This window comes from Bacillus sp. DNRA2 (genome assembly GCF_012843265.1).
Lineage (GTDB): Bacteria > Bacillota > Bacilli > Bacillales > Cytobacillaceae > Bacillus_BU.
Window position 1 is genome coordinate 1 of record NZ_JABAIT010000007.1, and the last position, 57,671, is coordinate 57,671.

Sequence of the window (57,671 nt, forward strand, 5' to 3'; positions counted from 1 at the left end):
TCATCCCCAACGGGGATAATTATGGAGGAGCCGTATGCGATGACCCGCACGTACGGAACTGTGAGAGGCGCATGAGTAATTCATGCGCCTACTCTATTTTGTCCACTTTTACACAGACCCATAGCTTTTATATTCTAAATTAGGTCAGACAGGCATAGATTTTAAATAATGAGAGGTACACATAAGGGGGAAAGATTGTGGAAGCTGTTCTGGCCTTTTTACCGAAAACTATTTCTAACCAAATTCAGCAAATGCCTCCAAATCTTAAAAGTATGATTGAGGAAATCAGGGTCCGAATACAGCGGCCCATTGAGGTGACTTGTGCTGGTGTCCCGCATTTTTTAACTTATTATGCCACCTCTGATGATGCGGTACAGCTAATGAATAAAATCAGCCAGTTTTCGATTTATACGATGGAAGAAGAGTTGAAGCGTGGCTATGTAACGATTGAAGGGGGCCACCGCATCGGACTGGCTGGCAAAGTCATTTTGGAAAATGGTCAAGTCAAAGTGATTCGAAATATTTCCTCCTTCAACATACGAATTGCCAAAGAAAAAATTGGAATTGCCGAACCGTTGATTCCCTATATATATAAAGAAAAATGGATGAATACCATCATAATTGGAGCACCGCAAACCGGTAAAACGACTATGCTACGTGACATTGCCAGAATCATATCGACTGGAGATGCAGTTAGAAGTCGTCCGCCTAACAAAATCGGAATCGTAGATGAAAGATCCGAAATTGCAGGGGCAGTTAATGGGATCCCGCAGCTAAGCTTTGGACCTCGCATTGATGTTTTGGATGCCTGTCCGAAAGCTGAAGGAATGATGATGATGATTCGTTCAATGAGTCCTGAGGTCCTCATTGTTGATGAAATAGGCCGCAAAGAGGATGCTGAAGCGATAATGGAAGCAGTCAATGCCGGAATCAGTTTGATGATGACAACTCATGGCAGCTCATTAGAGGACATTGAGAAGCGGCCCACACTTCAACCTATTTTAAAAGCTGGACTGTTTAAGCGTTTTATTGAACTGAGTCGAAGTGATGGACCAGGCACGATTACAAGGATAAAAAATCAATCCGGAGTTAATCTGCTAAAAGCGAGAGTGATGTAAGATGATAAAAATTATTGGTGCGGTATTTATTATTGTGGCTACAACATGGACTGGCTTTGAGGCATCACGACATTTAAGTGAACGTCCGAAGCAATTGCGTTTGCTAAAATCTGCATTACAATCTCTAGATGCGGAAATCATGTATGGTCATACACCGCTACATGAAGCATCCCATCGCTTGGCAGCTCAACTAGGAAAACCATTGTCGTGGCTTTTTGAGAGCTTTGCAACGAAGCTTAAAAATGGTGATACGACTGTAGCGCTAGCCTGGGAGGAAAGTCTTAAGGATATATGGAAAATGACTGCGTTTAAACAGGGAGAATACGAAATTATGAAGCAGTTTGGTGAAACACTTGGTCGCCATGATCGGATATCACAGCAAAAACAAATTATGCTAGCGCTTAGCCATTTGGAACGAGAAGAAATAGACGCCTATGAAAGCCAAGCAAAATACGAAAAAATGGTAAAAAGCTTAGGGTTTCTTTCAGGACTCTTACTTATCATTCTGCTCATGTAAAGTAGAAACTGCTATCAAAGAAAAATATTCAGTCTTTCATACGCTTAGGAGGAGAATACATGGGGTTAGAGGTAGATGTTATTTTTAAGATTGCTGGAGTTGGCATCGTTGTTGCCTTTTTGCATACAATTCTAGATCAGGTGGGAAAGAAGGAATACGCCCAATGGGTCACGCTGTTTGGATTTATTTATATTTTGTTTATGGTTGCTTCGATTGTGGATGATCTCTTTCAAAAAATCAAATCAGTCTTTTTATTCCAAGGATAGGGGGGACGGGCGATTGAAATTCTCCAAATTATTGGTGTTGCCTTAGTTTCAACTTTCCTAGCCTTAATATTAAAGGAGCAAAAGCCGAATTTTGCATTCTTGCTCATTGTCTTTGTAGGTTGTGCAATATTTCTGTTTCTTGTTGATCAAATTTACAGCATTATCCAGATGATCGAAAAAATTGCGATCAATGCAAATGTTAACCTCATTTATGTTGAGACTATTCTAAAAATAGTTGGAATTGCCTATATTGCAGAATTTGCATCCCAAATTACTAAAGATGCCGGACAAGGTGCAATCGCATCAAAAATTGAACTGGCAGGAAAAGTTCTAATATTAGCGATGGCTATTCCAATCCTAACGGTCATGATTGAAACAATCATTAAACTTATTCCCAATTAATCAAGGCTAGAGGTGAATCAGAGAATGAGGCAATATACGCAGATTATCCCCATCATGATCTTCTTAATTGGTCTAGCCTTCGGTTTTGCGAGCAGTGTACAAGCTGTTGGAGCCGAAGAAAATACTGAGCCTTCCACAACTCAAGAAATTGTTGATGCTCAAATAGAAGGCCTGGAAATTGATGAACTGAAACAGTTTTGGGATGATATCGTTCATCGGTATGGTGGCTTTTTACCTGAGAGTCAAAAGGGCAGCCTATATGATTTTATCAAAGAAAGTAAGGATTTTTCCTTAAAAGAGTGGACCTCGGGTATACTCAAATTTGCCTTTCACGAATTGATAACTAATGGTAAATTGTTAGGCTCACTGATTTTGTTGACCGTGTTTAGTATGTTTCTCCAGTCACTCCAAAATGCCTTTGAAAAGGGGACAGTTAGTAAAGTTGCCTACGCGATTGTGTTTATGGTCCTGATGATTATTGCCTTAAATAGCTTTCATATTGCTATTCAATATACAAATGAGGCAATCGGCTCGATGATTGATTTTATCCTTGCGTTAGTTCCGTTGTTACTTGCATTAATTGCGTCATCCGGTGGCATCATTTCGGCTGCCTTTTTCCATCCGGTTATTTTGTTTTTAATGAATGTTAGTGGATTATTTATTCAAACTGTCATTCTACCGATGTTGTTTCTTTCGACGTTACTAAGTATCGTTAGCATTTTGACAGAACACTATAAGGTCACACAATTAGCCCAACTTTTGAGGAACTGGAGCATAGGCTTACTAGGGATGTTTATTACAATTTTTCTAGGCGTTATATCAGTACAAGGGGCCTCAACTGCGGTGACAGATGGTATAACAATTAAAACTGCTAAATTTATCACAGGGAATTTTATTCCGGTAATAGGACGGATGTTCACAGATGCCACAGATACAGTCATCAGTGCGTCTGTTATCTTAAAGAACACAGTTGGAATTGCAGGAGTGGGGATTCTTTTGTTAATTGTTGCCTTCCCTGCGATTAAAATTCTGATTATTGCGTTTATTTATAAGTTTGCAGCAGCGATTCTACAACCTTTAGGTGGAGGTCCGATTATTTCTTGTTTAGATATCATTTCAAAAAATGTCATTTATGTTTTTGCAGCATTGGCGATTGTATCTTTAATGTTTTTTTTAAGCATTACTGTTATCATCGCAGCTGGAAATTTGACGATGATGGTTAGGTAGGTGAGAGCATGGACTTTCTTAAGGAATGGATCACTAATATTATTTTATTTGTTTTGCTAGCGACAGTCATTGATATGCTCCTACCTAACTCTACCTTGCAAAAATACACAAAAATGGTCACTGGTTTATTATTGATTGCTGTTATATTAACGCCAATTTTTAAATTAATCTCGGGCGATTTTGAGAAACAATTAGCAACTATTTCATTAAGGGGTAATGATGAAACAAAAAATATGGAAAGTTTAATAGAATCGAAGAAAAAAGAAATACAAACCTCCCAACAAGCATATATTTTAGAAACAATGGCTGTCCAACTGGAAAAGGATGCGAATGAGGAGTTGATGGAAAAGCACGGATTAAATATTAGCAACATCAAATTTGTGATAAATGAAGATCAAATGCAGAATTTCCCGGATAATTTGGAAAAGGTCATTGTACAGCTCGAGGAGCCGAAAATCTCAGCCGATGCAGTAGAAGTCGTCAAACCAGTTGAAATAAGCGCTAACGAACCTCTTCCATCAGAGCGGGAGAATGAACACGAGAAACCGGAAATTGTCTCATTCCTCTCGCAAAAGTGGGATATCGATGAACGCACCATTGAGGTTGAAATGGTAGAAGGGGGGAAATCAGATCACAATGGATAAAGATAAAGGCCCGATAGCAATGATTAAGAAGCTCCTTGCAAATGATTCTTCTGAAAAAAAACCGGGTAAATATCAATATTTGGTGCTAGTTTTGTTAGTTGGTGCAGCGATTATGCTAGTTAGCAATCTATTTATTAATAATAAAGAGAGCTCTGATCTACAAGTCTTTAACAGTAACAAGAAACAGGAGAATGAAGAGGTTCCAGCCTTCGGTCAAAAGAACACAAAGGAAACCGATATGATAAAAAGTTATGAGGAAGCATATGAAAATCAACTAAAGGAAGCTCTTGAAGGAATCCAAGGAGTCAGTAATGTGACGGTAGTTGTCAACGTCGATGCAACTGAAAAACAAGTGCTGGAGAAAAATGAAAAATCACAGTCACAATTAACAGATGAAACCGATCGCGAAGGTGGAAAACGAAAGGTTGAGGATGCCTCCAGGGAGGAAAATCTTGTCATTATTCGAGAAGGAGAAAAAGAAGTCCCAATCGTCGTTGAAACCAAAAAACCAGAAATTCGTGGTGTTCTAGTTGTCGCTAAAGGCGCTGATAATATTCAGGTAAAAAAATGGATTATTGAAGCGGTGACCCGAGCATTGGATGTGCCGAGCCATCGGGTTGCAGTGATGCCGAAAAAAGGATAAGGGGGCAAATGTGATGTTATTAAAAAAGCAAACGGTTTGGCTTTTAACAATGTTAAGCTTGGTGGTTGTATTATCTGTGTATTACATTACTTCTCCAGAACAAAAAGCAACGAATATGGCGACTGTTGAAAACCAGACAAAAGAGAAAAAATCAGCGGATTCAACAGTATCTGAAGATGGTAAAACAGTCATTTCCGGTGTAGCAAGCGATGAGGTTTTTGAAGCTTTACGCTTAGAGTTAGAGGACCAACGCAATGAAATGAAGGAGCAGTTAAATGAAATTATGGCTTCAACAGATCTTACGGCGGAGAAGAGAAGTGAAGCTTATGATCAAATGAAAAAGTTAGATGAACTAGCTAAAAAAGAAAATGTATTAGAAACTTTAATTAAAACAATGGGGTATGATGATGCCTTAGTTCGTGCAGATGGTGAAAAAGTGAGAATTACTGTTAAAGCTAAAGATCATTCCGCTTCAGCTGCAAATGACATAATTCAACTTGTTAGGACAGAAATCGGGGAATTGGAGAATGTTGTCGTAGACTTCCAACCAACGAAATAAAAAAATGCGAAAATTAACCAGTCAATAATAATTTTCAATATAAACATTTGCGGAAAATATTGGAATTATTATGAAAAAATAGGGAAAACCACCTTGGGTTTTCCCTATTTTAGTGGATTTTTTTAAAAAAACGAAAAAATATTTATTAATTTTGAATAAAATAAATTCACTTTCTTTTCAGAAAAGTTTATTATATTATTGTAATTTGATTTGCTACAATAAATCATAGTATGAATCCAATATTGATATTTTTTGGATAAATATCGTATGATGTTAGTAGCTAGTCTTATAAAAATAATTTAAATAGTGGGACAAGGAGTGTCAAAAAATGTTGAAAGTACAAGAAATTCGCGAATTAATTAAGTTGGTTGACAATTCTAGCATCAATGAGTTTGTTTATGAGCACGATGATTACAAAATCAAAATGAAAAAGAATGCTGAAAAAGTTATTGTAGCAGAAGCTGCACCAGTTGTTGCTGCTGCACCTGCACCTGTTGCTGCGCAAGCTCCAGTTGCACCAAAAGCTGTTGAAACTGCTGCTGTAAGTGCACCAGCTCCAAAAGCTGAAGCACCAGTTGCGATTGCTGATGTAGAAAATCTACATAAGATTACTTCACCAATGGTTGGAACTTTCTATGCAGCTCCATCACCAGATTCTGATGCTTATGTAAAAGTTGGACAAAAAGTTACTGGCGATTCTATCGTATGTATCGTAGAAGCTATGAAACTATTCAACGAAATCGAAGCAGAAGTAAATGGTGAAATCGTTGAAATTCTTGCTAAAGATGGACAACTTGTAGAATATGGCCAACCTTTATTCTTGGTTAAGCCTGAATAAGGAGCGTTTCTAAAATGATAAAAAAATTACTAGTTGCAAACCGTGGAGAAATTGCTGTACGGGTTATCCGAGCTTGTCGTGAGCTAGGCATCGAATCAGTAGCAGTTTACTCTGAAGCAGATAAAGAGGCTCTTCATGTTCAAATTGCTGATGAAGCATACTGTATTGGACCTACAGCGTCTAAAGATAGTTATTTAAACACTACAAACATTATCAGTGTAGCTAAAAAAGCAGAATGTGATGCGATTCACCCTGGTTATGGATTCTTAGCTGAAAATGCTGACTTCGCTGAATTATGTCGCGACGTTAACATTATTTGGGTTGGTCCAACTCCAGAAGCAATTAACCAAATGGGTACAAAAGACGTGGCTCGTCGCACTATGGAGGCTGCTGGTGTACCAATCGTTCCAGGATCTAAAGGAATTATTAAAGATACAGAAGAAGCAATTGCATTAGCAAATGACATGGGCTACCCTGTTATTATTAAAGCAACTGCCGGTGGTGGCGGTAAAGGGATTCGTGTAGCACGCGATGAAGAAGAGCTTGTTAAGGGTATTAATATGACTCAACAAGAAGCTGCGGCTGCATTCGGTAATCCTGGCGTATACATCGAAAAATATATTGAAGACTTCCGCCACGTTGAAATCCAAGTTCTTGGAGATCAACATGGTAAGGTCCTTCACTTAGGTGAGCGCGATTGTACAATCCAACGCCGCCTTCAAAAACTTCTTGAAGAGTCTCCATCACCAGCACTTGATGGCGAACTTCGTAAAGAAATGGGAGAAGCAGCAGTAAAAGCTGCAAAAGCAGTTGATTATACTGGTGCAGGCACGATAGAATTTATTTATGATTATCGCAATCGTAAATTCTATTTCATGGAAATGAATACTCGTATTCAAGTTGAGCATCCTGTTACTGAAATGGTAACTGGAATCGACTTAATTAAAGAACAAATTAAAGTCGCTAACGGTGAACCTCTTCAGTACGAACAAGAAGATATTCAATTTAACGGCTGGGCGATTGAATGCCGGATCAATGCTGAAAATCCTGCGAAGAACTTCATGCCTTCTCCAGGAAAAATCAATATGTACTTAGCTCCAGGCGGATACGGAGTACGTATGGATTCAGCAGCATATCCTGGCTATTCAATTCCACCATTCTATGATTCCATGGTTGCGAAAGTCATCGTTCACGGAAACACACGTGAAGAAGCGATTGCAAAAATGAAACGGGCGTTAAGTGAATTCGTGATCGAAGGTGTTCATACAACGATTCCATTCCATGTAAAGCTTCTTAACAACCAAACTTTTGTTGAAGGGCAATTCAATACGAAGTTTTTAGAGTTGAATGATGTGATGAACGAAGATTAATATGGAGGTGCTTTTTTAGGATGAGTGAAAATATCTTGGAGATGAATCAAGAAAACAACGGGCATGGGAAGGTTGAAATTGCTCCTGAAGTGATTGAAGTAATTGCTGGTATTGCTGCAAGTGAAGTTGAAGGCGTATCACAAATGCGCGGAAATTTTGCATCTGGCGTAGTAGAACGATTAGGTAAGAAAAATCATGGTAAAGGGGTTAAAGTTGAACTGACGGAGGAAGGCATTAAAGTTGATGTTTATTGCATTCTAAAGTTTGGTATTTCAATTCCGACTGTTGCACAAAAAATCCAAGACAATATTCGCCAAGCACTTCTGAATATGACTGCTCTAGAACCAGTAGAAGTCAATATTCATATTGTCGGAATTCAATTTGAATCGCAAAAGGCTGAAAATGAATTCGACCAAGAGATTTAAAAAAGAACCAAAGACACACTATTTGTGTCTTTGGTTTTTTTCTCTTTTAGCTTATGCTATTATCTATATAGGAAACTGGATAATTAGTGCTAAAGGAGTATTTTTATGAAAAGAAGAACAGCAAGAGAAAAGGCTCTGCAAGCTTTGTTTCAGATAGACCTAAGTCAAACTGAAGTGAATGCTGCAATTGAGCATGTTTTGGAAGACCATCCACACGATGATTACTTAAATGATTTAGTATCAGGCGTTGTCTTACATAAACAAGAGATCGATGAAATGATTAAAGGTAAGTTGGAAAATTGGACAATTGAACGACTAGCACCAGTAGATCGGAATTTGTTGAGATTAGCGGTATTTGAATTAATCTATTGCAAGGAATCCGTACCACCAAATGTCGTTATCGATGAGGCCATCGAAATTGCTAAACTTTATGGGGATGACCAATCAAGTCGATTCATAAATGGAGTTCTTTCAAAAGTAAAAGAGCAAATTGGATAAATAAAGATTGTTATTAGTCAGTGTTGACTTTTTTGTTGATTGGCGCGGAGGGCGCGAAGACTCCTGTGGGAGTACGGGACTGGGGAGACCCCGCAGGCGCCTTGGCGCCGAGGAGGCTCCCCGTTACCGCCCACGGAAAGCGAAGCGCCCGGAGCAGAAATCAACAAATTCGTTAACTTAGTGTAATGTTTATTTATGAACAAAGGGGGAAATACAATGAGTGCCACACTCATTAGTGGGAAAGATATCGCAAATAAAAAGAAAAATGAAATTGCAGCTGAAGTTGAAGCTTTGAAAAAGGCTGGTGTTACACCTGGGTTAGCAGTGATTCTAGTAGGAAATAATCCTGCATCAAGAACATATGTAACAAGTAAAGAAAAAACCTGTAAGCAATTAGGAATGCACTCTTTATTAATTGAATATCCTGAAACAGTTTCTGAACAGGAATTACTAAACAAGATTGATGAACTAAACAACGATGACAAAATCCATGGTATCTTAGTACAACTCCCTGTTCCCGATCACATTAACGAAACAAGCATTATCGAAGCAATCTCTCCTGAAAAAGATGTTGATGGATTCAACCCAATCAATATTGGTCGCATGATGACAGGTCAGGATGCCTTTTTACCATGTACTCCATATGGTGTAATGGTCATGCTACAAGAAATGGGTATTGAGATTGCTGGTAAGCATGTTGTCGTCATCGGTAGAAGTAATATTGTTGGTAAGCCACAAGGACAATTATTCCTAAATGAAAACGCCACGGTAACATATTGTCATTCAAAAACTGTCGACATCAAATCCATTACAACGCAAGCCGATATTTTGGTTGTAGCAGTTGGTCGAGCGTATTTTGTAACTGAAGATTTCGTAAAACCAGGTGCAGTTGTAATCGATGTAGGGATGAACCGAAACAGTGAAGGAAAACTTTGCGGTGATGTAGATTTCGAACATGTTAAAGAAAAAGCTGGCTATATCACACCTGTTCCAGGTGGGGTTGGGCCAATGACGATTACGATGTTAATGTATAATACGTTAAAATCAGCCCAAAAGGCTCTACAAAAATTACAAAACGCTTAAGGCAACAACTAAAGCCTGTTCCATCCTTATCAGTTAGAATAACAATTGGTCTCTTCAGGTGACGAATTGGCTTTCTAAATTTATAATAGATGGGATAGGCTTTTGTAAATTTGCAAACGCTTTGCTTTGAAAGGGGTACACTATGGAGCAACGTTATCTTACTGTAGTCGCTTTGACACGATACATAAAACGGAAATTTGATGCGGACCCCCATTTGCAGGATTGTTATGTCAAAGGAGAAATCTCCAACTTTAAACAGCATTCCAGCGGTCACATGTATTTTACATTAAAGGATGATAAAGCACGGATACTTGCTGTGATGTTTGCCAGAGATAATCGTCATATGAAATTCCAGCCGGAAAACGGGATGCAGGTGTTAATCCGTGGGGACCTTTCAGTTTATGAGGCTAGCGGCCAATACCAAATATACATAAAAGAAATGAAACCTGATGGAGTCGGAGAACTGTTTCTGGCATACGAGCAATTAAAAGAAAAGTTAACAAAAGAAGGATTATTTTCACAGAGTGCTAAAAAGCCTTTGCCAAAATATCCAAAAACAGTTGGTGTAATCACCTCCCCAACTGGAGCTGCGATTCGGGATATCGTTTCGACGATTAAGCGCCGTTTTCCGATTGCTAATATTTTGTTGCTACCAGCATTGGTTCAAGGAGAACAAGCTGCCTCGTCCATCGCCAGAGCAATCGAAAAAGCCAATACAATTGATGCGATAGATGTCTTAATTGTTGGTCGTGGTGGGGGATCAATTGAGGAGCTTTGGGCATTTAATGAGGAAATCGTTGCTAGAGCTATTTTTACCTCGGAAATTCCAATTATCTCTGCTGTCGGTCATGAGACCGATTTTACGATTGCTGATTTTGTCGCAGATTTGCGTGCACCTACACCAACCGGAGCTGCAGAACTTGCCGTTCCTCATATTGATGATTTATTGGAGCGAATCCTAAATCGAAAATCGAGAATGCTGCGGACAATGAAGGAAAAACTCAGTTCACAAAAAGTTAAATTATCACGCATCAATCGTTCGTATGCGTTTCGCTATCCACATAAGTTATATGAGCAAAAGCTAGAGCAACTAGACAGGCGCACTGAGCAGCTTGTTCGCAATACTAATAAATTAATCGAGCTTAAAAAGTCCGAGCAACAAAGTGTACATAATCGCTTAATTCGCAATGCACCCTCAAAAAAAATCCAAGAAGCTGCATTGCACCATGAACGTTTAACAAAATCGTTAACGCGTGCTATGAGCATGATATTATCAAAAAAGAACTCAGAATTTCAGCATCAGCTTGCCAAACTTGATGCTTTGAGTCCATTGAAAATAATGGAGCGTGGCTATAGTCTTGTATTTTCCAAAGAGCAGAAATTAATCAGTAAACGAGAGCAAGTACAACGAAACGAAGAAATTTTAGTGCGATTATCTGATGGGAATTTGCAATGTAAGGTAATGGACATAAAGGAGTTGTAAATAAATGGCTGAACAACAAACACAAACTTTTGAAGAAGCAATGGAAAAACTAGAAAGCTTGGTTGAGCGACTTGAGGAAGGCGATGTTCCTCTTGAAGAGGCGATTTCAATTTATAAAGAAGGAATGGAGCTTTCCAAGCTGTGTCATGATAAACTTACATTAGTGGAAGAACAGCTTACTCAGATATTAACCGATGACGGTCAAATCAAAAGTTTTGCTGTAACCGAGGAGGAATAATCGTGTCAAAACAAAGCTTAGCCTCTTTTACAAAAGAGCATAAGCTCCTATTGGAGAATCAATTAGAAGCCTTTATTGAGAGGCTCCATGCTCCTGCTCATATAAAAGAATCGATGCTCTACTCTTTACAGGCAGGCGGAAAGCGCATTCGTCCATTGTTATTATTCGCTACATTAAAGGCATTTGGGCTAGAGCCGAAAATGGGACTGTTTCCTGCGGCTGCAATTGAAATGATCCATACGTATTCATTAATTCATGATGACTTACCAAGCATGGATGATGATGACTTAAGAAGAGGGAAACCAACTAATCATAAAGTGTTCGGTGAAGCGTTGGCGATATTGGCAGGCGACGGACTCTTAACCTATAGTTTTCAGGTTTTGGCAGAAATGCCGGAGGAATATGCCAGTGCTGAAACGAAGCTTGCGCTTATTTCGCTCCTTGCAACGGCAGCAGGTGCTGAGGGAATGGTCGGTGGCCAAGTAGCTGACATCGAAGGAGAAGGAAAGCAGTTAACATTAGAGGAAATGGAGTATATCCATCTACATAAAACTGGAAAGCTGTTAGTATGCAGTGTTATGACTGGAGTCACAATTGCCCAAGCTAGTCGAGAGCAAGCAGTCAGCTTAGAAAAGTTTGCTCAGCATTTAGGAATGGCCTTTCAAATTCGAGATGATATCCTTGATGTTGAAGGAAATCAGGACTTGATTGGAAAGCCACTTGGAAGTGACATAGAAAATTCAAAAAGTACCTATCCACTTCTGTTAACGATGGATGGTGCTAAAGAAGCAATGCAAAAACATTTTGAAGCAGCTAAATACCATCTCCACGCAACTGGACTGGCAACGCAAATCCTTGAGGATATCGCTGACCTTGTTGTCGCAAGGGAATTTTAAAATTGTGTCAATTTAGATGAGGTTTGAGAGGTCAGACTATTTATGATATAATACAGCCGAAGTGTGTATTAATCTTTGTATTAATACGACTAATATACTGTAGGCGATAGTTGGGAATCATTTTTTGTTCTGTGGATGGACATTACGGATGCCGTTATCACATATGTGTTAGCGGCTCTTTTTTCAGTAAAAATGAAAAAATAATATCGTATTCATTATATTTCGTACCTTTCGTAACAACATTACCTATCGTCAGAACTTAGAAACGAAAGTGAGTGATCCACATATGGATCTATTATCGATTAAAGACCCTTCATTTCTTAAAAATCTAACCAATGAAGAATTGGTAATCCTCAGCCAAGATATCCGTCGTTTTTTGATTGAAAAATTATCAAAAACTGGAGGACATATTGGACCTAATTTAGGTGTGGTTGAATTAACCATCGCATTGCATAAATGTTTCAACAGTCCAACAGATAAGATTATATGGGATGTTGGTCATCAAGCCTATGTTCATAAAATCCTAACTGGACGTGCTTCAGAGTTTCATACACTGCGCCAGTTTCACGGCTTAAGTGGTTTTCCTAAGCGGATGGAAAGTGAGCACGATGTATGGGAAACAGGTCATAGCTCGACTTCTTTATCCGCAGCAATGGGGATGGCGATTGCAAGGGATCTTAAGGGTGAAGACTCTTTCATTCTACCCGTAATTGGAGATGGAGCATTAACCGGTGGTATGGCACTAGAAGCTTTAAACCACATTGGTCATGAAAAGAAAAATATTATTGTCATTTTAAATGATAATGAAATGTCAATTGCACCTAATGTTGGTGCTTTGCACAGTGTACTTGGTCGATTAAGATCGGCGGGTAAATACAATTGGGTTAAAGACGAACTTGAATTCTTATTGAAAAAAGTACCGGCTGTAGGCGGGAAACTTGCTGCCACTGCTGAGCGGATTAAAGACAGCTTAAAATATTTATTTGTATCAGGCATGTTTTTTGAGGAACTAGGCTTTACGTATTTTGGTCCAGTTGATGGACATAATTTCGAGGAACTATTTGAGAATTTTACTTATGCGAAAAAAACGGAAGGCCCTGTCCTTTTACACGTAATCACTAAAAAGGGAAAAGGTTACCAACCGGCTGAAACAGATAAAACTGGTACATGGCATGGAACAGGTCCCTATAAAATTGAAACAGGTGACTTTGTTAAACCGAAAAGTGCACCACCTGCATGGAGCGCTCTCGTAAGTGAAACTGTCCGCAAATTGGCTCGCAAGGACCCGCGGATTGTCGCCATTACTCCGGCGATGCCAGTTGGCTCCAAGCTAGAAGGTTTTGCTAGTGAGTTTCCAAATCGCATGTTTGATGTAGGTATTGCCGAACAACATGCGGCAACCGTTGCCGCAGGATTAGCTACACAAGACATGAAGCCGTTTTTAGCGATTTATTCGACGTTTTTACAAAGGGCATATGACCAAGTTATTCATGATATTTGTCGTCAAAATTTAAACGTATTCATTGGTATCGATCGGGCTGGTTTGGTAGGAGCGGATGGAGAAACGCACCAAGGCGTATTCGATATTGCATTTCTACGTCATTTGCCTAACCTGGTATTGATGATGCCTAAGGATGAAAACGAAGGTCAACATATGGTGAATACGGCGATTCAATATGATGATGGTCCAATTGCAATGCGTTTCCCACGAGGTAATGGTCTTGGTGTTCCAATGGATAAAGAATTAAAAACAATTGAAATTGGGACATGGGAAGTGCTTAAAGAAGGAAAAGATGTTGTCATTTTAACATTTGGAACAACCATTCAAATGGCTCTAGATGCTGCTAATGTCCTTGAAAAGGATGGCTATTCTGTAAGAGTTGTTAATGCGAGATTTATCAAACCGCTTGATGAGAAAATGCTTTTGAACATCTTTAGTGAGGGAATCCCTGTATTAACGATTGAAGAGGCAATTCTCCAAGGTGGCTTTGGCAGTGCGGTCATAGAATTCGCCCATGATCAAGGTTATTATCAAACAGTAATTGACCGTATAGGCATTCCAGACCGCTTTATTGAACACGGAGATGTTGATGAATTATTAAGAGAAATTGAGTTTACAACCGAAAGCGTGATTTTAAAACTACAAATGCTGGTTGGAAAAAAAGTAAAGGGCATCGCTCATGAAAATTAAAAAAGAAAGAATAGATGTATTGCTCGTTGAAAGAGGACTTTTTGAAACACGTGAAAAAGCGAAACGGGCGATTATGGCAGGTTTAGTCTACAGTAAAGAGATGAGATTGGATAAGCCTGGTGAAAAGGTCAGGGAGGATATAGACTTAACTGTGAAGGGCAACGTACTACCTTACGTAAGTCGAGGCGGTTTAAAGCTTGAGAAGGCTCTAAAAGAATTTAACCTCGATGTGAAGGATAAAATCCTATTGGACATTGGATCATCGACAGGTGGTTTTACCGACTGTGCACTCCAAAATGGGGCGAAGATGTCTTATGCAGTTGATGTTGGCTATAATCAATTGGCTTGGAAACTTAGACAGGATGAACGGGTAGTTGTTATGGAACGAACTAACTTCCGCTATATGACACCTACCGATTTAGCAAACGGAACGCCAACTTTTGCTTCGATTGATGTTTCGTTTATTTCGTTAAAGTTGATTTTACCCGTTTTAAAAACATTGCTGGTCCCTGGTAGTGATGTTGTTGCACTTGTAAAGCCACAATTTGAAGCAGGACGTGAGCAGGTCGGTAAAAAGGGTATCGTCAGAGATCGTTCAGTACACATAAGCGTACTAGAGGAAATCATCGCTTTTGCAAAGAACATTGGTTTTGCAATTGTTGATTTATCCTATTCACCCATTACTGGTGGCGATGGTAATATTGAATTTTTGCTCCATTTACGTTGGGACGCTAAATTAGAGTCTGAGATTGGCGAAGTGTTGATGTTAAAAACACCAGAACAAGTTGTTTCTGAAGCACATCTTAGTTTAAAAACCAAAAAAACAGTAGAGGAATAAGCTATTGGCTTATTCCTTTTTATCTATTATCAACAATTGACAGCTACTTTTTGCACGGAACGGTATACATGGGGAAGAAAATCGGCTACCATAATAATATAAAATACTACATATAGTGCGTAATTAGAGAATTTTTCGGGGTGATTTTTGCATATGAACAAAGGCCAACGCCATATCAAAATTCGTGATATCATTGCTAATAATGATATTGAAACACAGGATGAATTAGTTGACCGATTAAAAAGAGATGGTTATAACGTGACACAAGCTACAGTGTCAAGGGATATTAAGGAGTTGCATTTAGTCAAAGTCCCGCTACCAGATGGTCGATATAAATATAGTTTACCTGCAGATCAACGTTTTAATCCATTGCAGAAATTAAAACGAGCGCTATTGGATGCGTTTGTTAAAATTGATTCTGCAAGCCATTTAATCGTAATGAAAACCTTGCCAGGCAATGCCATGGCGATTGGGGCGTTAATTGATAATTTAGATTGGGAAGAAATTATGGGTACCATATGTGGTGACGATACGATTCTGATTATTTGTCGGACGCCTGAAAATACAGAAATTATTACAAAACGTTTCTTAGAAATGCTATAAGCTCGAGGTGAGGACTTTTGCTTAGTGAACTATCTATTCGTAATTTCGCGATTATCGAAGCGTTAACGATATCGTTTGAAAAAGGATTAACGGTGCTTACTGGTGAAACGGGTGCAGGTAAATCGATTATTATAGATGCAATCCACTTGCTTGCAGGTGGTAGGGGCTCTTTAGAGTTTATTCGTCATGGTGAAGAAAAGGCGGAACTTGAAGGTTTATTTATCGTTGATGATCCAGAGCATCGGGTTTTTGAAAAAGCAAAGGAATTTGGAATTGACATGGACGAGGATGGAATGGTGGTCCTTCGCCGTGATATGACAAGAAGCGGAAAAAGTGTATGCCGCGTCAACGGTAAATTGGTGACGATTGCGGTATTACGTGAATTTGGTTCGACCCTAATTGATATTCATGGACAGCATGAACATCAAGACTTATTAAATGAAACGAGACACTTAGCGTTATTGGATCAATTCGGTGCAGCAGAGCTTGTACCAGCGCTTCAAGAATATCAACGTGTTTACAAACGGTATGAAGAAACGAAACAACGTTTGAAAGCGTTAAGTGAAAATGAACAAAAAATGGCTCATCGCCTAGATTTAATCCAATTTCAGTTTGATGAAATCCAAAACGCTGACTTGAAGCTAAATGAGGATGATGAACTCTTTTCTGAAAGGCAAAAGCTTGGCAATTTTGAGAGTATCTTTTCTTCACTAAAATCAAGCTATTCTGCCCTCTCTGGAGAGCAAACCGGTTTAGATTGGGTCGGCATGGCAATGGGGCATCTTGAAGATGTCGCAGAACTAGATAATGATTATAAGGAAATGTTTGATTCTGTCTCCAACAGCTTTTACTTACTGGAGGATACAGTCAGAACGATTAGAAATAAACTTGATGACATGGAATTTGATCCTGGGCGCATGAATGAAATTGAGGAAAGACTAACTGAGATCAATCAACTAAAGCGTAAGTATGGTAAAACGATTGAAGAAATCCTTGAATATGCCGCCAAAATTGAAGAGGAAATCGAGACCATTCAAAATAAAGAAACTCACATCCATCAATTAGAGGCAGAATTATCATCGCTAATGAAGGACCTAACACTTGAGGGAAAACAGGTTAGTGATTTACGAAAAAAATCTTCGAAGCTTCTGACCAAATTGATTCACCGAGAACTAAAGGAACTTTATATGGAAAAGACTGTTTTTGAAATTGTTTTTACGCGCTTGGATGGATTTTCAAAAGCAGGCATTGATGCCGTTGAGTTTTTCATTTCAACCAATCCTGGTGAACCAGTGAAGCCTCTTGCAAAAATTGCTTCAGGTGGTGAAATGTCACGAATTATGCTGGCATTAAAGAGTATCTTTTCTGCACATCAAGGTGTTACGTCGATTATTTTTGATGAAGTGGATACGGGAGTAAGTGGTCGCGTCGCTCAAGCAATCGGAGAGAAGATTCATAAAATCTCTAATAATTCTCAAGTGTTGTGTATTTCTCATTTACCTCAAGTCGCAGCCATGGCAGATACGCATCTATTTATTGCGAAGAAAATTAAAGATGGTCGAACAACTACATCTGTTTTACCACTTAATGCTAAAGAAAAAATTAGTGAAATTGGCAGAATGATTTCTGGTGCGGAAATGACGGACTTAACGAAGCAGCATGCCGAGGAATTACTACATCTAGCAGCGAAAATGAAGGTGTTAACTTGAAAAGCTATCCAAACTGGGTAGCTTTTTTATATTGTTGGCAGTTATAAATGCTTCTTTTGGAGGCAAAATTAAAGGTGTAGCCAATTAATTATGTGTGTAGACTAGAAGCGAGGAGAGTGAAAAAATGAATTTTGAACAGCTTAGAAAAATAATTGGTGGAATTCTCCTTGTTTCATTAATTGCTCTAGGGTTCTCTAAACCCGTTCAACAATATATCACGATCCCTAATCAACTCACGCTATTTGAAGGTGAGCATTATAAACTTCCAACATCTGTACCTGTATCAGCTACCCTGGTAAATGACAATCAAGCGATTGAATTAGAGCAAAGCAAAAAATCATTGATGGTAAATGCCAGTGAACAGGGAAATGATGAGATGGTATTGCACCTCGCTGGAATTCCGATTAAAAAAGTGGATGTAAATATTCTAAAGAATTTTCGGGTAATTCCTGGCGGTCAATCGATTGGGGTAAAACTTAACACAGTCGGTGTTCTTGTGGTAGGGCACCATCAGGTTGACACACAAACTGGTAAGGTTTCCCCGGGTGAGATAGCTGGCATTAAAGTCGGTGATATTATTACCCAAATCAACGGTAAACCGATTGAAAAAATGACAGATGTAGCACCGTATGTTCAGGATTCTGGAAAAACGGGTGTACCATTAGATATTGTAGTTAATCGCGAGAATGAAAAAATAAATGCTCAGCTTAAACCAATGAAGGATAAAGACGAACAAACCTATAAGCTTGGCCTATATATTCGTGATTCTGCTGCGGGAATTGGTACAATGACCTTTTTCCATCCAGGAACCAATAAGTATGGTGCTTTAGGCCATGTTATTTCTGATATGGATACGAAAAAGCCTATTATCGTTGAAGATGGACAAATTGTCAGATCAACGGTTACCTCGATTGAGAAAGGGAGTAACGGTGACCCTGGTGAAAAACTAGCACGTTTTTCAACCGATCGAGAAGTCATTGGTAACATAAAGCGAAACAGTCCGTTTGGAATATTTGGGGAACTAAACAAGGATATAAAAAACGGAATTATGGATAAACCAATGCCAATTGCCCTGTCCCATCAGGTTAAAGAAGGACCAGCCCAAATATTAACCGTTGTGGATAATGATAAGGTTGATCTATTTGATATTGAAATTGTCAGTACCATTCCGCAAAAATTTCCAGCAACAAAAGGAATGGTTATCAAAGTGACAGATCCAAAACTACTTGAAAAAACCGGAGGAATTGTCCAAGGAATGAGTGGAAGTCCCATTATTCAAAATGGGAAAATGATCGGTGCTGTTACTCACGTCTTTGTAAATGACCCAACAAGTGGTTATGGAGTTCATATCGAGTGGATGTTAAACGAAGCGGGAATAGATATTTACGAGAAAGGAAAAGCATCCTAAGCTTTGAAAGCCTCATTGAAAAAATCAACCTTACAATAGTTCTTTTCGGATTTCGGAAATAGGCGATCATTCGCCTATTTTTTGTTTAAATATTATGGTAAAATATTTCCGATGACGCTTAAATATTTTTCGACAAAACGAATAATTTACTATTTGTCAACTGCCGAAACGAGTCGAAACCATGAGGAAAAGCGAGAAAAAATTAGATATTACTGACTTTTTAGAAAATTTTAAAAAAACCGAGAGGAATTTTTGTTGCATTGTCGAATTTCTCCATTAGAATATAAATTAGGTGGATTGACATACAAAGGGCTGAGGAGGAAACAATTAGTGAAAAAAATTAAAGTATGTGTTGTAGATGACAATAGAGAATTGGTTGGACTTTTAGAAGAGTATATTTCATCACAGGAAGACATGGAAGTAGTCGGGGTCGCTCATAATGGGCAAGAATGCTTAGAGATATTAGCGGATACTACTCCGGATGTACTTGTATTAGATATTATCATGCCTCATTTAGATGGACTCGCCGTGTTAGAAAAACTTCGTGAATCCAATCGTAGTAGCTTCCCTAACGTAATCATGTTAACTGCATTTGGTCAAGAGGATGTAACGAAAAAGGCCGTGGAGCTTGGTGCATCATATTTCATTCTAAAACCATTTGATATGGAGAATTTAGCGAATCATATCCGTCAAGTTAGCGGAAAAACAAGCTCCGTATTACGAAAATCGTCTTCACAAACAACCTATCGTTCAGTTCAAGCGGAACAAAAACCGAAGAATTTGGATGCTAGTATTACAAGCATTATCCATGAGATTGGTGTACCAGCACATATTAAGGGGTATATGTATTTAAGAGAAGCCATCTCCATGGTTTATAACGATATTGAATTACTTGGTTCTATTACCAAAGTTCTATATCCAGACATTGCTAAGAAATATAACACAACAGCATCACGTGTAGAGCGGGCGATTCGCCATGCAATTGAAGTGGCCTGGAGCCGTGGTAATATTGATTCCATTTCTTCATTATTTGGCTACACTGTCAGCATGACAAAAGCAAAACCAACAAATTCAGAATTTATAGCGATGGTCGCTGATAAACTAAGACTAGAGCATAAAGCTTCTTAATAAATAAACATTAAAAGGGCCATGCACCTAATAATCAATGGAAAAATACTGTTTATATACGGTTTCCGAAATTGATCATAAGGGGCACGGCTCCTTTTTTTGGAAAAAGCTATGTAAAAAAAGGTGGTTGTTTTTGGGAAAGTTGATTGGAGCGAAGGCGCGCAGACTCCTGCGGGAGCAGCGGGACAGGTGAGACCCCGCAGGCGCCAAAGCGCCGAGGAGGCTCACCGCCCGCCCCTAAGGTGCGCGAAGCGCTGGAACGGAATTCAACAAACACGATAAACATAGCATATGAAAAAAGGAGAGATTCCTTTATGACGCAGATATTCGCTCATCGTGGATTTTCAGCGCTGTTCCCTGAAAATACATTGCTGGCATTTAAAGAAGCAGAGAAGGCAGGAGCAGACGGTATTGAACTTGACGTTCAAATGACAAAAGACGGCGAATTGGTCGTCATCCATGATGAAAAAATCGACCGAACTACAAATGGAACAGGTTATATCAAAGATCTAACCTTCAATGAAATTCGAAAATACAATGCTTGTTTCAAATTTAAAAAGCTAACTGAAAAAACACCGATACCAAGCCTTGAAGAAGTTTTTGAATGGATGCAATCAAATAAGATGGTTTGTAATATCGAGTTAAAAAACGGAGTATTCCCTTATAAAGGAATGGAAGAAAAAGTAATCAAAATGATTGAAAAATATCAATTGAGCAAACGAATCATCATCTCATCCTTTAATCACTATAGCATTGTATATTTTTATCGCTTAGCTCCACATATCGAAACAGCTCCACTATTGTCTGAATCGATTTATATGCCATGGGTTTATGCTAAGGCAATTGGTGCAAAGGGGATTCATCCGAAGTATTATCGTGGGCTTGAGGATATTTTTCAGCAAAGTATTGAAAATGGAATAGCAGTTAGACCATATACGATTAACAAAGAGGTGGCGATGAAGCGTCTGTTTGCCATTAACTGTACGGCAATTATTACTGATGACCCGCTCAAGGCTCTGAACTTAAAAAGGATAACCAACTAAAAAGAAAGACCGTTTTGTAGTTTACGGTCTTTCTTTTTTTTGAAATTTAACTTGAACCTTATTCCGCTTCCTATCCCTGTGTAAAATAAATCCTGCAATAAATCCTAAACCAATCAAGAAGAATAATAAACCGACGATGAATTGCAGCCACAGCCAAGGAAGTGGAGGTTGCAGAATTCCAAATACCATATCACGCATGAGTTTAACACCTAGAGCAGCAATAAAACCGGGAATTACCATAATGATAAGTGCAATAATTCGATCCATAACCTGTTCCCTTCACAAGTTTGCCTTTTACAAAAATCATAATTCAAATTGAATATTTGTCAAGGCATCAGCATTATATATAATGAAACATATACCATGAAATATTTTGCGCAAGAATATGTGAGACTCTGAAAAAAATTTCAGGAAGGATGCTGATTCATTTTGCAATCTGAAATTCAAACGATGCTCGAAGCCATTATACAATGTAGTGAGGAAGCGATATCGGTCGTTGACGAGCACGGTATTGGTTTGTTAATAAATCCGGCCTATACGAGAATTACTGGGCTAAAAGAAGATAAGGTCATCGGTCAGCCGGCAACAGCTGATATCTCTGAAGGGGAAAGCATGCATTTAAAGGTGCTCAAGACCCGGCGGCCTGTTCGTGGAGTATCAATGCGCGTTGGTCCCCACAAACGGGAGGTCATCGTTAATGTTGCACCGATTATTGTCAATGGCATACTAAAGGGAAGCGTAGGCGTGATTCAAGATGTATCGGAAATTCGTAAATTAACAGAAGAGCTTAATCGTGCTCGCCAAATTATTCGAACACTTGAAGCTAAATACACTTTTGAAGATATCGTTGCCAGATCCGATGAAATGAATATTGCAATCGAGCAGGCAAAATTAGGTGCAAAAACACCGGCTACTGTGTTATTAAGAGGAGAATCCGGTACTGGTAAGGAGTTATTTGCCCATGCGATACATAATGCAAGCGATCGTAAATTTAATAAATTTCTTCGCGTAAATTGTGCTGCCATTTCTGAGTCGCTGCTTGAGAGTGAATTGTTTGGCTATGAGGAAGGAGCGTTTTCAGGGGCAAAACGGGGAGGGAAAAAGGGCTTATTTGAAGAGGCTAACAATGGAAGTATTTTTTTAGATGAAATCGGCGAATTGACGCTTAGCACTCAGGCGAAGTTATTACGGGTTTTACAGGAGCGGGAAATTGTTAGAGTTGGCGGAACAAAGCCAATCCCAATTAATGTCCGAATTATTGCAGCCACAAATGTCAATTTGGAAAAAGGAATTTCTGAGGGGAGCTTCCGTGAGGACCTATATTATCGGTTAAATCGAATGCCTATTCAAATTCCTCCTTTGCGAAAAAGAAAGGAAGACATCCCAGCGTTATGCGAATTTCTGATTCAAAAAATGAATCTGGATTACGGTCGAAACATTGAAGGATTATCTGACAGGGCAATTGAACACCTTCTCGACTATGATTGGGCGGGTAATGTAAGAGAACTTGAAAATATCCTTGGTCGGGCCATTATCTTTATGGGAAAAAATGAGACAATCATCGAAGCATTTCACCTACCTGAGCTTGACGGCAAAGCTTTACAACATCATCGCATCAGTCCGAGCAGTGATTCTTTCGAAATCAAACCATTGGCATCGATGCTTGAGCGTTATGAAAAGCAAATCCTGATGGATACTTTGGAAAAATGTAAGGGGAATAAAACCCAAGCTGCTAAACTGCTGAAGGTATCGGTTCGAAACCTATATTATAAATTAACAAAATATCACCTTGAATAAAATTGCCTGCAATATTTTTCATACATATGCAAAATATTGCAGGCGATTTCTGTTTTTTTGCCTAATTTCTTCATCAATTTAAGTTGGCATGGATTTTGCATTATGAATGTTGATGGTAACAAAACCAAATATGGTGAGGAGAACAAAATGAAACATGTTGATTGTTTTCGAATTCTTGTCATAAATCCTAGCAATACTTCAACTAAAATTGGTGTATATGATAATGAATTCCCCCTATTTGAATCAAAAATTGACCACAAACCTGAAGAGTTCGAAAAAATCCCCTCCCTAACAGCGCAATCCCCTTTTAGAACGAAGGCAATTTTAGAAATACTGGACAAAGAGGGAATCAATATTTCTAAACTCGACGCTATTTGCGGGCGTGGCGGGTTGCTTAGACCAATTAACGGGGGAACATATCTTGTTAATGAGCCAATGCTTGTGGATTTATCGATTGGTTTTAATGGTCAACATCCCTCAAATTTAGGAGGGATCATTGCTCATGAGATTGCATCGAAATTAAATATTCCGGCTTTTATCATTGATCCAGTGGTCGTAGACGAGCTTGATTCTGTTGCGCGTATTTCGGGTTTTCCGCTAATTGAAAGAAAAAGTATTTTTCATGCTCTCAACCAAAAGGCAGCCGCTCGTCGAGTTGCAAACCGATTGGGACGAAATTACGAGGATGTCAGTTTAATCGTTGCACATTTGGGTAAAGGTATTTCGGTAGGAGTTCATCATCATGGACGCGTAATTGATGTCAATAACGGCTTAGATGGTGAAGGTCCATTTAGTCCTGAACGCGCGGGGACAATCCCGCCGGGTGATTTAATAACGTTATGCTCAAAAGGTCAGGCAAGCGCCGAAGACACATATCAAAAAATCCTAAATCAAAGTGGATTTGTTGGATATTTAGGGACAAATGATGAATTAAAAGTTGAAAAAATGATTAAAAATGGTAGTGAACAAGCTTTATTGATTTTTTCGGCATTGGTCTATCAGATTGCCAAAGAAATCGGAGCTGCAAGTACGGTGTTAGCGGGTAGAGTCGATGGTATTATACTGACAGGTAATTTAGCTAAATCCGAAAGATTAATATCAGATATTATTACAAGAATCCATTGGATAGCGGATGTGTTCGTTGTACCGGGTGAAGATGCGCTTCAAGCACTTGCGCTCGGAGCGTTACGGGTTTTGCGCGGTGAAGAAAGTGCACGAGAATACCCTGGTGGAGCAATCAATCCGAACTATAATCGGTAAGGAGGAAGCGTTTTGGCAGTTGAATATGATTTGGTTGTATTGGGTGGAGGGACTGGTGGCTATGTTGCAGCAATTCGGGCGGCCCAGTTGGGTTTAAAAACAGCGATCGTTGAAAAAGCAAAGCTTGGTGGAACATGTCTCCATTCAGGTTGCATTCCAAGTAAAGCATTATTACGAAGTGCTGAAGTTTATGCAACGATGAAACATAGTGAAGATTTTGGCGTTTTTGCGAGTGAAATCAGTTTAGATTTTACAAGAGTGCAATCACGAAAAGAGTCTATTATCGACCAATTATATAAGGGTGTTATGCATTTAATGAAGAAAGGAAAAATTGATGTATATGAAGGCTTGGGGCGTATATTAGGTCCTTCGATATTTTCACCAATACCCGGGACCATATCTGTTGAAATGAATAACGGTACTGATAATGAAATGCTTATTCCCAAAAATGTGCTCATTGCAACTGGCTCCCGTCCACGAACATTACCTGGACTGGTGATTGATGGCCACTTTGTTTTATCCTCTGATGAGGCCCTACAACTTGAAGCACTCCCTCAATCGATGATTATTATTGGTGGTGGCGTCATTGGGATTGAGTGGGCGTCAATGCTGTCTGATTTCGGGGTTCAGGTAACCGTACTGGAATATGCGGATAGAATTCTTCCTACAGAGGATGCAGAAATCTCTAAGGAAATGCAACGACTCATGAAGAAAAAAGGTGTAAAAATTGTTACCAATGCTAAAGTTCTCCCGGAAACTTTAGAGACAGGGAGTGGAGTTGGCATCTCGGCTGAAATCAAACAAGAAACCAAGTCATTTTCGGCTGAAAAACTGTTGGTTTCAGTTGGTAGACAAGCAAATATTGAAGGAATCGGTCTTGAAAATACCGACATCCAGATTGCGAATGGTTGCGTTGCAACTAATGCTTATTATCAAACAAATGAATCGCATATTTATGCGATTGGTGATGTTATCGGAGGTTTGCAACTGGCCCACGTCGCAGCAAATGAAGGCATTATTGCTGTCGAGCATATTGCGGGACTTTCACCTGAAGTACTTAATTACAACCATGTTCCACGTTGTATTTATGGAAAGCCTGAAGTGGCAAGTATTGGTTTAACAGAAACACAAAGCTTGCAGAATGGGCATCAGATTAAGACGGGCAAATTCTCCTTCCGAGCTGTCGGTAAAGCGTTGGTTTTTGGGGAATACGATGGTTTTGTGAAAATTGTTGCGGATTCAAAAACGAATGATATTTTAGGTGTTCATATGATTGGACCGCATGTGACTGATTTAATTTCAGAGGCTGGACTGGCAATGGTTTTAGATGCAACACCATGGGAAATTACAAAAACGATTCATCCGCATCCGACCTTGTCGGAAACGATATTTGAAGCGGCGCTTGCGGTTGATGGGAAAGCACTACATTCTTAATGATTAATGGGAGGTATTTTAATGGTTGAAAATCGCCATCAAGAACTGGGATTATCAGATGCTGAGGTCTTGGATATTTATAAGACGATGCTGTTGGCACGACGAATCGATGAGCGGATGTGGCTCTTAAATCGGGCTGGGAAAATACCATTTGTTATATCTTGCCAAGGTCAGGAGGCTGCCCAAGTCGGTGCTGCTTTTGCTTTGGATAAAAATAAAGATTATATCCTGCCTTATTATCGTGATCTTGGCGTGGTATTAACCTTTGGAATGACCGCAACCGAAATCATGTTGTCTGGGTTTGCTAAAGCAGAAGACCCTAACTCTGGTGGTCGCCAAATGCCAGGACATTTCGGCCAAAAGAAAAATAGAATTATAACGGGATCATCCCCTGTGACAACTCAAGTTCCTCATGCAGTCGGTGTGGCATTGGCTGGAAAAATGGAAAAGAAGGATCTTGTTACGTTTGTAACGTTTGGAGAAGGCTCCTCCAATCAGGGAGATTTCCATGAAGGTGCTAACTTTGCAGGTGTCCATAAACTTCCAGTAATTTTTATGTGCGAAAACAATAAATACGCCATTTCTGTTCCCATTTCAAAGCAATTAGGGTGTGAAAAGGTTTCGGACCGAGCCATTGGCTACGGAATGCCAGGCTTTACTGTAGATGGTAATGATCCGCTTGAAGTGTATCGTATTGTAAAAGCTGCTGTAGACCGAGCTCGTCGCGGTGAAGGCCCGACATTAATTGAAACTGTCTCCTATCGATTAACTCCACATTCTTCCGATGATGATGATCGGGCTTATCGGGCTCAGGATGAAGTAGCCGAGGCGAAGACGAAGGATCCGATTATTACGTTTCGTTCCTATTTAACAGCAGTAGGAATTCTTAATGATGAACTTGAAACTGAGATAACTGATCAAATCGCAAATATCGTTGACGAAGCGACTGAATATGCTGAACTGGCACCATACGCAGAACCAGAGCTTGCTCTGAAATATGTATACGAAAATGAGTAAGGGGGTAGAAACATGGCGGTTATTTCTTATATAGATGCAGTTACGATGGCCATTCGGGAAGAAATGGAGCGCGACTCGAGGGTGTTTGTCCTGGGCGAAGATGTCGGCTTAAAGGGTGGCGTGTTTAAAGCGACCCAAGGCTTGTACGAGCAATTTGGTGAAGCGCGTGTAATTGATACTCCTTTGGCAGAGTCAGCAATTGCTGGTGTGGGAATTGGTGCAGCAATGTATGGAATGCGACCAATTGCCGAAATGCAATTTGCTGATTTTATCATGCCTGCCGTAAACCAAATTATTTCTGAAGCTGCAAAAATTCGCTATCGTTCTAACAATGACTGGCATTGTCCAATCGTTATTCGTGCTCCTTATGGTGGTGGTATCCATGGTGCACTCTACCATTCGCAATCAGTTGAAGCAGTATTTGCTAACCAACCAGGCCTGAAAATTGTCATGCCCTCTACACCTTATGATGTAAAAGGTTTACTTAAGGCAGCGATTCGCGATAACGATCCAGTTTTATTTTTCGAACATAAACGGGCTTATCGCATGATAAAAGGAGAAGTGCCTGAGGAGGACTACACACTGCCAATCGGGAAAGCGGATGTAAAGCGCGAAGGTGAAGATATTACCGTCATTACTTATGGTTTATGTGTTCATTTTGCCTTGCAAGCTGCTGAACGCTTAGCAACCGAAGGAATTTCAACGCATATTTTAGACTTACGCACCGTTTATCCGCTGGATCAACAAGCAATTATTGAAGCAGCTTCAAAAACTGGAAAAGTATTGCTTCTTACTGAGGATAACAAGGAAGGAAGCGTGATGAGCGAAGTCGCGGCGATTATCGCTGAGCATTGCTTATTTGATTTAGATGCACCAATTAAGCGCTTAGCTGGTCCAGATGTACCTGCGATGCCATATGCGCCGACTATGGAAAAATTTTTCATGGTGAACCCTGAAAAAGTCGAAAAAGCGATGCGCGAGCTTGCTGAATTTTAGCTTGATTGGTGTTTTGGCAAATAAATTCTGATTTTGGCAAGTAAATCTGAAAAATGGCAAATAAATTCTGATTTTGGCAAAAAAAACTGAAAAACGGCAAATAAATTCTGATTTTGGCAAATAAATCTGAAAAACGGCAAATAAATCGTAATTTAGGCAAGTAAAGTCAATAAACAGCAAGTAAAAGGAGGGGCGAGTCCTTGACAATTGAACAAATTAAAATGCCTAAGCTCGGTGAAAGTGTCACTGAAGGAACAATAGGTCGATGGTTGGTAGGAGTAGGGGATAAGGTCAAAAAATATGATTCTTTGGCAGAAGTGATGACAGATAAAGTAAATGCTGAAATACCTTCCTCTTTCACCGGGGTAATCAAAGAGCTGATTGCCCATGAAGGTGATACATTATCTGTTGGAGAAATTATCTGCACGATTGAAGTAGCGGGTTCAGTACCGTCAAAACCTGAGACAAGTGGTGTAAGCGGGGCGGACTCTGTCGCAACCACAGCAAAAACAATTGCGGCGCGACTAGCAGCTGCTCCATCAGAGCCGGTAAAAGGACAACACTCTTCAGAAAAAATACGCTATTCTCCTGCAGTATTGAAGTTATCTCAAGAGCATGGAATTGATTTAAGTCTGGTTAAGGGAAGCGGTGCTGAGGGTCGCATCACCAGGAAGGACTTGTTGAAGCTGATTGAAGCAGGAACAATTCCAACAGCAGCGGTTACACCAAAGAGCGACCAAAAGCAAGAGACAGTAATTGAACCAAGTTCACTAACGCAGACCATATCAAATACCACAGATGTTGAACTACCAGTTAATGGTCTGCGAAAAGCGATTGCCTCCAACATGGTTCGCAGCATGCAGGAGATTCCGCATGCTTGGATGATGGTCGAGGTGGATGTAACAAACTTGGTAAGCTATCGAAACGCTATGAAAGCTGAATTTAAACAAAAAGAAGGCTTTAACCTCACCTTCTTCGCCTTTTTTGTTAAGGCAGTTGCTCAAGCACTTAAGGCTTATCCCGAGCTTAATTCAACTTGGGCTGGCGATAAAATCATCCAGAAAAAAGACATCAATATTTCAATAGCCGTGGCAACAGACAATGCCTTATTCGTACCAGTCATTAAACATGCTGATGAAAAATCAATCAAAGGAATCGCCCGTGAAATATCGGAGTATGCTGTAAAAACTCGCACTGGTAAATTAACGAATGCTGATATGAGTGGCGGAACATTTACCGTTAATAATACCGGCTCTTTTGGTTCAGTTCAGTCGATGGGAATCATTAACTACCCACAGGCTGCAATTTTACAAGTGGAATCGATTATCAAACGACCGGTCGTCGTAAATGACAATATGATTGCGATTCGCGATATGGTTAACTTATGCTTATCTCTCGATCATCGAATTCTCGACGGTTTGGTGTGCGGTCGTTTCCTCCAACACTTAAAAACCATCCTCGAAGGCATTTCCAAAGAAAATACATCTATTTATTAAAAATAAAACCGTTGCGCTCCGTACGCAACGGTTTATTTTTGCTGTATTACTCAAACAATAAAAGCTGGCTTTTCCAATGGAAAAGCCAGCCTCCCCAAAAATCGTTTCAAGAATGGGCATCCTACCAATGGTGGGCTTTCGCATTACTTCTCGCAATAATGGTATTCAACGTCCGCTTTGTTTGTCCGTTCACTTGCGAATTTAAATGTTTTGGCCGTGTCCAAGTATGGTGAAAAAGCTCAGAGTGTGGATCTAAACGATCTTTATAACTCATACTATCACCTCGTGGTTAGGATTACTTGAAAAACGATGAGTCGATATTCAAATTTAGAATATCAGTTTTAGAATTCGTTGCGAGCAACAAAAATATTCATAGGAAAATAATTCCAATAATGTGATGATTAAACATAATTCTTCTATATAAGATATATCTACAACATCACCCAATATTTGACAAATAGTAAAATAAAATTTCCGATTCTGAGTTTCTCACATTGCCAGTTTCGACAGGATATACTAAAATAATAAGGGATGCCCGAATAATTAGAATTTTAATAAAATTTAGTTTAGCAATTTGGAGGGAGGGGAGGTTGTCCTAGTGACAGCCGGCTTATGAGTATGAATGAAATGAAAAGCATCGCATTTCCACCGGTTTCTACCGATGAATGGAAACAAAAAGCCGAAGAAAGCTTAAAAGGCAAGTCTGTCGAATCACTATCTAGAAGTACATATGAAGACATTAAGTTAAAACCGCTTTATACAAAAGAAGACTTAGAAAACAAAGTTGTTTCAGAAATTCCAGGATTTGAAGATTATCGACGCGGAATGAATCCGCTAGGGTACGCAACAAATGAATGGAAGGTTGCCCAAACGATTCCAGCAGGTAACGTTGAAGAAATGAAAGAATTATTGATTACTTCGTTTCAAAAGGGCCAAACAGCTATTTCATTTGAACTATCTGAAAAAGTATTGTTAGAAATCCCAAATATAATTGCTGATGTATTTGCAGCTTACCCTTTCAGTGTCAATGCAAAGCACTATCAAGCTGATCTTTTAACTTTAGTGCAACAAATGGCAGAAGAAAGTGGCAAAACAGAAGAAGTTTCTGGATTTATTGGTTTAGACCCTGTAGCTGTTGCAGCAGAATCTGGTTCAGATATTGACACAGCATATGATCAATGGGTGAAAACTATCAGCTATAGCGCTGATAAATTGCCAAATCTAAAAACAATTCTTGTTGATACAACGCCATATCATAATGGTGGAGCAAATGCCGTTCAGGAATTAGCAATAAGTTTAGCAACTGGTGTTGAACATATTGAAAGATTATCTGAACGTGGTCTTAGTATCGATGCTATTTTAGATAAAATGGTATTCAAATTTGCAATTGGTTCAAATTTCTTTATGGAAATGGCAAAATTGCGTGCAGCAAGACTTCTGTGGAGTAAGTTAACAGAGGCATATGCGGTCGCACCACAATTACGTAAATTAGTAATTTCTGCGGAGACATCTCAATTTACAAAAACAAAATATGACCCATATGTTAACCTTTTAAGAGCAGGAAATGAGGCGTTCGCAGCAATTCTCGGTGGCATCCAGTACTTGCATGTAAGCCCATTCAACGAGCCTGAAGGTAAAGCGAATGCGTTCTCTGACCGGATCGCCCGCAATACTCAATTAGTTTTAAAAGAAGAAGCACATTTGAAAAATGTCGTCGATCCAGCAGGTGGATCTTGGTACATTGAATCATTAACAAATGAACTTGCTGAAAAAGCTTGGGCATTATTCTTAGACATTGATGCTAAGGGTGGAGTCGTTTCAGCATTACGTTCAAATTGGCTGCAGGAGCAAATTAAAGCGGTTAATGAAAAACGTCAAAAAGACATTTTCACTCGCAAGCAAAGTATCATTGGAACAAACATTTATGCAAACCTTGCTGAGGAGCCACTACAAGTGGAACAAAACAGTGCAGCTAAACAAGATGGTTCATTCCTAACAATTCCGCAAAATCGTCTTGCTCAACCTTATGAAGCATTGCGAGGTCGTGCTGAACAATTGAAAAATGAAGCTAAACTTGGCTTGTTATGCCTTGGCGAATTAAAACAACATAAGGCACGTGCTGATTTTATCACAGGCTTTGTTGCTCCAGGAGGAGTAAAGACAGTTAAAAGTGATGGAGTCGACTCCCTTGAGGCAGCTGCGGCTTTTGTTGATGGTACACAATTGAGTCATTTCTGCCTTTGTGGAAGTAATGATCAATACAATGAATTCGGTCCAGAGCTTGTTGCTAAGCTAAAAACACAATATCCAACAGCAACATTCTATCTTGCCGGTGCTCCTGAAAATGAAGCAGAGTGGCAAAACGCTGGAATTTCACAAGTGATTACTGTGAAGAGCAACTGCTACCAAACATTAGCACAGCTGCTTGATGAATTGGAGGTGGAATAATATGACAAAACCAGATTTTAAAAATGTCGACATTTTAAAAGATCAAGAAACAACGAAACAGGAATGGCAAGCGAAGGCAGAAGCTGAAATTTCAAAATCAATCGACGATCTTTTATTTGAAACAAACGAATATATCAAAGTAAAACCGCTTTATACAAAAGATGATCTTGAAGGTATGACTCATCTTGATGATAAACCGGGGATTGCACCATATACACGTGGTCCATATCCAACGATGTATGTAAATCGTCCTTGGACTGTTCGTCAATATGCTGGATTCTCTACAGCAGAAGAAAGTAATGCATTCTATCGTCGTAACCTTGCAATGGGTCAAAAAGGACTTTCTGTTGCATTCGACTTAGCAACACACCGTGGTTATGATTCCGACCATCCGCGTGTAGTAGGGGATGTTGGTAAAGCTGGTGTAGCGATTGATTCCATTTTAGATATGAAAACTTTGTTTGCTGGTATTCCGCTAGATCAAATGTCAGTATCGATGACCATGAATGGTGCTGTATTGCCAGTTATGGCGTTCTATATCGTTACTGCTGAAGAGCAAGGAGTAAGCCAAGAAAAGCTTTCTGGTACTATCCAAAACGATATCCTTAAAGAATACATGGTTCGAAACACATATATTTATCCGCCAGAAATGTCAATGAAGATTATTGCTGATATTTTTGAATATACTTCCAAGTACATGCCTAAATTCAATAGCATCAGTATCTCTGGTTACCATATGCAAGAAGCAGGGGCACCAGCTGACATTGAATTAGCATATACATTGGCTGATGGTCTTGAGTATGTTAGAACCGGTTTAAAAGCGGGAATTCCTATTGATAAGTTTGCACCACGCCTTTCATTCTTCTGGGCTATCGGTATGAACTATTTCATGGAAGTTGCTAAAATGCGTGCAGCTCGGATTATTTGGGCAAAAATGATTAAAACTTTCTTGCCTGAAAACGAAAAATCGCTTGCTTTACGTACACACTCGCAAACTTCTGGTTGGAGTTTAACAGAGCAAGATCCATTCAATAACGTAACACGTACACTAATTGAAGCTCACGCAGCGACAATGGGACATACTCAATCTCTTCACACAAATGCATTGGATGAAGCAATTGCCCTACCAACAGACTTCTCGGCTCGTATTGCTCGTAATACTCAGCTATTCCTACAAGAAGAAGCGGGTGTTACAAATGTAATCGACCCTTGGGGTGGTTCTTACTACGTAGAATCGCTAACTAACCAATTAGTTGAGCGCGCTTGGGCACATATTGAAGAAATCGAAAATCTTGGCGGTATGGCTAAAGCAATTGAAACTGGTCTTCCAAAAATGAGAATCGAAGAAGCGGCTGCGCGCAGACAAGCAAAAATCGATTCAGGTGTTGAGACTATTATTGGCGTAAACAAATATCGCTTAGAACAAGAAGAAGATATCGATATTTTAGAAGTAGACAATACAGTAGTTCGTAAAGCTCAAATTGAGCGTTTGACTCATTTAAGAGCGACTCGTGATGAAAGTGTTGTCCAAGAAGCACTTGCAGCCATTACACGTGCAGCTGAAACTGGCGAAGGTAACTTATTAGACCTTGCTGTTAAAGCAGCTCGAGCTCGTGCATCACTAGGCGAAATCTCTGATGCGATTGAAGTAGCTTCAGGTCGTCATAAAGCAGTCATCCGCTCTATTAGTGGTGTGTACAGCACTGCCTTCTCTAACGAAGAAGAAATTACAACTGTTAAGCAAATGTGTGAAGAATTCCTTGAAAATGAAGGAAGAAGACCACGTATTCTTGTCGCTAAACTAGGTCAGGATGGGCATGACCGTGGGGCTAAGGTTATTTCAACTGCCTTTGCGGATTTAGGCTATGATGTTGATATCGGTCCTTTATTCCAAACTCCAGAAGAAACTGCCCGTCAAGCGGTTGAAAATGACGTACATGTTGTTGGTTTCAGTTCACTAGCTGCAGGTCATAAAACACTTTTACCAGCGCTTGTTGATGAATTGAAAAAACTTGGTCGTGAAGACATTCTTGTTGTAATCGGCGGGGTTATTCCGGCACAGGATTATGAATATTTATATGAACACGGTGCTGCTGCGATCTTTGGTCCTGGTACTGTAATTCCTGTTGCAGCTCAAAAGGTAATCGAAAAGATTTACCAACGTTTGGGCTACGAGGAAGTGGTAAAATAATGGACGGAAATAAAAGTCCGGAAAGTCATGAGCCTAAAATTTTGGACGAGGTACAAACAGGTACCTTTGTTCCAAAAAAGCGGTTCAAAAAAAAGTCAGATAAGGACATTAGTGTCGATGATTTGGCTAAAGGGGTAAAAAACGGAGATCGAGGCTTGCTTGCACGAGCAATCACCTTGATTGAAAGTAATGCCGAACATCATTTTCAAAAAGGACAGGAGCTTCTACAAAAGCTCCTGCCTGATTCAGGTAAGTCTATCCGCATCGGTATAACTGGTGTTCCGGGTGCAGGAAAAAGTACCTTTATTGAAGCATTTGGAACGTATTTGTGTGAACAAGGCTACCGTGTTGCGGTGTTAGCCGTCGATCCAAGCTCTAGCATCAGTGGTGGAAGCATTTTAGGCGATAAAACACGTATGGGAGAATTAGCTAATAATCCTCGTGCGTTTATCCGACCGTCTCCATCAGAAGGTAAGCTTGGTGGCGTTCATCGTAAAACTCGAGAAACCATGCTCATCTGTGAAGCTGCTGGCTTTGATGTCATCCTCATTGAAACAGTGGGGGTAGGTCAAAGTGAAGTTGTTGTCCGCAATATGGTTGACTTCTTCATGCTTGTCGTTTTAACTGGTGCTGGTGATGAACTACAAGGAATGAAGAAGGGGATTATGGAGCTTGCTGATGCGATTGTCGTAAATAAAGCTGATGGGGAAAATAAACCATTAGCTGAAAAAACTCGGGAAGAATATCGCAGGATTGTCCATTTCCTTCAGCCTTTTACAAAGGGCTGGCCAACCCAAGTAACGACTTGTTCGGCGCTTTATTATGAAGGAATTGATGGAGTATGGAAAATCGTTAATGATTTTGAAAATCAAACGAAGCAATCTGGTGTGTTTGAGTCGAGACGCCGTGTTCAAACGAAGGAATGGATGTACTCGATGATTATTGACCAGCTACAAGCTAGCTTTTTCCACCATCCAGATGTGAAATTCTTATTACCGAAACTTGAAAATGAAGTGATTACAGGCGATCGCACTGTTACAAATGCAGTTGAGAGTCTCTTTAAAGCATATCTTGGTTAACAAGGGGGGTGGTTCCGTAGGAATCACTCCTTTTTGCCGATAATAGCTTAAATGTTGAAAACAATGTTATTGTATTGTTATCATATACATATGGTTAATAACATTTTTAATAGGAGCGATAAAATGAGCATAGATTTTAATCTTTTTATGAATGATGTAGTACGTCAAGCACGTCAGGAAATCGTAGCTGCGGGCTATCAGGAGCTTAAGTCTGCAGAAGAGGTCGATGAGGCATTAGCACAAAAAGGAACGACTTTAGTTATGGTCAATTCAGTATGTGGTTGTGCCGGAGGTATTGCCCGTCCTGCAGCTGCACATGCACTTCATTATGATAAACGACCGAACCATTTGGTTACAGTTTTTGCCGGACAAGATAAAGAGGCAACTGAAAGAGCGCGCAGCTACTTTACAGGATTTCCGCCTTCATCACCTTCTTTTGCATTACTAAAGGATGGAAAGATTTGCGAAATGATTGAACGTCATGACATTGAAGGCTTTGGTCCAATGGACGTGGTGCAGAAGCTGCAAAATGCATTTGAAAAACATTGTGATGAATTGTAAAAAGGTGGGATTTCCCATCTTTTTTCGTTTTTAGTGCTACTTAAAAAATGCATTCATTCCAGAATTTTGATAAAATTAGAAAAAATTATCAATTATTATTAATGGGAGTATTTATGAAATTTAAAATTGGTTATCGAACGATTAAAACAGCAGTGGGCACAGCGTTATCGATTATTCTAGCTCAAAGTTTTGGGTTAGAAAGTTATGTATCCGCTGGGATCCTGACGATTTTATGTATCCAAGTGACAAGAAAAAAATCGTTGCGAGCATCCTGGGATCGATTCTTAGCGTGCATTTTAGCGATGTTATTCGCCTTTGTTTTCTTCGAGCATATTGCCTATCACCCACTCTTAATCGGGCTTTTATTGTTGTTTTTTATACCAACCGCGGTGTTGTTTAAAGCACAGGATGGAATTGTATCTAGCTCCGTCATATTACTGCACATTTATTCAGCTGGAAAATTTACCATACCTGTTGTGACAAATGAATTGGGGATCATCACGATTGGAATTGGTGTAGCATTAGTTATGAACCTATACATGCCGAGTGTAAAGCCAAAATTGGATGTTTACCAGGAACAAATTGAGGAGAAATTCAGAGTCATTTTTCTTGAAATTGCTCAATATTTACGAACAAACGAACTTGGTTGGAATGGAAAAGAAATAACTGAGGTTGCAAAATTAATCGAAGAAGCAAAGATTTTAGCATTTCGTGAAGTCGAAAATCAACTGGTTAAAATGGAAGATATTTACTATCTTTATTTTAGGATAAGGGAGAAACAATTCGAAATTATTGAGCGTGTCTTACCTATTATTACAACAATTCAGCCAATGGTTATGCAAAGGGATATCATTGCTGATTTTATCGAAGAGCTCGCTCAAGGGATTAATCCTGGGAATAGTGCTTATGTTTACCTTGACAAATTAATGACGATGAAACAAGAATTCCAAAATATGGACATGCCGAAAACACGAGCGGAATTTGAAGCACGGTCTGCATTATTACATTTTGTCAATGAAATGGAGCAATATTTAATCATAAAAAGTACGTTTAAGGGATTAAACAACAAAAATGGAAATAAAAAATCGATGCAAATGGCTAATATTCAATAAAAAATTGTGAAGAAAGAAAAAATTTTTTTTTGGCAATTATAAAGATTTTTACCATATCAGGGGCTAAAAAAGAGGTTGACTTTAGGATAAGTCAACCTCTTTTGTATGTTCAGCTCTTATTTATAAAAATCTTGAAACCCCTAATAGGAGGGTCGAAACAAGCATGGCGCCTAGCATGAGCATGACAATCACTTTTCTTGTTTTCCTATTTCCCATAAAAAATCCTCCTCGAATATTCACTAAGTCAGCCCTTTTATTGTATAAAAAAAAACAAATTTCAACAACTGAATTTTTTATGAAGGAATTTTGACAAATTAGTAGAATATTTTATATTATTATATTATTCTGAAGAAGGTATGGTGGGGGAAAATGGTGAAAAAAGTCGACCACATTGGGATTGCTGTTAAATCCTTACAGGATCACTTGTCATTTTATACAGAAACTCTTGGTTTGCATTTAGAAAGTATTGAAGAAGTACCAACCCAAAGAGTTAAAGTGGCGTTTATACATGTAGGGGAGACAAAACTCGAACTGCTTGAACCGACATCTGATGACAGTCCTATTGCTAAATTTATTGAAAAACGGGGTGAAGGAATCCATCACGTCGCTCTTGGGGTAACTTCAATAAAAGAGCGAATTGAGGAGATGAAGGAGAAAGGCATTCGCATGATCGATGATGAGCCAAGACCAGGCGCACACGGTACTAAAGTTGCATTTATGCATCCAAAATCAACTGGAGGGGTATTATATGAGTTCTGTGAAAAATAAAGAGGTTGTACAACAACCAGATATGTATGAAAAAATCTATGATCTTTATGATTTAAAACGTGAAATTGAACTAGGCGGCGGTGACGACCGTATTGCAAAGCAACACGAAAAAGGTAAATTAACAGCTCGTGAGAGAATTGAACTATTAGTTGACCCAGGTACATTCGTTGAATTAAACGCTTTCATCGAACACCGCAGCAGCGACTTTGGCTTAGAAAATGTTAAAGGACCTGGTGATGGTGTTGTAACTGGTTACGGTAAAATAAATGGCCGTCCAATCTATTTATTCTCTCAAGACTTTACAGTTTTTGGTGGAGCACTTGGTGAAATGCACGCTAAGAAAATAGCTAATGTTATGGACTTAGCTGCGAAAAACGGTGCGCCATTTGTTGGTTTAAATGATTCTGGTGGTGCCCGAATTCAAGAGGGTGTAGTTTCTCTAGACGGTTATGGTCAAATTTTCTACCGTAACTCTATTTACTCTGGGGTTATTCCGCAAATCTCTGTTATCATGGGACCATGTGCCGGTGGAGCGGTATATTCACCTGCCATCACTGACTTCGTCTTCATGGTAGAAAAAACAAGCCAAATGTTTATCACAGGTCCTAAGGTTATTGAAACCGTTACTGGAGAAAAAATTTCTTCTGAAAATCTTGGCGGTGCAAAAGTACATAGTACGATTAGTGGTAACTGCCATTATCGTGCTGAAACAGAAGTAGAAATTCTTCAAGCAGTTCGTGATGTATTAAGCTATCTTCCAAACAACTGTAATGAAATGCCTCCACGTTTAGAAGCAACTGAAGAAGACGATTATCGTCCAGATTTAGCGGAGATTGTTCCTATCACGGCTACGAAGTCTTATGACGTACATGTTGTTATAGAACAGGTTGTAGATTCCGGATCTTTTATGGAAATACACAAAGACTTCGCGAAAAACGTTGTCGTTGGATTTGCTCGTATTAAAGGTGAGCCTGTTGGTTTAGTATGTAACCAACCTAAATTCATGGCTGGTGGTCTTGATATTGATTCATCAGATAAAGCAGCTCGTTTTATTCGCTTGTGTGATTCTTTCAACGTTCCAATCATCACATTTGAGGATGTTACAGGCTTCTTCCCTGGGGTTAAACAAGAGCATGGTGGTATTATCCGTCACGGTGCGAAAATCCTTTATGCATACTCTGAAGCGACTGTTCCTAAGCTTACAGTTATCACAAGAAAAGCTTACGGTGGTGCATATGTAGCATTGAACAGTAAATCAATCGGTGCTGACTTAGTATTTGCATGGCCAAACGCTGAAATCGCTGTTATGGGATCTCAAGGTGCGGCAAATATTATTTTTGCTAAAGAAATTGCTAACAGTCCAGATCCTGAAGCAACTCGCGCAGCAAAAATCGAAGAATATCGTGTGAAATTTGCAAATCCTTATGTTGCAGCTGCTCGCGGTATGGTTGATGATGTTATCGATCCACGCGAAACAAGAATCAAGCTTATCCAAGCGCTTGAAATGCTTCGCAACAAAGAAGAGAAGAGACCGAAGAAAAAACACGGTAACATTCCTCTATAAATCTATTAATCAAAAACGCGCAAAAGGGCTCCGGCTCTGTTGTGCGTTTTTTTTATTTTTCAGAAAAGAGGGCAAAAACATCCATATTTGTTCTTATTTGCTACAATAAAACTCTTAGCGTTATACTTAAGAGTGATTATTACAGTATGGAGGTTAACAAAATGGTTATTAATCAAGAACGTTTATTAAATGAGTTTTTAGAACTCGTCCAAATTGATTCGGAAACAAGATTTGAAACAGAAATTGCAAAAGTCCTAAAAGAAAAGTTTACGCAATTAGGGTTAGACGTATTTGAAGACGACACCACCTCCATCACCGGTCATGGTGCTGGAAATCTAATTTGTACATTAAATGGAACAAAGGAAGGAGTAGATATCATCTACTTTACTTCTCATATGGATACAGTCGTGCCTGGTAAGGGTGTAAAGCCAAGCATTAAAGACGGCTATGTTGTCACTGATGGTACAACAATTCTTGGTGCTGATGATAAGGCTGGCCTTGCTGTTATGCTGGAAACTGTTCGAGTTTTAAAAGAACAAAACATTCCGCATGGTACAATTCAATTTGTGATTACAGTTGGTGAGGAGTCAGGACTCCACGGTGCCAAAGCATTAGATCCTAAACTCATCACAGCAAAATATGGCTATGCGTTAGATAGCGATGGCAAGGTAGGTAATATTGTTGTCGCAGCACCGACTCAAGCGAAAATTACAGCTATTATTCACGGTAAAACTGCACATGCAGGTGTTGCTCCGGAAAAAGGGATTTCGGCAATAACCATTGCTGCCAAGGCGGTTGCGAGAATGTCTTTAGGCAGAATCGATGAGGAAACAACGGCAAACATTGGTCGTTTTGAAGGTGGAAAGCAAACCAATATCGTGGCTGACCGATGTGATATTTTAGCTGAGGCTCGTTCGTTAATTCCTGAAAAAATGGAAAAGCAAGCACAATCTATGAAGGAAGCGTTTGAAAGTGCTGCGAGGGAAATGGGCGGAAGCGCTGAGGTAACGATTGATGTGATGTATCCTGGCTTTAAATTTGGTGCAGGAGATCACGTTGTTGAAGTGGCTCGTAAGGCTGCGGGAAAAATCGGTCGAAGCTGCGAGTTGCAACATAGCGGTGGCGGAAGTGATGCAAATGTCATTGCTGGGTTCGGAATTCCGACAGTCAATTTGGCAGTGGGTTATGAGGATATCCATACAACAAGTGAACGGATGCCGGTTGAAGAGCTGTATAAATTGGCTGAAATGGCAGTTGCCATTATCGAAGAAGTATCAGGTAATTAAATTTATCTAGGTGGAGGGAGCGAGATTCGCTCTCTTTTCTTTGTTATACTTAAACTAAAAATCAGCATGTGGGAGGTGGTTTTGATGAAGGAAATGTATCCGAAAAATGGCAGAGTGATTCTCCATGTCGATATGAATAGTTTCTATGCCTCAGTCGAAATGGCACATGATCCTTCACTAAAAGGAAAACCACTTGCCATAGCTGGAAATCCGGAAGAACGGCGCGGAATTATTGTTACCTGCAGCTATGAAGCGCGTAAATTTGGTGTTCGGACGACAATGCCTTTGTGGGAAGCGAAAAAGCTTTGCCCGCAATTATTGGTTAAAAAGCCGAATTTTGATCGCTACCGAGCTGCATCAATGAAGATGTTTGAATTATTGCGGAGCTATACAGAATTAGTTGAGCCAGTTTCAATCGACGAAGGCTATATGGATATTACGGACTGTTATGAAATGGGTTCGCCAATCCAGATTGCCGAGAAAATTCAAACAGAGCTATTAAAGAATTATGACTTACCGTGTAGTATCGGCATTGCCCCTAATAAATTTTTAGCGAAAATGGCCTCTGACATGAGAAAACCGTTGGGGATTACGGTATTACGAAAACGGGACGTTGAAACCGTGTTATGGCCGATGGAGGTCAGTGAAATGCATGGTGTCGGGAAAAAGACTGCAGAAAAACTGGCTCCATTAAGCATTAAAACGATTGGTGATTTAGCTAAGGCAAATGAAATTCAATTAAAAGCACTGTTAGGGATTAACGGCCCGCGCCTGAAAAATCGGGCAAATGGCATCGATGGCCGTCAGGTTAATCCAGATTCAATATACGACGTTAAAAGCATTGGCAATTCCACGACTCTTTCACGGGATATTTCCAATCAGCATCAGTTATTGAAAGTGATTGAAGCGTTAGTTACAAAAGTATCTGGCCGTTTAAAAACGAAAAAAGTTTTAGCACAAACAATTGGAGTCACCATCCGTTATAAGGACCGTAAAACAATCACCCGCAGTCGGAAATTGACCAACCCGATCCAAACACCTGAGGAGATTAATCGCTTTGCAAAAGAGTTATTTTTAAAGAATTGGAATGGGGAGGCCGTCAGGTTACTTGGCGTTACCGGCACGGATCTTTGCGAAGAGGATGAAGTCGTGAAGCAGCTTGACTTGTTTTCTTTTGAAAAGGACGCAAGAAAAGAGCCATTATATGAAACGATGGAATCGCTACGGCAAAAGTTTGGGAAGCATATTATCGAAAAGGCAGCTGATTTAGCACCGGGGAGACCATCAACTTCCCCGATTGGCACGGATACGAGCTTTAACAAGGATTTCTTGAGGAAACCGCCTAAAAAAGAATTGGATTAGTCCGTTTATTCTTCATGGGCTTTTGCCAAAATAATAGCGTATAGGTAAAAGTTGAATCTGGAAGCGAATCTTGCTAAAGTAGTAAGAGTGATTTTGTTTAAGGAATATAGTGCTAGAAGGGACGTAGAATCATGACATTACAACAAATTGGCGTAATCGGATTAGCCGTAATGGGGAAAAATCTTGCAATGAATATCGAAAGCAGAGGGTATACTGTTTCCGTATTCAATCGTTCCCGTGAAAAAACGGATGAAATGCTAAGTGAAACGACAGGTAAAAATATTGTCGGTACATATACAATTGAGGAATTTGTCCATTCATTAGAAAAGCCTCGTAAAATTTTGTTAATGGTTAAAGCAGGGGCAGCAACAGATGCAACGATTGAGCAATTAAAGCCACTGCTTGAAAAAGGCGATATTGTAATTGATGGCGGAAACACTTTCTTTGTTGATACACAGCGCCGCAATAAAGAATTAAGCGAGCTAGGCATCCACTTTATCGGAACAGGCGTTTCTGGTGGAGAGGAGGGAGCGTTACGCGGTCCTTCGATTATGCCTGGTGGTCAAAAAGAAGCGCATGAGCTTGTCGCGCCAATTTTCGAAGCAATCTCTGCTAAGGTGAATGGCGAACCTTGTACAACCTATATCGGTCCAGACGGTGCTGGTCATTATGTGAAAATGGTTCATAATGGTATCGAATATGGAGATATGCAATTAATCTGTGAGGCTTATTTCCTCCTGAAGCATACGTTAGGCTTAAGTGCAGCCGAGTTTCATGAAGTCTTTTCTGAATGGAACAAAGGCGAGCTTGATAGCTATTTAATTGAGATTACAGCTGATATTTTCACAAAAGTGGACGAAGAAACTGGTAAACCGCTTGTTGATTTAATTTTAGATACAGCTGGACAAAAAGGAACAGGTAAATGGACGAGCCAAAGTGCGCTTGACTTAGGTGTGCCGCTCCCAATCATTACGGAATCAGTATTTGCACGATTTATTTCGGCGATGAAGGATGAGCGTGTTGCTGCAAGCAAGCTGCTTAAAGGTCCTGCTATGAAACCATTTACTGGCGATAAACAAGCATTCATTGAAGCGGTCCGTAAAGCGTTATACATGAGTAAAATTTGTTCTTACGCTCAAGGGTTTGCGCAAATGCGTGCTGCCTCAGAGGAATATAATTGGGACCTGCAATACGGTGATATCGCGATGATTTTCCGTGGTGGTTGTATCATTCGGGCGCAATTTTTGCAAAAAATTAAGGATGCTTATGACCGTGAGTCTGGCTTAAAGAATCTCTTGCTTGATCCTTATTTTAAAGAGATTGTTGAAAGTTATCAGGATTCGCTTCGTGAAATTATCGGTGTATCCGTGCAAAACGGAATCCCAGTGCCTTGTTTCTCAGCAGCATTGTCATATTACGACAGCTACCGCTTAGAAACATTGCCGGCGAATCTACTGCAAGCACAGCGCGATTATTTCGGTGCCCACACGTACCAACGAATTGATAAAGACGGTATCTTCCACACAGAGTGGATGGAAAAATAATCATGTTTTCGGGAAGGACGACTTCATTTGGTGGAGTCGTCTTTTCTTTTGAATTTATATGCTGCATTTTTGAGAAAAAAGAAACCCGCATCTTCAAATTTGGATGCGGGATTTTTGAATTCAGGCTTTTCTTATTTGCATGTTTCAACATCTAACAATGTTACTGGCCACCAGTGGGAGCCATCTTGTTCCAAAAGGTCGGAGGCTGCTTTTGGTCCCATTGTATTTGACTCGTAATTTGGAAAGCTTGTCTCAGGCGTATTTTCCCATACCCTAGAAATATTATCGACAAAGCTCCAAGAAAGAGCCACTTCATCCCAATGCGTGAAATTAGTCGCATCACCACGCATACAGTCAAATAAGAGCTTCTCGTAGGCCTCAGGGGTGTTAATTCCGTCAATCCCGCGATTGGCATAGCTAAGCTTTATCGGAGTTGCATCGAGACTCTGGCCGCTTTTCTTAGCGTTTAAATGCAGGGTGATTCCTTCCTCAGGCTGAATGTGTATGACGAGCAAATTTGGCCGCAACTCTTGTTCGGTTTGGTAATACAAATTCATCGGGATATCCTTGAATTGAACGACAATTTTCGTTTGCTTAGTGAGCATTCTTTTACCAGTACGAATATAGAAGGGTACACCTGCCCAACGGAAGTTGTCGATCATGAGTTTGCCGGCTACAAAGGTTTCTGTATTTGAGGCAGGATTTACCATATCCTCATTTCGGTATGCAGCAAGCTTTTCGCCGTTAATGGATCCTTCTCCATATTGTCCACGAACAAAATACTGATTCACGTCATCTCCGCTGATTTGACGAAGGGAACGGAGGGCACGTACTTTCTCCGAGCGAATTTCATCAGTTGTCAAGCGGATCGGTGGTTCCATCGCTAAAAGTGCCACCATTTGCAGCATGTGATTTTGCACCATATCCCTTAGCGCCCCGCTTGTTTCATAATAACGGCCGCGCTCTTCAACACCAAGCGTTTCGCTAGAGGTAATTTGGATGTTGGAAATATAGCGATTATTCCAAAGTGGCTCAAACATCGCATTAGCAAAACGAATGACTTCAATGTTTTGCACCATTTCCTTACCTAAATAGTGGTCAATCCGGTAAATTTCACTTTCTGAAAAAGCCGTCCGAATTTGCTTATTTAATTTTTTTGCCGATTCTAAATCACGTCCGAATGGCTTCTCGATAACAAGGCGCTTAAAGCCATTCACATCTGTTAATCCGTCCTTTTTTAAATGCTCGGCAATTGTCCCAAAAAATTCAGGCGCCATTGCTAAATAGAAAATGCGATTTCCTTCTAACTGGTAACGTTGATCGAGATCCGCAGCTATTTGATTCAGTGTCGCGTACGAGTTTGAATCGGTCACATCATGTGAGTGATAAACAAATCGCGAAACAAAATCGTCCAAATTTGTGCTGTTTTGGTTAGTGGATAGCACTGAATCCCTTACGTTTTGTTGGAATTGCTCATTGGTAATCGACCTACGTGCCACCCCAATTACAGCAAAACGATCTAAATTGCCTTTTTGATAGAGCTGATATAGGGAAGGAAAGAGCTTACGGTTCGCCAGATCACCAGTTGCTCCAAATATCATGATTAATGCGGTTGGTTTTTCACTTTGATTCACAATGCTGTACCTCACTTTATTAAAATTCTCAAGAATATGTAGATCAATAAAAATAGGTGCTTTACAAATATTAAATTGTAACGTGAAGTCTTTTATTTAGCAAATATTAGCCATAATTTATCATAGTTTTCTTCCAAACATCAGGCACTATCCTAAAATTTTCATAAAGGACCATTCAGACTTAGGCTCACTGTGATAAGTTGTGGTATAGTACATGTTATGATAAATGGCATCCAACCCTAACGGTGATTGGATGAGCGAAAAGGAGTTATGTTTGTGGAGATTTTATTTTTAGGAACGGGAGCGGGAGTTCCGGCTAAGCTTCGCAATGTTACATCAATGGCGTTAAAGCTATTAGAGGAACGGGGCAGTATTTGGCTGTTTGATTGCGGCGAAGCCACACAACATCAAATTTTACATACATCAATCAAGCCACGCCGAATTGAAAAAATTTTTATTACCCATCTTCATGGTGATCATATTTACGGTTTGCCAGGGTTGCTTGCGAGTCGGTCGTTTCAAGGCGGTGAAACGGAGGTAACCGTTTATGGTCCAAAAGGCATTCGTGATTTTATCGATATAAGTTTATCAATTAGCCAAACGTATTTAAAATATCCCTTATCTGTAGTGGAAATCGAACCCGGCGTTGTATTTTCCGATGATCAATTTGTCGTTGAAACGCTTCCGTTAGAACATGGTGTGCCTTCTTTCGGTTACCGAATTATTGAAAAGGACCGTCCAGGAACCTTGCAGGCGGGCAAGCTTGCCGAAGCAGGGATTAAGCCGGGACCGATTTATAAAAAAATAAAAAATGGTGAGAATGTTGTGTTAGAGGACGGTAAGGTTATAGTTGCGGCTGATTATTTAGGACCAATGCAACAAGGTAGAATTGTAACAATCCTTGGTGATACACGGAAATGTGATAATGCTGCTATATTGGCGTCCCAAGCCGATTTGCTCGTTCATGAAGCTACTTTTTCAAAAGGGGAAGCGGAGTTAGCGCATGATTACTTTCATTCAACAACCCATCAGGCGGCACAAATTGCGATCGAAGCTGGGGTGAAGAAGCTGTGTCTTACCCATATAAGTTCACGTTATGACCGAGAAGCATCAAAACAACTACTCCTTGAGGCGAAAGAGCTGTTTCCAGAAACGGACATTGCTGAAGATTTTAAAGAATTCGAAATTCCAATGCAAAAACAAGACATTTAAAAAAAGGATGGCACCGTGGTGTCATCCTTTTCATATGGGCTATTTTTGGTTGTTTGGATCATTTTCCATATTAAACCAAAGCGGGTCATCGTCATCTACATCACCATTGTAATTGATTAAAATCTCTTCGCCAGCCTTAATATCCTTGTAGGCAAAGAAATCAAATGTATGGTTCGGGAAATTAATCTCATAAGTGGCATTTGGCGTATAGGAATGGTTGAACAGCATCCCATAGCCAAGCAATAGCGCTGTATGATTTTTCCCGTACTCAAATGCGTAATCAGCAAGCAATGTTTTTTCGATATGAACGTGTTCCTCGTTTGGATAAGGAATCACTGGCGCCTGGTGAATGAGTTCACCTTTGGCAATGTCTTTCGTTGCAAATACTCCACGATTTAATTCCCCATCGCTGAGTGTTGATGTTTTTACTTCAATCATGTTTCTCACCTACACATTCTTTTCTATATATAGGTTTGAGCATAACGTATTTATTGATTTGGTGCAAGGTTTGAAACAGGTAGATCAATTTTCGCTCCTTGAACGCATTCAGTTTTATTTTTTAATGCCGATGACTCTAAGTCTTTTATAATCAGCGACCCATTTACCATTTTTATATAAAATCTTTCTTAAGTTGTTTTGTGAATTGGTGATAATTTCCTGCTTTGTTTTTGTATCCATTCCTGTGAATAAACTCGAACCAAACATTTCAATCCAATTAGTTACACCATTTTCTCCTTCTAATGGAGTTGGTCGATCAAAATATACGGCAAAGGCAACGGTGAAGCCAACTTCTTCCATTAGTGCAGCATATTCACCGACACTTGGAAAATACCAAGGGAATTTTTCAGTATTAAATTTTTGCCCCTGTTTTTCATATTGGCGAATTACCTCATCTGTAATCTTTTGTACGTTACCTTTTCCACCTAATTCAGCAACGAATCTTCCACCGGATTTTAATGATTGATAGATGCTTTCTAAAGCTTGTTTAGGAGCCTTAACCCAATGAAGAGTGGCATTGGAGAAAACAGCATCAAACTCTTGGTGATATTCTAATTGAGTGGCATCTTTAACAAAAAACTGGATGTCTGGATATTTTTCCTGAGCTTGTATGATCATGTTTTCGGATTTATCAATTCCAATCACGTCTGCTCCAAGACCATTAATCGTATGGGCTAAATCGCCGGTACCACAGCCTAAATCTAGAATTTGTTCACCTTGTTTCGGTGCTAATAATTCGATAACGCCTTGCCCATATTGTGAAACAAAAGAATGCTGGCTATCGTATAAGTTGGCGTTCCAGTGATCTTGTTTTGCCTGTGTTTTCCCCATCGTTACCACTCCTTTTTAATAAATGATTTTGTAATTAGAATTATATGGTAAAATTCTTATAATGAAAATTAACGGTATTTTATTGTTTTAATAACGAATCGTTATTAAAGGAGTGAGTGAAGATGGAGATTAATTGGTTGAAGACGTTCGCTGTTGCTGCACGTTATGAAAATTTTCGTCAAACCGCAGAAGACTTATTTTTAACCCAACCGGCGATCACAAAGCATATTCGCCGTTTAGAAGAGCATCTCAATACAGAGTTGTTTTATCGTCATGGCAAGTCGGTAACATTGACGCCAGCAGGGCATCGGTTTCTCCCATATGCCCAAGCAATTATAGCTAAGTATGATGAAAGCTTTGCTGATTTTGCGGCTTGGAAACAGGGGTACAATCGCAAGTTAATCATAACGTCTGCCCCGCAAATTGCTTCGTCGATATTACCGCCGCTGCTGCGGAATTTTATTGCGGAAAATCGTGATATTGAAGTGATGATTAACATTCAGCAATCGTATGATATTGGTCAAGAAATTAGTGCAGGTAGAGCTGATATTGGTCTATCGCGGCTTGAACCTTTACAGAAAAATATCCATTCCGAGATGATCCATGAGGAATCGGTTATTCTTGTTGGCCCAACTAAAAACGAAAACGAAGAGGTTCTAAGCGAAAAAACTGCCCTTACGCGCTATCGTTTAATTACCCACAACCACCCTGACTATTGGGATGAATTGTTGGGAGAGATTTTGCGAGTATATCCCATGATTCGAACGATGGCGGTTAAAGGAGTGGATATTTCGAAGAAGTTCATTGAAGCAGGATTGGGCGTTTCGTTTTTGCCTCTCACCGTGGTCGAGGAGGAGATCCTGCGTGGTAAACTTGTTGAAATTCCTTATACAAGTATTTCCACACCGAAGTCCAGTACTTATGTTGTGACAAAGGTCCAAACAGAAGAAACGAAGGCGTTTATTAGTTTTTTGAAGGAAGTAATGCCGAAGCTGTAGAGAAAACAAATAAAGGCCTTAGTGCCCTCAAATTTGGAACACAAACCAAAAAGGTGCACTAAAGAGGAGCTTAGTGCCCTTAATTTCGAAACCCAAAACGAAAAAGGGCACTAACAAGGAACTTGTTAGATAGGCTCCTCTGTCAGTGTCCATTTATCAACTACTACCATCCACGCTCATATTGCTTCGGAGCATCGATTTTGTCACCAAGCGCTTTAGCTGCTGTTCTTGGCCAATATGGGTCACGTAGCAATTCTCGACCAAGGAGAATCAAATCAGCGCGTTCGTTTTGGAGAATTTCTTCAGCGTGTAACGGCTCAGTAATTAAACCAACAGCCCCTGTTGCGATACTCGCTCCGTGTTTGATTTTTTCCGCAAAAGGTACTTGATAGCCGGGGTAGCTAGCGACGCCCTTCGGAATTAAGCCTCCAGAGCTAACATCAATCAAGTCAACACCCTGTTCCTTCATCCAAGCTCCCATTGTAACGAAATCAGTTGGATTCAAGCCAGCTTCATCGTAATCATTTGCCGAAACGCGCACCAGAATCGGTCCATTCCAAACGGGTTTCACAGTTTCAATTACTTCACGCAGCAAACGATAGCGATTTTCCAAAGAGCCTCCGTATTCATCACTGCGATGATTGGTAAGTGGCGATAAAAATTCATGTAGTAAATATCCGTGAGCAGCGTGAATTTCAATCACATCAAAGCCTGAGCGACTTGCCCGTTCTGCCCCTTGTTTAAATGCATCGATTGTCGCTGTAATATCTGCCTTTGACATTTCCTTTGGTGCTTTTGAATTTGCATCGAACGGAAGCGGTGATGGAGCAATGATTTCTCCCGATACGGTTGCTTTTCTTCCAGCGTGGGCTAATTGAATCCCAATTTTTGTACCATATCCTTTAACAAGCTTTGTCAGTTTGGAAAAACCATCAACATGCCCGTCATCCCATATGCCTAAATCGCGATGTGAAATGCGGCCTTGCGCTGTGACTGCTGTTGCTTCGATTATGATTAATCCAACCTGACCGACTGCTCTTGACGTATAGTGCATCAAGTGAAAATCGTTCAGTGTACCGTCTTCTTGCTCGGAGCTATACATGCACATCGGTGCCATGACAATTCGATTTTTTAACGTCAATTCCTTTAGCGTAAATGGCGAAAATAATTTTGAAGTCAAAAGAAAAAAGCCTCCTTATATTTCGTGAGTCTAAAATACATCACTAGTATAGCAGAGGCTTTTTTCAATTGAAAATTTATCCAATTCGTTTGATAGATTTGTAATCATTTTGACATAAATACTTGTGAACTATTTTACCGGATACAATTCGTCGCTTAAGGCAATTCCAAGTCGCTTCGATTGGGCAGTTGCTTCTTTGATGCAGTTGATAAAAGCATTTTGCACGTCATAGGAGGCAAGTACGCGTAAGCCCGCTTCCGTTGTTCCACCTGGGCTTGTCACTTCTTTACGTAATTGTTGCGCTGGCTTAGAAGATGTTGCGACCATCTCGGCTGCACCAAGCAAGGTTTGCACAATCAGATTTTTGGCAATTTCCTTTTCAAGCCCGATTTCTTCGGCACCTTTTTCCATTGCTTCAATTAGGTAATATATATAAGCAGGACCGCTTCCGGAAAGGCCTGTAATCGCATCGATTTTGCTTTCTTCAACGAAAGCGGTCAATCCGACGGTTTCAAAAATGGTTTGAACGATATCTTTTTGACGAGCTGTAACGTGAGTATTAATTGCAAGCCCTGTTGCTGATTTGCCAACCGTTGCTGATGTATTTGGCATGGCTCTGACAACCGGCAGTTTCTTTTCAGCCAATAGTTCAATATTATCGATTGATACTCCAGCAAGGACGCTGATAAGCATCGTGTTCTCAGTTAAATAGCTTTTTATTTGAGAAATGCCAGTTGCAGCTTCCTTTGGCTTCATGGCTAAAATGACCGCATCAGCTCCATCAAGCAACTCTTTATAATCATAGCTTCCGTTTATGCCGTATTTTTCGTGTAAATTGTCGAGTTTTTCTTGATTGCTTCGGTTCGTTACCCAAATCTGTTCGCCTTTGAGCAGTTTGCTTTCAACGATTCCGGAAATCATCGCTTCGGCCATTGAACCGGCCCCAATAAATGCTAGTTTTTTCATAACTTCTTTGTACCCCTTCATGTTCAATAATTTTTCCGATATTGAATTAAGTATATTGTAAAAAGCTTCAATGAAGTAACAATGCAAGAAAAACAGCTTATCTGTCAATAGGGAAGCTACGGAAATCTTAATTTTTTTATTGATTGTTAGAAAATAACAACAATTCTGTCAGTTTTACGATATAATTATGGTTAATTTTAATAAAATCGAGCCTGAGTTTCGAACACTCACGAGTCTACTTATAAGGCTGTGTTAAATGTGTGTCTGTTGATTTCCGTTACGGGCGCTTCGCTTTCCGCGGGGCGGGCGGTGAGCCTCCTCGGCGCTATAGCGCCTGTGGGGTCTCACCTGTCCCGCTGCTCCCGCAGGAGTCTTCGCGCCCTCCACTCCAATCAACTTTACCAATTAACAAGCTTCTACTTTAACACAGCCTAGTAAAAAAATAATCAAGGAGTTGGTAGCATGACTGAATGGAAGAACGGGATTGCGAAAATCACTCTGCCGACCCCTTTTCCCGTCGGCGATGTGAATGTTTTCTTAATTAAGGCAGAGCGGTTAACGCTTGTTGATGCCGGGACAAATAATGATGAATCTTGGGCTGCTTTTGTTAAGCAACTCAATGATTTACATTTAACCCCAAATGATATCGAGCAAGTAATCATTACTCATCATCATCCTGATCACGTTGGCCTACTTGCTTATTTTCCAGAAAGTGTTGAAGTTTATGGTCATCATCTGAACCAGCCGTGGTTAACGGCAACAGAAACGTTTATTGAAGATAATGAAATGTTTTTTGAGCGGACATTAGCAGAATTCGGTGTTTCCACTGAGTTTCTCGCGTTAAAGCATGAATTCCGCAGAACAACGAAATATTTCTGTAATCGGGTGTTAACAGGACATCTTGCCGAAGGAGACACAGCGCCTGGTTTAAATGGCTGGAAGATTCTTGAAACACCTGGGCACGCCTCCAGTCATATTGGCCTGTTGCGCGAAAGTGATGGACTATTTGTCGGCGGAGACTTACTGCTCCCACATATTTCGCCAAATCCGATTCTCGAGCCACCATTATCTCGTGAACTTGACCGGCCAAAGCCGCAGTTGGAACTAAACGCTTCTTTGAAAAAATTAACCCAATATCCAATCCAAACGGTGTTGCCAGGCCATGGGGATGAGATTAATGATGTCGTACCGTTAATTGAAAAACGGCTTAGTCGTCAGCATGAGCGCGCCATGCTCGTGAAAAAATGGCTTCAGGCCGAGGATCTGACCGTATTTGAAGTTTGCCAGCGCTTGTTTCCGCATATTTATGAGCGTGAGTTGATTTTAACCTTGTCAGAAACGGCCGCCCAAATCGACTATTTGCTTTCATTGCAGGAAATTACTATGATAAATAAGGAGTTTCCTTATCGATATAGAGCAAATTGAGGTGTCATAAATGGCAAATGACCGTCTTGTTGGAAAAAATGTCTTAATTACCGGAGCATCAGGTGGGATTGGTGCGGAAATGGCGTATTTGTGTGCTGAATCTGGCGCACGTCTTATTCTGATGGCGAGAAGTTTAGATAAACTTGAGCAGCTGAAGCAAAATTTGGAATCACGGTTCGGTGTAGAAGTCCTTATTTACCGGCTTGATGTATCTGATACAATTGCCATTGAGACTGTCTTTTTAGAGGTACTTGAGCGGCTTGGACACATTGATGTACTTGTTAATAATGCAGGTTATGGCATTTTCCGTCCAGCGCATGAATCAACCATTGCTGATACCAAGGGGATGTTTGATGTTAATGTTGTCGGCTTAATTGCAGCAACGGGCATGGTGCTTCCGAAAATGCGTGAACGCCGTTTTGGGCACATCATAAATGTTGCCTCACAAGCTGGGAAGATGGCGACGCCGAAATCGAGCGTATATTCGGCAACGAAGCATGCAGTTCTTGGCTATTCGAATAGTTTGCGGATGGAGTTAGCTGACTTTGGTGTATATGTGACAACTGTCAATCCTGGCCCCATTGCTACAAACTTTTTTAACATTGCTGATGAACAAGGCACTTATTTGCAAAATATCAAGCGCTGGGTGCTGAAGCCGGAATACGTTGCGGAGCAGGTCGTCCGGCGCATGCTCACCAAAACGCGTGAAATTAATTTGCCGCGCTGGATGAACGCTGCGAGCATTTTTTATACTCTGTTTCCTCGAGTTGTCGAGCGTGTTGGTAAGCGCGCGTTTAATCAAAAGTAAATCGTTGTAATGCTTGATCCACATTTGGGTCAAGCATTTTTATTTTAGACTTTGTAACTTTGTCCTCAAGTTTTTCGACTAGTATGATAGAGGTGGTTGATAAATATGGGGAACAGTAGGCTATTGGCAGGAATGATGTTTGTCTTATTTATTCCGTTAGTTTTTTCAGGGTGCAACGGTGTTGGGCACTCTAATTTAAGCAAAGGTGAGGCAGGTTATATTACTCATATTAGTGAGAACTCGATTCTAGTGAATGATATTGTTTTTTCGGCTAAAAACGATGTTGAAGTTGTTTCAGCGAAAGGTAAGAAACGGAGTTTTGCAGACCTTGAGATTGGCATGAAGGTTGAACCATGGTTTGACGGAACCGTTCGTGAATCCTTTCCGGCTCAGGCAGATGTGAATAGAATTGTTGTTTTGAGCGAAAAGGGTCAAGAGAGAATCCAAAAAGCGGTGCAGTCTATCGTCGAATACGCTACTGCTCATTTTGGGAACACAGTCGTTTTTCAGGAAACCATCGTTAATGATACGTATTTTCAAGCAAAGATTGCAGGTGTAACAATCGAACATCCAAATTCGGTTACGGTTCGCTACGATTTTGCCACAAAACAAGTTGAGGAACAGGTTGAGTAATTAGCTATATATGTTTGGCTGCCAGCAGTTTTAATGTGGAACTGCTGGCGTTTTTTATGGATGGATGGGCAAACATCATGCAAGTGTGTGTCAAAATGGTGAAATTTATCGAAAAAACAGCTCTTTTTCCTCTAGATGAGCTGTCTTTGAAATGTTTTGCCCTAATTTTTAACCTATTTTTAGTTATTTTTTAATTTTCACCCCAAATCGAGGTTTTTAAATGATTGAAATTTACCTATTTTGTTTTTTGCTTTGCTTTTTCGAAAGATATGCTCGACTTTCGCGATTTTATGCTCGACTTTCACGATTTTATGCTCGACCCCAAAATTTCAATGCTCGACTTCTAGCTGATATGTGCAACATGATTCCCGTTTGCCCAACTTTCAAAGGATTTGCTTAACTTTCCATATTTATGCTCGACCCGACATCCCCTTTCGCACATGTCATCTTGCTAAATATCCTCCAAAAAACCCCTATTGAAATCGAACGTATATTCGCTTATGATTAAGAATATAATAAAAAGGAACTTATGTTCGTATATTTAAGATAAAGAAGGGATTCTGATGGTGGATTATAGCTTGATGCCTAACCAGCAAGTGCTATGTGTCGACATGAAGAGCTTCTATGCTAGCTGCTCTGCCGTCATGATGGGGCTCGATCCGCTTGAATGCTATTTGGCTGTGGTCGGCAATCAGGATCGTCAAGGTAGCGTTGTCCTGGCTGCCTCGCCCCGTTTAAAAAAAGAATTCGGGATTAAAACGGGCTCGCGTATGTTCGAGATTCCAAAAGATCCGCGCATTCATATCGTCGAGCCGAAGATGGCCACCTACTTAAGAATTTCTACTGAAATTACGCGTTTGTTTCATCGCTATGTACCGAAAGAGGCGATTCATGTTTATAGCGTCGACGAAAGCTTTATTAAGGTGGATGGAGCCACGAATATTTGGGGCGATGTACGAACCATTGCTGAAAAAATTAAAAGTGATATGGTAAGGGAATTTCAGCTGACCTGTACAATCGGAATTGGTCCGAACATGCTTATGTCAAAGCTATGCTTGGACTTAGACGCCAAAAAAAACGGAATCGCTGAGTGGACCTATGAGGATGTGCCAACAAAACTATGGAAGGTTTCACCACTTCGAGAGATGTGGGGGATTGGCCGCCAGGTTGAAAAAACGTTAAACAGCATGGGAATTTTCTCGGTTGGGCAACTGGCTCGTTACGATTTGGAGAAGCTTGAGAAAAAATTCGGCATCATGGGCAATCAGCTTTATTACCATGCCTGGGGTGTTGACTTCTCCGAGATGGGTGGCGCCCCAATTATCGAAGGGCAAATTAGCTTCGGTAAAAGTCAAATCCTGATGCGCGACTATAAAGAAGAGCACGAAATTAAGAGTGTCATTCTTGAAATGTGTGAGGAGGTGGCCCGCCGCGCCCGCAATCGTCGCAAAGCCGGGCGGACGGTCAACCTCTCGATTACTTATAGCAAGGATGAATTTGGCGGTGGCTTCCATCGTTCACGGACGATCGCTGAGCCCACCAATATTACGATGGAGCTGTATCGGGTATGCTTGGAACTTTTTGATGAGAACTATCAAGGGAAAACCGTCAGACAGATTGCCATTTCGCTAGGTAATATTGTTGACGATCAGCAGATGCAATTAAGCTTATTTGAATTGAATCGTTGGAAAAAGCATGAGCTTGGCTACACCGTTGACCGAATTCGCAAACGGTTCGGCTCGGGAGCTTTATTGCGTGCGGTTTCGTATACAGAAGCGGGAACCACGAGACATCGCGCCAAGCTTGTCGGTGGTCACAAACGCTAGGGAGGTAGGAATGAAGAGATGATTCGTGATCGTGGTCGAATAAAATGGACATCGATGATGCTTCCCGAGCATGTAAAAATGCTGCGGGACTGGGTCAAAGAAGATTCGTATGAGTATAGAAAGCAACTAGATGAGCAGCAGCTTGAGCGAATGAATGAAACAATTTCTCAAGCAATGGAATTTGACCAATTGGTAACGATTACTCATTACCATCATCACCAGTATGAGCTGGTCATCGGCAATATTCATTATTGGGATGGATTAGAGCAGAAGCTGCGCGTCGTTGATAAGTTTGAGGAAGTCCATCACATCAAACTAAACGATATTTATGATGTGCGAATAGCGGATTAGAGTTCACAGTCACATACCAAACTGTGAATTTTTTTTATTTTTAGAATATTATTTCCAAGGTAATAAAACAGAAACAGTGAATGGATTATGCTAAAATGATAGGCGTAAAGTGCAAAGGGGGAAAAGGTTATGCAAATGAACATCACGGAATCGGCAGAGCAGAAGCTAGTTGAAAGATTAGCGGGAAAAAGTGGTTTTCTAAAACTGATATATGATATAGAAGGTTGCGGTTGTGGAGTGAACGGCGTACCGGTACTATGGTTAGTTAAGGAGTTAAGCGGTGATGAGGCAGAAATAGTGGCGGTGAATCAACGCTCGATTTATATGGAAAAGGACCAACAGGTGTTTTTTGCGGAAAAAATGACGCTCGATTTTTCCGAGAAAGCAAACTGCTTTCAGCTGAAAAGTCCAGGTGAATATTTAAATCCACGTCTCAGCTTAGTCGATACAACAAAATAAGCACGAAAAAAGAGCTGCCAAATCGCAAAAAAGCGAAAAGGCAGCTCTTTCTAATTGATATGCTCACTTTTGTTTGAAAAACCCACATTCTTCCAAAAACTCATCCACTGTCCGCTCATATTCTTCGCGGTTTTTATTAAAGGATTCCGCATGGTCCCCGTTTAATGCTAAGAACAATTTTTTGGGTCCTTGTTTTCGCTCATAAAGGGCTTCGGTCATCGACGGTAAAATGTATTTATCGTCTTGGCTGTGAATGAACAGAATGGGCTTCTGAATATTTTCAATCACCGAAATGGGCGAAACCTCTTTTACCGAATATTTATCGCGGAGCCGCAAAAAGAAATCACCAAGCGGCAGTACAATCCGTGGAGGCAGCTTAATGTCTTTTTTAATTTGATACTCTAATAGCTCTTTAAAGTCGGAAAACGGGCAGTCTACAATATAAAAATCGGCGCCATCTTCAATCATTCCTGCATAAAGCAATGTTGTGGCCGCCCCCATCGATTCGCCGTGAATCCCCAGGACTAAGTCCGGTCCTCTGTCAACTTTCAGCCAATCGACAACCGCTTTTAAGTCCAATTTCTCATAATGACCGTAGCTCGTCGTTTTGCCACCAGATTCACCATGACGGCGATGGTCATAAATAACTCCGTTAAAGCCGCGCTCTAGAAAAATATTCATGTATTTAACCGAATTAACCTTATTCTCCGTCACACCATGACAAATAATCACATAGCGGTTGGTCTGGTGTGGCTCAACCAAAATGGTCTTAAGTTGATAGCCAAGCGGTGAATCAATCAAGATTTCCCGTTTCGGCAGGGTTTCAAACTTGGCTGGATCAAAGCGGCCGGCAGAGGTTTCTCGAGTTAACACCAAATTTACATCCTTTTTTTTCTTATACATAAGCAGATTTGAAAAATAAACACCGACAGACGTTGCGGCCAAAAGCGCAGAACCTAATAATGAAGCCGCTACCTTTCGTTTTTTCAAGCCAATCCCTCCGAACGAATTATTAGCTTTATTTTATCCCACATTAACGGGGCAGTAAAACCCCCACTTACGTAAGTGGGGGATAAACTGCCCGTAAATGTCCGATTAAGTTCAACTAACCAACAGTGGGGGAAAAGGCCCCCTCTGTTGGAAGTTTCACTATAACATTAGTATGTAAAAACAAACAAAAGAGGTGACTCCTCATTTGAAGTCACCTTGTAAAAAATATTCACTGTTTTGCATTTTGGCGTTTCGTCGGATGAAGTGCCTTTTCCATATCCTCAGCAGCCATTACAGGTCTTGTTGTATCGCTCGATGGTTTCCCTTTTTGACTAAAACCTCTTGCGCGCTTTTGGCTCATAAAAAACAACCCCTTTCCTTAATAAGATGGATGAAACAATGAGAGCTTATGCATGTCGTAGGAGCTGCTCAGATGATATAATAATGGGGAAATATGCAGTGGAGGTTTTTTGCATGAAGAAAAAACAACAATTAAAAGGAAATCAGGGTCAAAAATCAAAAAAAGATGACAAACCACTAACGTTGGGAGATATGCTAAACGTCGAGTTAGTCAATCAATTGAAAAATAAACAGCAAGAATTAAAGGCGGAACAAACGCGCCAACAGGAAGCGGAGGAACAGCGGCAGAGAGAAGAACGAAAACGCCGCGAGAAAAATAAATCCTTTGAAGAACTCCTTAACGAAAGTTCAATGAGCTGGAAAGATTTTAAATAACAAAAAAGATAACCTGGTCTAGTGTCACAAACACAGTACGGGTTATCTTTTTTTTCAGTACAACTATCTGTGCTGAACGTAAA

General features: G+C 40.1%; 58 protein-coding genes and 1 pseudogene (1 of these 59 running past the window's edge). 48 read left to right on the plus strand and 11 right to left on the minus strand.

Features of this window, described 5'->3' with window-relative positions; translation table 11 throughout:
* Positions 1-197 precede the first annotated feature (197 nt).
* The 23 genes from spoIIIAA to HHO41_RS07860 all read left to right on the plus strand — a co-directional run bounded on the left by spoIIIAA (position 198) and on the right by HHO41_RS07860 (position 21,127).
* Positions 198-1,118: a stage III sporulation protein AA gene (gene spoIIIAA, locus HHO41_RS07750; protein WP_169097181.1), complete on the plus strand. Its 921-nt coding sequence runs from the start codon at positions 198-200 to the stop codon at positions 1,116-1,118.
* Between the two features lies 1 nt (position 1,119).
* A complete protein-coding gene (spoIIIAB, locus tag HHO41_RS07755; protein WP_169097183.1) occupies positions 1,120-1,635 on the plus strand; it encodes a stage III sporulation protein SpoIIIAB in 516 nt (171 codons plus the stop codon).
* 59 nt (positions 1,636-1,694) lie between these two features.
* On the plus strand, positions 1,695-1,901 hold the full coding sequence (gene spoIIIAC, locus HHO41_RS07760; protein ID WP_004435581.1) for a stage III sporulation protein AC: 207 nt from the start codon (positions 1,695-1,697) through the stop codon (positions 1,899-1,901).
* Between the two features lie 12 nt (positions 1,902-1,913).
* Positions 1,914-2,303, plus strand: coding sequence for a stage III sporulation protein AD (spoIIIAD, locus tag HHO41_RS07765; protein WP_348981244.1), 390 nt, complete (start codon positions 1,914-1,916; stop codon positions 2,301-2,303).
* Positions 2,304-2,327: 24 nt separating this feature from the next.
* Positions 2,328-3,530: a stage III sporulation protein AE gene (spoIIIAE, locus tag HHO41_RS07770; protein WP_169097185.1), complete on the plus strand. Its 1,203-nt coding sequence runs from the start codon at positions 2,328-2,330 to the stop codon at positions 3,528-3,530.
* An 8-nt stretch (positions 3,531-3,538) separates the two neighbouring features.
* A complete protein-coding gene (gene spoIIIAF, locus HHO41_RS07775) occupies positions 3,539-4,174 on the plus strand; it encodes a stage III sporulation protein AF (RefSeq protein ID WP_169097186.1) in 636 nt (211 codons plus the stop codon).
* Positions 4,167-4,817 carry a stage III sporulation protein AG gene (gene spoIIIAG / locus HHO41_RS07780; protein ID WP_169097188.1) on the plus strand — a complete coding sequence of 217 codons (651 nt, stop codon included), beginning with the start codon at positions 4,167-4,169 and terminating at the stop codon, positions 4,815-4,817. The genes spoIIIAF and spoIIIAG overlap by 8 nt, the downstream gene beginning before the upstream one ends.
* Before the next feature lie 13 nt (positions 4,818-4,830).
* Positions 4,831-5,376 (plus strand): SpoIIIAH-like family protein, encoded by a 546-nt coding sequence (locus tag HHO41_RS07785; RefSeq protein ID WP_169097190.1) that lies wholly within the window; start codon positions 4,831-4,833, stop codon positions 5,374-5,376.
* 328 nt (positions 5,377-5,704) lie between these two features.
* Positions 5,705-6,214 (plus strand): acetyl-CoA carboxylase biotin carboxyl carrier protein, encoded by a 510-nt coding sequence (gene accB / locus HHO41_RS07790; RefSeq protein ID WP_169097192.1) that lies wholly within the window; start codon positions 5,705-5,707, stop codon positions 6,212-6,214.
* A 14-nt stretch (positions 6,215-6,228) separates the two neighbouring features.
* On the plus strand, positions 6,229-7,584 hold the full coding sequence (gene accC / locus HHO41_RS07795) for an acetyl-CoA carboxylase biotin carboxylase subunit (protein ID WP_169097194.1): 1,356 nt from the start codon (positions 6,229-6,231) through the stop codon (positions 7,582-7,584).
* A 20-nt stretch (positions 7,585-7,604) separates the two neighbouring features.
* A complete protein-coding gene (locus HHO41_RS07800; RefSeq protein ID WP_169097196.1) occupies positions 7,605-8,009 on the plus strand; it encodes an Asp23/Gls24 family envelope stress response protein in 405 nt (134 codons plus the stop codon).
* A gap of 105 nt (positions 8,010-8,114) precedes the next feature.
* The gene (nusB, locus tag HHO41_RS07805) at positions 8,115-8,507 is read left to right on the plus strand and encodes a transcription antitermination factor NusB (protein WP_169097198.1); all 393 of its coding nucleotides are present in this window, start codon (positions 8,115-8,117) and stop codon (positions 8,505-8,507) included.
* A gap of 216 nt (positions 8,508-8,723) precedes the next feature.
* Positions 8,724-9,590 carry a bifunctional methylenetetrahydrofolate dehydrogenase/methenyltetrahydrofolate cyclohydrolase FolD gene (folD, locus tag HHO41_RS07810; protein ID WP_169097200.1) on the plus strand — a complete coding sequence of 289 codons (867 nt, stop codon included), beginning with the start codon at positions 8,724-8,726 and terminating at the stop codon, positions 9,588-9,590.
* Between the two features lie 142 nt (positions 9,591-9,732).
* A complete protein-coding gene (xseA, locus tag HHO41_RS07815) occupies positions 9,733-11,073 on the plus strand; it encodes an exodeoxyribonuclease VII large subunit (RefSeq protein ID WP_169097202.1) in 1,341 nt (446 codons plus the stop codon).
* A gap of 4 nt (positions 11,074-11,077) precedes the next feature.
* A complete protein-coding gene (xseB, locus tag HHO41_RS07820) occupies positions 11,078-11,311 on the plus strand; it encodes an exodeoxyribonuclease VII small subunit (RefSeq protein ID WP_169097204.1) in 234 nt (77 codons plus the stop codon).
* Between the two features lie 2 nt (positions 11,312-11,313).
* Positions 11,314-12,207, plus strand: a complete 894-nt coding sequence (locus tag HHO41_RS07825; RefSeq protein WP_169097206.1) for a farnesyl diphosphate synthase — start codon at positions 11,314-11,316, stop codon at positions 12,205-12,207.
* Between the two features lie 286 nt (positions 12,208-12,493).
* Entirely contained in the window at positions 12,494-14,398 is a 1,905-nt protein-coding gene (gene dxs / locus HHO41_RS07830) for a 1-deoxy-D-xylulose-5-phosphate synthase (RefSeq protein WP_169097208.1), read from the plus strand.
* Complete coding sequence (locus HHO41_RS07835) at positions 14,388-15,236, plus strand: TlyA family RNA methyltransferase (protein ID WP_169097210.1); 849 nt, start codon at positions 14,388-14,390, stop codon at positions 15,234-15,236. Before dxs ends, HHO41_RS07835 begins: the two co-directional genes overlap by 11 nt.
* A 153-nt stretch (positions 15,237-15,389) precedes the next feature.
* Positions 15,390-15,839: a transcriptional regulator AhrC/ArgR gene (ahrC, locus tag HHO41_RS07840; RefSeq protein WP_169097212.1), complete on the plus strand. Its 450-nt coding sequence runs from the start codon at positions 15,390-15,392 to the stop codon at positions 15,837-15,839.
* A 17-nt stretch (positions 15,840-15,856) separates the two neighbouring features.
* On the plus strand, positions 15,857-17,548 hold the full coding sequence (recN, locus tag HHO41_RS07845; protein ID WP_169097214.1) for a DNA repair protein RecN: 1,692 nt from the start codon (positions 15,857-15,859) through the stop codon (positions 17,546-17,548).
* A 124-nt stretch (positions 17,549-17,672) separates the two neighbouring features.
* Entirely contained in the window at positions 17,673-18,956 is a 1,284-nt protein-coding gene (gene spoIVB, locus HHO41_RS07850) for a SpoIVB peptidase (RefSeq protein WP_169097216.1), read from the plus strand.
* A gap of 330 nt (positions 18,957-19,286) precedes the next feature.
* Positions 19,287-20,084 (plus strand): sporulation transcription factor Spo0A, encoded by a 798-nt coding sequence (gene spo0A, locus HHO41_RS07855; RefSeq protein WP_169097218.1) that lies wholly within the window; start codon positions 19,287-19,289, stop codon positions 20,082-20,084.
* A gap of 314 nt (positions 20,085-20,398) precedes the next feature.
* The gene (locus tag HHO41_RS07860) at positions 20,399-21,127 is read left to right on the plus strand and encodes a glycerophosphodiester phosphodiesterase (protein WP_169097220.1); all 729 of its coding nucleotides are present in this window, start codon (positions 20,399-20,401) and stop codon (positions 21,125-21,127) included.
* A gap of 21 nt (positions 21,128-21,148) precedes the next feature.
* Here HHO41_RS07860 and HHO41_RS07865 read toward each other — a convergent pair whose 3' ends face one another.
* Complete coding sequence (locus tag HHO41_RS07865) at positions 21,149-21,394, minus strand: DUF2627 domain-containing protein (RefSeq protein WP_169097222.1); 246 nt, start codon at positions 21,392-21,394, stop codon at positions 21,149-21,151.
* Positions 21,395-21,565: 171 nt separating this feature from the next.
* Here HHO41_RS07865 and HHO41_RS07870 point away from each other — a divergent pair.
* From HHO41_RS07870 to HHO41_RS07895, 6 genes and pseudogenes are all read left to right on the plus strand, one after another.
* Positions 21,566-22,924: pseudogene (locus HHO41_RS07870) on the plus strand (sigma-54 interaction domain-containing protein); the annotation flags it as partial.
* Positions 22,925-23,071: 147 nt separating this feature from the next.
* Positions 23,072-24,184 carry a butyrate kinase gene (gene buk, locus HHO41_RS07875; RefSeq protein ID WP_169097224.1) on the plus strand — a complete coding sequence of 371 codons (1,113 nt, stop codon included), beginning with the start codon at positions 23,072-23,074 and terminating at the stop codon, positions 24,182-24,184.
* A gap of 12 nt (positions 24,185-24,196) precedes the next feature.
* Complete coding sequence (gene lpdA / locus HHO41_RS07880) at positions 24,197-25,618, plus strand: dihydrolipoyl dehydrogenase (protein ID WP_169097226.1); 1,422 nt, start codon at positions 24,197-24,199, stop codon at positions 25,616-25,618.
* A gap of 21 nt (positions 25,619-25,639) precedes the next feature.
* The gene (locus tag HHO41_RS07885) at positions 25,640-26,635 is read left to right on the plus strand and encodes a thiamine pyrophosphate-dependent dehydrogenase E1 component subunit alpha (protein WP_169097228.1); all 996 of its coding nucleotides are present in this window, start codon (positions 25,640-25,642) and stop codon (positions 26,633-26,635) included.
* A gap of 12 nt (positions 26,636-26,647) precedes the next feature.
* Positions 26,648-27,631: an alpha-ketoacid dehydrogenase subunit beta gene (locus tag HHO41_RS07890; protein ID WP_169097230.1), complete on the plus strand. Its 984-nt coding sequence runs from the start codon at positions 26,648-26,650 to the stop codon at positions 27,629-27,631.
* Positions 27,632-27,831: 200 nt separating this feature from the next.
* Positions 27,832-29,127: a dihydrolipoamide acetyltransferase family protein gene (locus HHO41_RS07895; protein WP_169097232.1), complete on the plus strand. Its 1,296-nt coding sequence runs from the start codon at positions 27,832-27,834 to the stop codon at positions 29,125-29,127.
* Positions 29,128-29,248: 121 nt separating this feature from the next.
* On the opposite strand, the gene HHO41_RS07900 is transcribed toward HHO41_RS07895, so the two are convergent.
* Positions 29,249-29,401: a YpzG family protein gene (locus tag HHO41_RS07900; protein WP_169097234.1), complete on the minus strand. Its 153-nt coding sequence runs from the start codon at positions 29,399-29,401 to the stop codon at positions 29,249-29,251.
* A 353-nt stretch (positions 29,402-29,754) separates the two neighbouring features.
* Here HHO41_RS07900 and HHO41_RS07905 point away from each other — a divergent pair, with 353 nt between their 5' ends.
* The 5 genes from HHO41_RS07905 (at position 29,755) to HHO41_RS07925 (ending at position 36,518) form a co-directional block, all read left to right on the plus strand.
* Entirely contained in the window at positions 29,755-31,575 is a 1,821-nt protein-coding gene (locus HHO41_RS07905; RefSeq protein ID WP_248278401.1) for a methylmalonyl-CoA mutase subunit beta, read from the plus strand.
* A gap of 1 nt (position 31,576) precedes the next feature.
* Complete coding sequence (gene scpA, locus HHO41_RS07910; RefSeq protein ID WP_169097238.1) at positions 31,577-33,766, plus strand: methylmalonyl-CoA mutase; 2,190 nt, start codon at positions 31,577-31,579, stop codon at positions 33,764-33,766.
* Positions 33,766-34,845, plus strand: a complete 1,080-nt coding sequence (meaB, locus tag HHO41_RS07915; protein WP_169097240.1) for a methylmalonyl Co-A mutase-associated GTPase MeaB — start codon at positions 33,766-33,768, stop codon at positions 34,843-34,845. Before scpA ends, meaB begins: the two co-directional genes overlap by 1 nt.
* A 123-nt stretch (positions 34,846-34,968) precedes the next feature.
* On the plus strand, positions 34,969-35,406 hold the full coding sequence (locus HHO41_RS07920; protein WP_169097242.1) for a BrxA/BrxB family bacilliredoxin: 438 nt from the start codon (positions 34,969-34,971) through the stop codon (positions 35,404-35,406).
* A 113-nt stretch (positions 35,407-35,519) separates the two neighbouring features.
* Positions 35,520-36,518 carry an aromatic acid exporter family protein gene (locus tag HHO41_RS07925; protein ID WP_169097244.1) on the plus strand — a complete coding sequence of 333 codons (999 nt, stop codon included), beginning with the start codon at positions 35,520-35,522 and terminating at the stop codon, positions 36,516-36,518.
* Between the two features lie 120 nt (positions 36,519-36,638).
* On the opposite strand, the gene prli42 is transcribed toward HHO41_RS07925, so the two are convergent.
* The gene (gene prli42, locus HHO41_RS07930) at positions 36,639-36,734 is read right to left on the minus strand and encodes a stressosome-associated protein Prli42 (protein WP_169097246.1); all 96 of its coding nucleotides are present in this window, start codon (positions 36,732-36,734) and stop codon (positions 36,639-36,641) included.
* Between the two features lie 153 nt (positions 36,735-36,887).
* Here prli42 and mce point away from each other — a divergent pair, with 153 nt between their 5' ends.
* The 5 genes from mce to gndA all read left to right on the plus strand — a co-directional run bounded on the left by mce (position 36,888) and on the right by gndA (position 43,042).
* Entirely contained in the window at positions 36,888-37,286 is a 399-nt protein-coding gene (gene mce, locus HHO41_RS07935; RefSeq protein WP_169097248.1) for a methylmalonyl-CoA epimerase, read from the plus strand.
* Positions 37,267-38,850 carry an acyl-CoA carboxylase subunit beta gene (locus HHO41_RS07940; protein WP_169097250.1) on the plus strand — a complete coding sequence of 528 codons (1,584 nt, stop codon included), beginning with the start codon at positions 37,267-37,269 and terminating at the stop codon, positions 38,848-38,850. Before mce ends, HHO41_RS07940 begins: the two co-directional genes overlap by 20 nt.
* Positions 38,851-39,011: 161 nt before the next feature.
* Positions 39,012-40,136, plus strand: a complete 1,125-nt coding sequence (locus tag HHO41_RS07945; protein ID WP_169097252.1) for a tripeptidase T — start codon at positions 39,012-39,014, stop codon at positions 40,134-40,136.
* An 84-nt stretch (positions 40,137-40,220) separates the two neighbouring features.
* Positions 40,221-41,498 carry a DNA polymerase IV gene (locus HHO41_RS07950; protein ID WP_169097254.1) on the plus strand — a complete coding sequence of 426 codons (1,278 nt, stop codon included), beginning with the start codon at positions 40,221-40,223 and terminating at the stop codon, positions 41,496-41,498.
* Between the two features lie 131 nt (positions 41,499-41,629).
* Positions 41,630-43,042, plus strand: coding sequence for an NADP-dependent phosphogluconate dehydrogenase (gene gndA, locus HHO41_RS07955; protein ID WP_169097256.1), 1,413 nt, complete (start codon positions 41,630-41,632; stop codon positions 43,040-43,042).
* A gap of 131 nt (positions 43,043-43,173) precedes the next feature.
* Here gndA and zwf read toward each other — a convergent pair whose 3' ends face one another.
* Positions 43,174-44,676: a glucose-6-phosphate dehydrogenase gene (zwf, locus tag HHO41_RS07960; RefSeq protein WP_169097258.1), complete on the minus strand. Its 1,503-nt coding sequence runs from the start codon at positions 44,674-44,676 to the stop codon at positions 43,174-43,176.
* Positions 44,677-44,952: 276 nt separating this feature from the next.
* Between zwf and rnz the strand changes: the two genes are divergently transcribed.
* A complete protein-coding gene (gene rnz / locus HHO41_RS07965) occupies positions 44,953-45,888 on the plus strand; it encodes a ribonuclease Z (RefSeq protein ID WP_169097260.1) in 936 nt (311 codons plus the stop codon).
* Between the two features lie 39 nt (positions 45,889-45,927).
* Here rnz and HHO41_RS07970 read toward each other — a convergent pair whose 3' ends face one another.
* Both HHO41_RS07970 and HHO41_RS07975 read right to left on the minus strand, forming a co-directional pair.
* On the minus strand, positions 45,928-46,326 hold the full coding sequence (locus HHO41_RS07970) for an SET domain-containing protein (protein ID WP_169097262.1): 399 nt from the start codon (positions 46,324-46,326) through the stop codon (positions 45,928-45,930).
* Between the two features lie 114 nt (positions 46,327-46,440).
* The gene (locus tag HHO41_RS07975) at positions 46,441-47,217 is read right to left on the minus strand and encodes a class I SAM-dependent methyltransferase (protein ID WP_169097264.1); all 777 of its coding nucleotides are present in this window, start codon (positions 47,215-47,217) and stop codon (positions 46,441-46,443) included.
* Positions 47,218-47,339: 122 nt separating this feature from the next.
* Here HHO41_RS07975 and HHO41_RS07980 point away from each other — a divergent pair, with 122 nt between their 5' ends.
* Positions 47,340-48,215, plus strand: a complete 876-nt coding sequence (locus tag HHO41_RS07980; RefSeq protein ID WP_169097266.1) for a LysR family transcriptional regulator — start codon at positions 47,340-47,342, stop codon at positions 48,213-48,215.
* A 163-nt stretch (positions 48,216-48,378) separates the two neighbouring features.
* Here the strand turns inward: HHO41_RS07980 and namA are convergent, their stop codons facing one another.
* Positions 48,379-49,395, minus strand: a complete 1,017-nt coding sequence (namA, locus tag HHO41_RS07985) for an NADPH dehydrogenase NamA (protein WP_169097268.1) — start codon at positions 49,393-49,395, stop codon at positions 48,379-48,381.
* A gap of 129 nt (positions 49,396-49,524) precedes the next feature.
* Positions 49,525-50,361, minus strand: a complete 837-nt coding sequence (proC, locus tag HHO41_RS07990) for a pyrroline-5-carboxylate reductase (protein WP_169097270.1) — start codon at positions 50,359-50,361, stop codon at positions 49,525-49,527.
* 462 nt (positions 50,362-50,823) lie between these two features.
* On the opposite strand from proC, the gene HHO41_RS07995 reads away from it, so the two are divergent.
* The 6 genes from HHO41_RS07995 (at position 50,824) to HHO41_RS08020 (ending at position 55,863) form a co-directional block, all read left to right on the plus strand.
* Complete coding sequence (locus HHO41_RS07995; protein WP_169097272.1) at positions 50,824-51,786, plus strand: MBL fold metallo-hydrolase; 963 nt, start codon at positions 50,824-50,826, stop codon at positions 51,784-51,786.
* A 10-nt stretch (positions 51,787-51,796) separates the two neighbouring features.
* The gene (locus HHO41_RS08000; RefSeq protein ID WP_169097274.1) at positions 51,797-52,594 is read left to right on the plus strand and encodes an SDR family NAD(P)-dependent oxidoreductase; all 798 of its coding nucleotides are present in this window, start codon (positions 51,797-51,799) and stop codon (positions 52,592-52,594) included.
* Between the two features lie 105 nt (positions 52,595-52,699).
* Positions 52,700-53,227, plus strand: coding sequence for a DUF3221 domain-containing protein (locus HHO41_RS08005; protein ID WP_169097276.1), 528 nt, complete (start codon positions 52,700-52,702; stop codon positions 53,225-53,227).
* A gap of 563 nt (positions 53,228-53,790) precedes the next feature.
* Entirely contained in the window at positions 53,791-55,053 is a 1,263-nt protein-coding gene (locus HHO41_RS08010; RefSeq protein ID WP_169097278.1) for a Y-family DNA polymerase, read from the plus strand.
* An 18-nt stretch (positions 55,054-55,071) separates the two neighbouring features.
* A complete protein-coding gene (locus HHO41_RS08015; protein WP_169097280.1) occupies positions 55,072-55,404 on the plus strand; it encodes a YolD-like family protein in 333 nt (110 codons plus the stop codon).
* A 129-nt stretch (positions 55,405-55,533) separates the two neighbouring features.
* Positions 55,534-55,863, plus strand: a complete 330-nt coding sequence (locus HHO41_RS08020) for an iron-sulfur cluster biosynthesis family protein (protein ID WP_169097282.1) — start codon at positions 55,534-55,536, stop codon at positions 55,861-55,863.
* Between the two features lie 63 nt (positions 55,864-55,926).
* Here the strand turns inward: HHO41_RS08020 and HHO41_RS08025 are convergent, their stop codons facing one another.
* Together HHO41_RS08025 and HHO41_RS22610 are read right to left on the minus strand one after the other, a co-directional pair.
* Entirely contained in the window at positions 55,927-56,853 is a 927-nt protein-coding gene (locus HHO41_RS08025; protein ID WP_248278402.1) for an alpha/beta hydrolase, read from the minus strand.
* A gap of 229 nt (positions 56,854-57,082) precedes the next feature.
* Positions 57,083-57,214 (minus strand): hypothetical protein, encoded by a 132-nt coding sequence (locus tag HHO41_RS22610; protein ID WP_282434275.1) that lies wholly within the window; start codon positions 57,212-57,214, stop codon positions 57,083-57,085.
* Between the two features lie 113 nt (positions 57,215-57,327).
* Between HHO41_RS22610 and HHO41_RS08030 the strand changes: the two genes are divergently transcribed.
* The gene (locus HHO41_RS08030) at positions 57,328-57,588 is read left to right on the plus strand and encodes a YqkE family protein (protein WP_169097284.1); all 261 of its coding nucleotides are present in this window, start codon (positions 57,328-57,330) and stop codon (positions 57,586-57,588) included.
* Between the two features lie 63 nt (positions 57,589-57,651).
* Here HHO41_RS08030 and HHO41_RS08035 read toward each other — a convergent pair whose 3' ends face one another.
* Positions 57,652-57,671, minus strand: the final stretch of a protein-coding gene (locus HHO41_RS08035) for an aldo/keto reductase (RefSeq protein WP_169097286.1). Its footprint extends 904 nt past the window's final position; 20 of the gene's 924 nt are visible here — the last part of the coding sequence; its start codon lies off the right edge, out of view — the gene reads right to left on this strand; it ends in the stop codon at positions 57,652-57,654.

What these genes read in the sequence shown, in the direction of transcription:
- spoIIIAB (WP_169097183.1), top strand. Translation starts at nt 1,120, where the DNA reads ATGATAAAAATTATTGGTGCGGTATTTATTATTGTGGCTACAACATGG.
- spoIIIAC (WP_004435581.1), top strand. Translation starts at nt 1,695, where the DNA reads ATGGGGTTAGAGGTAGATGTTATTTTTAAGATTGCTGGAGTTGGCATC.
- spoIIIAE (WP_169097185.1), top strand. Translation starts at nt 2,328, where the DNA reads ATGAGGCAATATACGCAGATTATCCCCATCATGATCTTCTTAATTGGT.
- spoIIIAF (WP_169097186.1), top strand. Translation starts at nt 3,539, where the DNA reads ATGGACTTTCTTAAGGAATGGATCACTAATATTATTTTATTTGTTTTG.
- spoIIIAG (WP_169097188.1), top strand. Translation starts at nt 4,167, where the DNA reads ATGGATAAAGATAAAGGCCCGATAGCAATGATTAAGAAGCTCCTTGCA.
- HHO41_RS07785 (WP_169097190.1), top strand. Translation starts at nt 4,831, where the DNA reads ATGTTATTAAAAAAGCAAACGGTTTGGCTTTTAACAATGTTAAGCTTG.
- accB (WP_169097192.1), top strand. Translation starts at nt 5,705, where the DNA reads ATGTTGAAAGTACAAGAAATTCGCGAATTAATTAAGTTGGTTGACAAT.
- accC (WP_169097194.1), top strand. Translation starts at nt 6,229, where the DNA reads ATGATAAAAAAATTACTAGTTGCAAACCGTGGAGAAATTGCTGTACGG.
- HHO41_RS07800 (WP_169097196.1), top strand. Translation starts at nt 7,605, where the DNA reads ATGAGTGAAAATATCTTGGAGATGAATCAAGAAAACAACGGGCATGGG.
- nusB (WP_169097198.1), top strand. Translation starts at nt 8,115, where the DNA reads ATGAAAAGAAGAACAGCAAGAGAAAAGGCTCTGCAAGCTTTGTTTCAG.
- folD (WP_169097200.1), top strand. Translation starts at nt 8,724, where the DNA reads ATGAGTGCCACACTCATTAGTGGGAAAGATATCGCAAATAAAAAGAAA.
- xseA (WP_169097202.1), top strand. Translation starts at nt 9,733, where the DNA reads ATGGAGCAACGTTATCTTACTGTAGTCGCTTTGACACGATACATAAAA.
- xseB (WP_169097204.1), top strand. Translation starts at nt 11,078, where the DNA reads ATGGCTGAACAACAAACACAAACTTTTGAAGAAGCAATGGAAAAACTA.
- dxs (WP_169097208.1), top strand. Translation starts at nt 12,494, where the DNA reads ATGGATCTATTATCGATTAAAGACCCTTCATTTCTTAAAAATCTAACC.
- HHO41_RS07835 (WP_169097210.1), top strand. Translation starts at nt 14,388, where the DNA reads ATGAAAATTAAAAAAGAAAGAATAGATGTATTGCTCGTTGAAAGAGGA.
- ahrC (WP_169097212.1), top strand. Translation starts at nt 15,390, where the DNA reads ATGAACAAAGGCCAACGCCATATCAAAATTCGTGATATCATTGCTAAT.
- spoIVB (WP_169097216.1), top strand. Translation starts at nt 17,673, where the DNA reads ATGAATTTTGAACAGCTTAGAAAAATAATTGGTGGAATTCTCCTTGTT.
- HHO41_RS07860 (WP_169097220.1), top strand. Translation starts at nt 20,399, where the DNA reads ATGACGCAGATATTCGCTCATCGTGGATTTTCAGCGCTGTTCCCTGAA.
- HHO41_RS07865 (WP_169097222.1), bottom strand. Translation starts at nt 21,394, where the DNA reads ATGGATCGAATTATTGCACTTATCATTATGGTAATTCCCGGTTTTATT.
- buk (WP_169097224.1), top strand. Translation starts at nt 23,072, where the DNA reads ATGAAACATGTTGATTGTTTTCGAATTCTTGTCATAAATCCTAGCAAT.
- HHO41_RS07885 (WP_169097228.1), top strand. Translation starts at nt 25,640, where the DNA reads ATGGTTGAAAATCGCCATCAAGAACTGGGATTATCAGATGCTGAGGTC.
- HHO41_RS07890 (WP_169097230.1), top strand. Translation starts at nt 26,648, where the DNA reads ATGGCGGTTATTTCTTATATAGATGCAGTTACGATGGCCATTCGGGAA.
- HHO41_RS07900 (WP_169097234.1), bottom strand. Translation starts at nt 29,401, where the DNA reads ATGAGTTATAAAGATCGTTTAGATCCACACTCTGAGCTTTTTCACCAT.
- HHO41_RS07905 (WP_248278401.1), top strand. Translation starts at nt 29,755, where the DNA reads ATGAAAAGCATCGCATTTCCACCGGTTTCTACCGATGAATGGAAACAA.
- scpA (WP_169097238.1), top strand. Translation starts at nt 31,577, where the DNA reads ATGACAAAACCAGATTTTAAAAATGTCGACATTTTAAAAGATCAAGAA.
- meaB (WP_169097240.1), top strand. Translation starts at nt 33,766, where the DNA reads ATGGACGGAAATAAAAGTCCGGAAAGTCATGAGCCTAAAATTTTGGAC.
- HHO41_RS07920 (WP_169097242.1), top strand. Translation starts at nt 34,969, where the DNA reads ATGAGCATAGATTTTAATCTTTTTATGAATGATGTAGTACGTCAAGCA.
- HHO41_RS07925 (WP_169097244.1), top strand. Translation starts at nt 35,520, where the DNA reads ATGAAATTTAAAATTGGTTATCGAACGATTAAAACAGCAGTGGGCACA.
- prli42 (WP_169097246.1), bottom strand. Translation starts at nt 36,734, where the DNA reads ATGGGAAATAGGAAAACAAGAAAAGTGATTGTCATGCTCATGCTAGGC.
- mce (WP_169097248.1), top strand. Translation starts at nt 36,888, where the DNA reads ATGGTGAAAAAAGTCGACCACATTGGGATTGCTGTTAAATCCTTACAG.
- HHO41_RS07940 (WP_169097250.1), top strand. Translation starts at nt 37,267, where the DNA reads ATGAGTTCTGTGAAAAATAAAGAGGTTGTACAACAACCAGATATGTAT.
- HHO41_RS07945 (WP_169097252.1), top strand. Translation starts at nt 39,012, where the DNA reads ATGGTTATTAATCAAGAACGTTTATTAAATGAGTTTTTAGAACTCGTC.
- HHO41_RS07950 (WP_169097254.1), top strand. Translation starts at nt 40,221, where the DNA reads ATGAAGGAAATGTATCCGAAAAATGGCAGAGTGATTCTCCATGTCGAT.
- gndA (WP_169097256.1), top strand. Translation starts at nt 41,630, where the DNA reads ATGACATTACAACAAATTGGCGTAATCGGATTAGCCGTAATGGGGAAA.
- HHO41_RS07970 (WP_169097262.1), bottom strand. Translation starts at nt 46,326, where the DNA reads ATGATTGAAGTAAAAACATCAACACTCAGCGATGGGGAATTAAATCGT.
- HHO41_RS07975 (WP_169097264.1), bottom strand. Translation starts at nt 47,217, where the DNA reads ATGGGGAAAACACAGGCAAAACAAGATCACTGGAACGCCAACTTATAC.
- HHO41_RS07980 (WP_169097266.1), top strand. Translation starts at nt 47,340, where the DNA reads ATGGAGATTAATTGGTTGAAGACGTTCGCTGTTGCTGCACGTTATGAA.
- proC (WP_169097270.1), bottom strand. Translation starts at nt 50,361, where the DNA reads ATGAAAAAACTAGCATTTATTGGGGCCGGTTCAATGGCCGAAGCGATG.
- HHO41_RS07995 (WP_169097272.1), top strand. Translation starts at nt 50,824, where the DNA reads ATGACTGAATGGAAGAACGGGATTGCGAAAATCACTCTGCCGACCCCT.
- HHO41_RS08000 (WP_169097274.1), top strand. Translation starts at nt 51,797, where the DNA reads ATGGCAAATGACCGTCTTGTTGGAAAAAATGTCTTAATTACCGGAGCA.
- HHO41_RS08005 (WP_169097276.1), top strand. Translation starts at nt 52,700, where the DNA reads ATGGGGAACAGTAGGCTATTGGCAGGAATGATGTTTGTCTTATTTATT.
- HHO41_RS08010 (WP_169097278.1), top strand. Translation starts at nt 53,791, where the DNA reads ATGGTGGATTATAGCTTGATGCCTAACCAGCAAGTGCTATGTGTCGAC.
- HHO41_RS08015 (WP_169097280.1), top strand. Translation starts at nt 55,072, where the DNA reads ATGATTCGTGATCGTGGTCGAATAAAATGGACATCGATGATGCTTCCC.
- HHO41_RS08020 (WP_169097282.1), top strand. Translation starts at nt 55,534, where the DNA reads ATGCAAATGAACATCACGGAATCGGCAGAGCAGAAGCTAGTTGAAAGA.
- HHO41_RS22610 (WP_282434275.1), bottom strand. Translation starts at nt 57,214, where the DNA reads ATGAGCCAAAAGCGCGCAAGAGGTTTTAGTCAAAAAGGGAAACCATCG.
- HHO41_RS08030 (WP_169097284.1), top strand. Translation starts at nt 57,328, where the DNA reads ATGAAGAAAAAACAACAATTAAAAGGAAATCAGGGTCAAAAATCAAAA.